Source organism: Microbacterium gorillae (genome assembly GCF_000826185.2).
GTDB classification, from domain to species: Bacteria; Actinomycetota; Actinomycetes; order Actinomycetales; family Microbacteriaceae; genus Microbacterium; species Microbacterium gorillae.
In genome coordinates, this window is record NZ_LN648873.1 from 171,340 (window position 1) to 227,492 (window position 56,153).

The 56,153-nt window shown below is 70.1% G+C and carries 55 protein-coding genes, 2 tRNA genes and 1 pseudogene (2 of these 58 only partly in view); 35 read left to right on the plus strand and 23 right to left on the minus strand.

The genetic code is table 11. The features are described from left to right. Both BN1193_RS18545 and BN1193_RS18240 read left to right on the plus strand, forming a co-directional pair. Positions 1 to 443: pseudogene (locus tag BN1193_RS18545) on the plus strand (aminoglycoside phosphotransferase family protein) (its annotated part extends 121 nt beyond the left edge of the window); the annotation flags it as partial. A 73-nt stretch (positions 444 to 516) separates the two neighbouring features. Then, positions 517 to 657: a hypothetical protein gene (locus BN1193_RS18240; protein ID WP_230206401.1), complete on the plus strand. Its 141-nt coding sequence runs from the start codon at positions 517 to 519 to the stop codon at positions 655 to 657. A gap of 21 nt (positions 658 to 678) precedes the next feature. On the opposite strand, the gene BN1193_RS03785 is transcribed toward BN1193_RS18240, so the two are convergent. From BN1193_RS03785 to idi, 7 genes are all read right to left on the minus strand, one after another. Beyond that, entirely contained in the window at positions 679 to 1,545 is an 867-nt protein-coding gene (locus BN1193_RS03785) for a prenyltransferase (RefSeq protein ID WP_040164200.1), read from the minus strand. Then, positions 1,538 to 1,858 (minus strand): lycopene cyclase domain-containing protein, encoded by a 321-nt coding sequence (locus BN1193_RS03790; protein ID WP_040164201.1) that lies wholly within the window; start codon positions 1,856 to 1,858, stop codon positions 1,538 to 1,540. Before BN1193_RS03790 ends, BN1193_RS03785 begins: the two co-directional genes overlap by 8 nt. After that, positions 1,855 to 2,190: a lycopene cyclase domain-containing protein gene (locus BN1193_RS03795; protein ID WP_040164202.1), complete on the minus strand. Its 336-nt coding sequence runs from the start codon at positions 2,188 to 2,190 to the stop codon at positions 1,855 to 1,857. Before BN1193_RS03795 ends, BN1193_RS03790 begins: the two co-directional genes overlap by 4 nt. Next, entirely contained in the window at positions 2,187 to 3,731 is a 1,545-nt protein-coding gene (crtI, locus tag BN1193_RS03800; RefSeq protein ID WP_040164203.1) for a phytoene desaturase family protein, read from the minus strand. Before crtI ends, BN1193_RS03795 begins: the two co-directional genes overlap by 4 nt. A 123-nt stretch (positions 3,732 to 3,854) precedes the next feature. Then, entirely contained in the window at positions 3,855 to 4,586 is a 732-nt protein-coding gene (locus tag BN1193_RS03805) for a squalene/phytoene synthase family protein (RefSeq protein WP_052460402.1), read from the minus strand. Continuing rightward, entirely contained in the window at positions 4,583 to 5,620 is a 1,038-nt protein-coding gene (locus tag BN1193_RS03810; RefSeq protein WP_052460403.1) for a polyprenyl synthetase family protein, read from the minus strand. Before BN1193_RS03810 ends, BN1193_RS03805 begins: the two co-directional genes overlap by 4 nt. Further along, positions 5,617 to 6,153: an isopentenyl-diphosphate Delta-isomerase gene (gene idi, locus BN1193_RS03815; RefSeq protein ID WP_230206402.1), complete on the minus strand. Its 537-nt coding sequence runs from the start codon at positions 6,151 to 6,153 to the stop codon at positions 5,617 to 5,619. Before idi ends, BN1193_RS03810 begins: the two co-directional genes overlap by 4 nt. Before the next feature lie 162 nt (positions 6,154 to 6,315). On the opposite strand from idi, the gene BN1193_RS03820 reads away from it, so the two are divergent. The 3 genes from BN1193_RS03820 to holA are packed head-to-tail and all read left to right on the plus strand — an operon-like array spanning position 6,316 to position 10,256. Next, positions 6,316 to 6,897: a ComEA family DNA-binding protein gene (locus BN1193_RS03820; RefSeq protein WP_230206403.1), complete on the plus strand. Its 582-nt coding sequence runs from the start codon at positions 6,316 to 6,318 to the stop codon at positions 6,895 to 6,897. Further along, positions 6,894 to 9,200 carry a ComEC/Rec2 family competence protein gene (locus tag BN1193_RS03825; protein ID WP_094770260.1) on the plus strand — a complete coding sequence of 769 codons (2,307 nt, stop codon included), beginning with the start codon at positions 6,894 to 6,896 and terminating at the stop codon, positions 9,198 to 9,200. The genes BN1193_RS03820 and BN1193_RS03825 overlap by 4 nt, the downstream gene beginning before the upstream one ends. A 9-nt stretch (positions 9,201 to 9,209) precedes the next feature. After that, positions 9,210 to 10,256 carry a DNA polymerase III subunit delta gene (gene holA / locus BN1193_RS03830; RefSeq protein ID WP_040164207.1) on the plus strand — a complete coding sequence of 349 codons (1,047 nt, stop codon included), beginning with the start codon at positions 9,210 to 9,212 and terminating at the stop codon, positions 10,254 to 10,256. A 71-nt stretch (positions 10,257 to 10,327) separates the two neighbouring features. Here holA and rpsT read toward each other — a convergent pair whose 3' ends face one another. After that, positions 10,328 to 10,588: a 30S ribosomal protein S20 gene (gene rpsT / locus BN1193_RS03835; protein WP_040164209.1), complete on the minus strand. Its 261-nt coding sequence runs from the start codon at positions 10,586 to 10,588 to the stop codon at positions 10,328 to 10,330. Between the two features lie 289 nt (positions 10,589 to 10,877). Between rpsT and BN1193_RS03840 the strand changes: the two genes are divergently transcribed. Together BN1193_RS03840 and BN1193_RS03845 are read left to right on the plus strand one after the other, a co-directional pair. Continuing rightward, positions 10,878 to 12,215, plus strand: a complete 1,338-nt coding sequence (locus BN1193_RS03840) for a GH1 family beta-glucosidase (RefSeq protein ID WP_040164211.1) — start codon at positions 10,878 to 10,880, stop codon at positions 12,213 to 12,215. A gap of 11 nt (positions 12,216 to 12,226) precedes the next feature. Then, positions 12,227 to 13,459 carry an MFS transporter gene (locus BN1193_RS03845; RefSeq protein ID WP_040164643.1) on the plus strand — a complete coding sequence of 411 codons (1,233 nt, stop codon included), beginning with the start codon at positions 12,227 to 12,229 and terminating at the stop codon, positions 13,457 to 13,459. 9 nt (positions 13,460 to 13,468) lie between these two features. On the opposite strand, the gene BN1193_RS03850 is transcribed toward BN1193_RS03845, so the two are convergent. Further along, positions 13,469 to 14,224, minus strand: a complete 756-nt coding sequence (locus BN1193_RS03850; RefSeq protein WP_040164212.1) for an alpha/beta fold hydrolase — start codon at positions 14,222 to 14,224, stop codon at positions 13,469 to 13,471. 169 nt (positions 14,225 to 14,393) lie between these two features. Beyond that, entirely contained in the window at positions 14,394 to 17,531 is a 3,138-nt protein-coding gene (locus tag BN1193_RS03855; RefSeq protein ID WP_052460405.1) for an ExeM/NucH family extracellular endonuclease, read from the minus strand. Positions 17,532 to 17,695: 164 nt separating this feature from the next. Here BN1193_RS03855 and lepA point away from each other — a divergent pair, with 164 nt between their 5' ends. The 4 genes from lepA (at position 17,696) to BN1193_RS03875 (ending at position 22,036) form a co-directional block, all read left to right on the plus strand. Beyond that, complete coding sequence (gene lepA, locus BN1193_RS03860) at positions 17,696 to 19,546, plus strand: translation elongation factor 4 (protein ID WP_040164213.1); 1,851 nt, start codon at positions 17,696 to 17,698, stop codon at positions 19,544 to 19,546. 153 nt (positions 19,547 to 19,699) lie between these two features. After that, positions 19,700 to 20,359, plus strand: a complete 660-nt coding sequence (locus BN1193_RS03865) for a DUF1990 family protein (RefSeq protein WP_040164215.1) — start codon at positions 19,700 to 19,702, stop codon at positions 20,357 to 20,359. Beyond that, on the plus strand, positions 20,359 to 21,576 hold the full coding sequence (hemW, locus tag BN1193_RS03870; RefSeq protein WP_040164217.1) for a radical SAM family heme chaperone HemW: 1,218 nt from the start codon (positions 20,359 to 20,361) through the stop codon (positions 21,574 to 21,576). Before BN1193_RS03865 ends, hemW begins: the two co-directional genes overlap by 1 nt. Before the next feature lie 46 nt (positions 21,577 to 21,622). Then, positions 21,623 to 22,036, plus strand: coding sequence for an ankyrin repeat domain-containing protein (locus BN1193_RS03875; RefSeq protein WP_040164218.1), 414 nt, complete (start codon positions 21,623 to 21,625; stop codon positions 22,034 to 22,036). A 4-nt stretch (positions 22,037 to 22,040) separates the two neighbouring features. On the opposite strand, the gene BN1193_RS03880 is transcribed toward BN1193_RS03875, so the two are convergent. Then, a complete protein-coding gene (locus BN1193_RS03880) occupies positions 22,041 to 22,658 on the minus strand; it encodes a GNAT family N-acetyltransferase (RefSeq protein WP_040164220.1) in 618 nt (205 codons plus the stop codon). A gap of 76 nt (positions 22,659 to 22,734) precedes the next feature. On the opposite strand from BN1193_RS03880, the gene pdxR reads away from it, so the two are divergent. From pdxR to era, 9 genes are all read left to right on the plus strand, one after another. Then, positions 22,735 to 24,126: a MocR-like pyridoxine biosynthesis transcription factor PdxR gene (gene pdxR / locus BN1193_RS03885; protein WP_195907794.1), complete on the plus strand. Its 1,392-nt coding sequence runs from the start codon at positions 22,735 to 22,737 to the stop codon at positions 24,124 to 24,126. A gap of 119 nt (positions 24,127 to 24,245) precedes the next feature. After that, entirely contained in the window at positions 24,246 to 25,274 is a 1,029-nt protein-coding gene (gene hrcA, locus BN1193_RS03890) for a heat-inducible transcriptional repressor HrcA (RefSeq protein WP_040164222.1), read from the plus strand. Positions 25,275 to 25,292: 18 nt separating this feature from the next. After that, entirely contained in the window at positions 25,293 to 26,408 is a 1,116-nt protein-coding gene (gene dnaJ, locus BN1193_RS03895) for a molecular chaperone DnaJ (RefSeq protein ID WP_040164224.1), read from the plus strand. A gap of 1 nt (position 26,409) precedes the next feature. Next, positions 26,410 to 27,144 carry a 16S rRNA (uracil(1498)-N(3))-methyltransferase gene (locus BN1193_RS03900; RefSeq protein WP_040164225.1) on the plus strand — a complete coding sequence of 245 codons (735 nt, stop codon included), beginning with the start codon at positions 26,410 to 26,412 and terminating at the stop codon, positions 27,142 to 27,144. Between the two features lie 23 nt (positions 27,145 to 27,167). After that, positions 27,168 to 27,515: an HIT domain-containing protein gene (locus BN1193_RS03905; protein ID WP_040164228.1), complete on the plus strand. Its 348-nt coding sequence runs from the start codon at positions 27,168 to 27,170 to the stop codon at positions 27,513 to 27,515. Then, positions 27,472 to 28,575: a PhoH family protein gene (locus BN1193_RS03910; RefSeq protein WP_052460406.1), complete on the plus strand. Its 1,104-nt coding sequence runs from the start codon at positions 27,472 to 27,474 to the stop codon at positions 28,573 to 28,575. Before BN1193_RS03905 ends, BN1193_RS03910 begins: the two co-directional genes overlap by 44 nt. Positions 28,576 to 28,581: 6 nt before the next feature. Further along, positions 28,582 to 29,046 (plus strand): rRNA maturation RNase YbeY, encoded by a 465-nt coding sequence (gene ybeY, locus BN1193_RS03915; RefSeq protein ID WP_040164231.1) that lies wholly within the window; start codon positions 28,582 to 28,584, stop codon positions 29,044 to 29,046. Further along, positions 29,046 to 30,386, plus strand: coding sequence for a hemolysin family protein (locus BN1193_RS03920; protein ID WP_407662082.1), 1,341 nt, complete (start codon positions 29,046 to 29,048; stop codon positions 30,384 to 30,386). The genes ybeY and BN1193_RS03920 overlap by 1 nt, the downstream gene beginning before the upstream one ends. Then, a complete protein-coding gene (era, locus tag BN1193_RS03925; protein ID WP_040164233.1) occupies positions 30,383 to 31,270 on the plus strand; it encodes a GTPase Era in 888 nt (295 codons plus the stop codon). The genes BN1193_RS03920 and era overlap by 4 nt, the downstream gene beginning before the upstream one ends. A gap of 37 nt (positions 31,271 to 31,307) precedes the next feature. Here era and BN1193_RS03930 read toward each other — a convergent pair whose 3' ends face one another. Then, positions 31,308 to 32,465 carry a baeRF11 domain-containing protein gene (locus BN1193_RS03930; RefSeq protein WP_230206404.1) on the minus strand — a complete coding sequence of 386 codons (1,158 nt, stop codon included), beginning with the start codon at positions 32,463 to 32,465 and terminating at the stop codon, positions 31,308 to 31,310. A gap of 271 nt (positions 32,466 to 32,736) precedes the next feature. Here BN1193_RS03930 and leuA point away from each other — a divergent pair, with 271 nt between their 5' ends. Next, positions 32,737 to 34,500, plus strand: a complete 1,764-nt coding sequence (leuA, locus tag BN1193_RS03935; protein WP_040164236.1) for a 2-isopropylmalate synthase — start codon at positions 32,737 to 32,739, stop codon at positions 34,498 to 34,500. An 86-nt stretch (positions 34,501 to 34,586) separates the two neighbouring features. Here leuA and BN1193_RS03940 read toward each other — a convergent pair whose 3' ends face one another. Then, positions 34,587 to 35,273 carry a trimeric intracellular cation channel family protein gene (locus BN1193_RS03940; RefSeq protein WP_040164237.1) on the minus strand — a complete coding sequence of 229 codons (687 nt, stop codon included), beginning with the start codon at positions 35,271 to 35,273 and terminating at the stop codon, positions 34,587 to 34,589. A 57-nt stretch (positions 35,274 to 35,330) separates the two neighbouring features. Between BN1193_RS03940 and BN1193_RS03945 the strand changes: the two genes are divergently transcribed. After that, positions 35,331 to 36,821: an RNB domain-containing ribonuclease gene (locus tag BN1193_RS03945; RefSeq protein ID WP_052460407.1), complete on the plus strand. Its 1,491-nt coding sequence runs from the start codon at positions 35,331 to 35,333 to the stop codon at positions 36,819 to 36,821. Here the strand turns inward: BN1193_RS03945 and BN1193_RS03950 are convergent. Next, entirely contained in the window at positions 36,801 to 37,496 is a 696-nt protein-coding gene (locus tag BN1193_RS03950) for an alpha/beta fold hydrolase (protein ID WP_040164240.1), read from the minus strand. The genes BN1193_RS03945 and BN1193_RS03950 overlap by 21 nt on opposite strands. A gap of 146 nt (positions 37,497 to 37,642) precedes the next feature. Between BN1193_RS03950 and recO the strand changes: the two genes are divergently transcribed. From recO to BN1193_RS03965, 3 genes are read left to right on the plus strand one after another with little or no spacing between them, the layout of a single operon-like run. Beyond that, entirely contained in the window at positions 37,643 to 38,368 is a 726-nt protein-coding gene (gene recO / locus BN1193_RS03955) for a DNA repair protein RecO (protein WP_040164241.1), read from the plus strand. After that, entirely contained in the window at positions 38,365 to 39,177 is an 813-nt protein-coding gene (locus tag BN1193_RS03960) for an isoprenyl transferase (protein ID WP_040164243.1), read from the plus strand. Before recO ends, BN1193_RS03960 begins: the two co-directional genes overlap by 4 nt. Position 39,178: 1 nt before the next feature. After that, positions 39,179 to 39,691, plus strand: coding sequence for a GNAT family N-acetyltransferase (locus tag BN1193_RS03965; RefSeq protein ID WP_040164244.1), 513 nt, complete (start codon positions 39,179 to 39,181; stop codon positions 39,689 to 39,691). A 62-nt stretch (positions 39,692 to 39,753) separates the two neighbouring features. Here the strand turns inward: BN1193_RS03965 and BN1193_RS03970 are convergent, their stop codons facing one another. The 3 genes from BN1193_RS03970 to BN1193_RS03980 form a co-directional block, all read right to left on the minus strand. After that, the gene (locus BN1193_RS03970; RefSeq protein ID WP_040164245.1) at positions 39,754 to 40,845 is read right to left on the minus strand and encodes a PIG-L deacetylase family protein; all 1,092 of its coding nucleotides are present in this window, start codon (positions 40,843 to 40,845) and stop codon (positions 39,754 to 39,756) included. Between the two features lie 139 nt (positions 40,846 to 40,984). Continuing rightward, a complete protein-coding gene (locus BN1193_RS03975) occupies positions 40,985 to 41,581 on the minus strand; it encodes a P-loop NTPase family protein (RefSeq protein WP_094770262.1) in 597 nt (198 codons plus the stop codon). Continuing rightward, entirely contained in the window at positions 41,578 to 42,078 is a 501-nt protein-coding gene (locus BN1193_RS03980) for a glutathione peroxidase (RefSeq protein WP_040164246.1), read from the minus strand. The genes BN1193_RS03975 and BN1193_RS03980 overlap by 4 nt, the downstream gene beginning before the upstream one ends. A gap of 66 nt (positions 42,079 to 42,144) precedes the next feature. Here BN1193_RS03980 and dusB point away from each other — a divergent pair, with 66 nt between their 5' ends. The 5 genes from dusB (at position 42,145) to BN1193_RS04005 (ending at position 47,495) form a co-directional block, all read left to right on the plus strand. After that, positions 42,145 to 43,329: a tRNA dihydrouridine synthase DusB gene (gene dusB, locus BN1193_RS03985; RefSeq protein WP_407662083.1), complete on the plus strand. Its 1,185-nt coding sequence runs from the start codon at positions 42,145 to 42,147 to the stop codon at positions 43,327 to 43,329. Further along, a complete protein-coding gene (locus BN1193_RS03990) occupies positions 43,319 to 44,659 on the plus strand; it encodes a deoxyguanosinetriphosphate triphosphohydrolase (protein ID WP_040164248.1) in 1,341 nt (446 codons plus the stop codon). The genes dusB and BN1193_RS03990 overlap by 11 nt, the downstream gene beginning before the upstream one ends. Beyond that, positions 44,659 to 46,521, plus strand: a complete 1,863-nt coding sequence (dnaG, locus tag BN1193_RS03995; RefSeq protein ID WP_040164249.1) for a DNA primase — start codon at positions 44,659 to 44,661, stop codon at positions 46,519 to 46,521. Before BN1193_RS03990 ends, dnaG begins: the two co-directional genes overlap by 1 nt. A 32-nt stretch (positions 46,522 to 46,553) precedes the next feature. Next, positions 46,554 to 47,324 (plus strand): ATP-binding cassette domain-containing protein, encoded by a 771-nt coding sequence (locus tag BN1193_RS04000; RefSeq protein WP_052460408.1) that lies wholly within the window; start codon positions 46,554 to 46,556, stop codon positions 47,322 to 47,324. Between the two features lie 95 nt (positions 47,325 to 47,419). Further along, positions 47,420 to 47,495: transfer RNA gene (locus BN1193_RS04005), tRNA-Asn, on the plus strand. 46 nt (positions 47,496 to 47,541) lie between these two features. Here the strand turns inward: BN1193_RS04005 and BN1193_RS04010 are convergent. Together BN1193_RS04010 and BN1193_RS04015 are read right to left on the minus strand one after the other, a co-directional pair. Then, positions 47,542 to 47,901 (minus strand): hypothetical protein, encoded by a 360-nt coding sequence (locus tag BN1193_RS04010; protein WP_040164250.1) that lies wholly within the window; start codon positions 47,899 to 47,901, stop codon positions 47,542 to 47,544. Then, positions 47,901 to 48,704: an N-acyl homoserine lactonase family protein gene (locus tag BN1193_RS04015; RefSeq protein ID WP_141396612.1), complete on the minus strand. Its 804-nt coding sequence runs from the start codon at positions 48,702 to 48,704 to the stop codon at positions 47,901 to 47,903. The genes BN1193_RS04010 and BN1193_RS04015 overlap by 1 nt, the downstream gene beginning before the upstream one ends. A gap of 248 nt (positions 48,705 to 48,952) precedes the next feature. Between BN1193_RS04015 and BN1193_RS04020 the strand changes: the two genes are divergently transcribed. Further along, positions 48,953 to 50,062, plus strand: a complete 1,110-nt coding sequence (locus BN1193_RS04020; protein ID WP_052460410.1) for a S1C family serine protease — start codon at positions 48,953 to 48,955, stop codon at positions 50,060 to 50,062. Between the two features lie 41 nt (positions 50,063 to 50,103). Here the strand turns inward: BN1193_RS04020 and BN1193_RS04025 are convergent, their stop codons facing one another. Then, the gene (locus BN1193_RS04025) at positions 50,104 to 51,045 is read right to left on the minus strand and encodes a DNA topoisomerase IB (RefSeq protein WP_052460411.1); all 942 of its coding nucleotides are present in this window, start codon (positions 51,043 to 51,045) and stop codon (positions 50,104 to 50,106) included. Positions 51,046 to 51,178: 133 nt separating this feature from the next. Between BN1193_RS04025 and BN1193_RS04030 the strand changes: the two genes are divergently transcribed. Beyond that, positions 51,179 to 51,613, plus strand: coding sequence for a ribonucleotide reductase stimulatory protein (locus tag BN1193_RS04030; RefSeq protein ID WP_040164251.1), 435 nt, complete (start codon positions 51,179 to 51,181; stop codon positions 51,611 to 51,613). Here the strand turns inward: BN1193_RS04030 and BN1193_RS04035 are convergent. The 3 genes from BN1193_RS04035 to def form a co-directional block, all read right to left on the minus strand. Beyond that, entirely contained in the window at positions 51,606 to 52,715 is a 1,110-nt protein-coding gene (locus BN1193_RS04035; protein ID WP_052460412.1) for an AI-2E family transporter, read from the minus strand. The genes BN1193_RS04030 and BN1193_RS04035 overlap by 8 nt on opposite strands. A gap of 87 nt (positions 52,716 to 52,802) precedes the next feature. Next, positions 52,803 to 53,300: a septum formation family protein gene (locus BN1193_RS04040; protein WP_094770264.1), complete on the minus strand. Its 498-nt coding sequence runs from the start codon at positions 53,298 to 53,300 to the stop codon at positions 52,803 to 52,805. 190 nt (positions 53,301 to 53,490) lie between these two features. Then, positions 53,491 to 54,057, minus strand: a complete 567-nt coding sequence (gene def / locus BN1193_RS04045) for a peptide deformylase (RefSeq protein ID WP_094770265.1) — start codon at positions 54,055 to 54,057, stop codon at positions 53,491 to 53,493. 44 nt (positions 54,058 to 54,101) lie between these two features. Here def and BN1193_RS04050 point away from each other — a divergent pair, with 44 nt between their 5' ends. From BN1193_RS04050 to BN1193_RS04060, 3 genes are all read left to right on the plus strand, one after another. Further along, the gene (locus BN1193_RS04050; protein WP_052460413.1) at positions 54,102 to 55,184 is read left to right on the plus strand and encodes a DMT family transporter; all 1,083 of its coding nucleotides are present in this window, start codon (positions 54,102 to 54,104) and stop codon (positions 55,182 to 55,184) included. Between the two features lie 40 nt (positions 55,185 to 55,224). Then, positions 55,225 to 55,298: transfer RNA gene (locus BN1193_RS04055), tRNA-Ile, on the plus strand. A gap of 144 nt (positions 55,299 to 55,442) precedes the next feature. Continuing rightward, a protein-coding gene (locus BN1193_RS04060; protein ID WP_230206405.1) for an endo alpha-1,4 polygalactosaminidase crosses the window boundary here: on the plus strand, positions 55,443 to 56,153 show its 5' portion. 138 nt of this gene lie beyond the right edge of the window; the window shows 711 of its 849 coding nt (coding positions 1–711); it begins with the start codon at positions 55,443 to 55,445; the stop codon falls past the right edge of the window.

Consider the following 56,153-nt stretch of genomic DNA (forward strand, 5'->3'; position numbering starts at 1 on the left):
TGACGCGCGAACCGTGGCGAACTCACGGCGAAGCCCTCACCACGCGCGAGCACGACGTGCAGCACCTGCTCGCGCGCACCGCGGTACCGGCGCCGCGCACGATCGCGCTCGACGCGACCGGGGTGCAGTGCACCGTTCCCACGCACCTGATGAGTCTCCTGCCCGGGAAAGTGGAGATCGATCGCACGGACCCCGCTTCCCTCGACATGCTCGCCGCGATGCTCGCGGACATCCACGCCGTGACCCCGACGATCCCGGTGCGGGACTACCAGTCGTGGGTGTGGGAGGCGAAGTACGTCGTGCCGGCCTGGTCCGCTCACCCCGATCTCTGGTCGGCGGCATTCGATCTGCTCCGCGCCGAGCGACCGCCCGCCCCCGATCGAACGTTCCTGCATCGCGACTTCCAACCTCGAAACGTCCTGTGGCAGGACGGGCGCATCCGCGGGGTGGTCGACACATCTCTCCCTGCACCACGGGCCGGCGGTGGGGGCGGCGTTCGCCCGGTCGTACACCGCGTTGACCTCAGTCGCGCCGGAGCCCTACCTCGACGTGATGGACATCGTCGGCAACCTCCCGGCACCGGGCCGGGACTCGCTGATCGAGGACCGGTCGCAGCTGGAGAACCTCGAGGCCCGGCTGAGGGCCGTGCTCGGCTGAACGGCGGCACGATCGGGTGCGTCAGCGCAGGACGAAGGCGACGGCGAGGAGCCAGATCGTGAGGGCGGCGCCGCAGCCGTAGTTGAGCCAGAGGAACCGGGCCCAGCCGCGGCGGGCGGCGCCGGAGGTGGCGTCCGTGAGATCGCGGAACGGCCAGACCGCGATGACATAGGGCAGCGCGAGCAGGCCCAGCGGTGCGAGCGGCCAGCCGGTCGCTGCCACGCAGACACCGGCGGCCAGCCAGCAGACGATCGCCGCGCGCACGGTGCCGGCCGCGCCGAACACGGTGGCGATCGAGGCGATACCGGCTTCCCGGTCCGGGATGATGTCCTGCACCGCTCCGAACGCCTGACTCGCCGCACCCCACAGGAAGAAACCGATGAGCACGAGCCAGGTCGTGCTCGTCCACTCGGCGCCGGTGAGGACGAGGCCGTACACGGCGGGACCCACGAAGTGCGTACTGGAGGTGATCGAGTCCAGCACCGGGATCTCCTTGGTGCGCAGCGGTGGGGCCGAGTAGGCCACGACGGCCAGCATCACCACGGCGAGCACGATCCAGGACGGCCAGGACCCGACGATGATCAGGAAGACCAGGAACGGCAGGCAGACCAGGGTGGTGGAGATCAGCACCGTTCGATGCAGGCGCGGCGGGACGAGGGCGCCCTCAGCCCCGCCCTTGCGCGGATTGCGCAGGTCCGACTCGTAGTCGAACACGTCGTTGATGCCGTACATCGCGAAGTTGTACGGGATGAGGAAGAACAGCGTGCCGATCACGCCGACGACGTCGATGCCGCCGGTGCCGACGAGGTAGGCCAGCGCGAACGGGTAGGCGGTGTTGATCCAGCTCAGCGGACGCGAGGACAGCAGCAGCCGGGTGAGGTCAGACATCGGCCTCCGTCCGGCGGTGGGTGAGGTTCCAGACGCCGGTGACCGCCAGCAGTGCGGTCACCGCGTAGACGAGGTCCTCGACGGGGGCGGCGCCGAGGTACACCCCGAGCAGGGCGGCGTGGTCGTAGTCGAACAGCGCCGAACCGATCATCACGTTGTCGAAGACGATCGTCAGCACGATGATCGCGCCGGCGGCGATACCCGTGCCGACGAGGTTCGCCCGCCGTCGGGCGGACGGCACGCGGCTGAGGCCGAGAGCGTGCAGCAGGGCGGCGAGCAGCAGGAACGGCACGGCGAGGGCCGGGAGCGTCATCGTCGTCCCTCCGCCCGGAACCGATGAGTCAGGAGCGTCGCGACGGCACGCCAGATCACCAGGCCGCAGTACGGCAGGAACACGATGAAGCCCAATTCCTCCACCGGCATGTCCGGCAGCACCCGGACGCCGAGCAGGGCGGGGGAGTCGCCGAGCACGAAGATCCCCTCGTGCACGGCAGCGAGATCCCAGGCGAGCAGGATCAGCGCGGCCACGATCACCGCGGCAAGAGTGGCCACCGGATCGCGGAACAGCGCCAGCCGCCAGCGCGCGTCGATGATGCCCATCCCGAGGACGGACACGGTGATCGCGATCGCGTACAGGCCGGTCACGTCACCGGCTCCGGCAGCGGTCCGGCGCTGTGGTCATCGCGCGCGTGCTTGAGCAGGAGCTCGGCGCTGATCAGGCACATGGGCACGCCGATGCCGGGAACGCTGGATGAGCCCACGGTGTAGAGGCCGCGGACGTCCGGGCTCCGGACGGAGCCGCGCAGCATCGCGCTCTGCCCGAGCGTGTGCGCGAGTCCGAGGGCTCCGCCACGCCAGGCGCCGAGGTCCCGAGCCATGTCGGTCGGCCCGACGGTGCGGCGCACGATGATGCGCTCGGCGAGGTCCGGCACCCCGATGGCGTCGGCGAGGGCTGTGATCGCGGCGTCCGCCGCCCGCTCGATGCGCTCATCCCCGGTGCCGTCTTCGCCTCCGGACCCGAGCTCCGGATCCGCGCCGACGGGGACGAGCAGGAACAGGTTCTCCGTCCCGCCCGGGGCGACGGACGGGTCCGACACGCTCGGCGCGCAGACGTACAGGGACGCCGGGTCCGGGATGGCGCGATCCCGAAACACGGCGTCGAAGTTCGCGGACCAGTCCCGGACGAGAACGAGCGTGTGGTGGGTCAAGGGCAGCCGTCCGCGCACGCCGAGCATGACCAGGACGGCACCCGGTCCCGGCTCGGCACGCCGCACTCGGCGGTGCACCCGTGCGGCGATCTCGGGGATCAGGGCGGGCAGGGCGGTGCCCTGATCGCACGCCACGACGACCCGATCGGCCGGGAGCGTCAGCGCTCCGCCTGGACCGGACGCGGACACGGCGGCGACCCGCCGGACGCCCGGATGCAGGCGGATCCGCATCGCGCGCGTTCCGGTGCGGATCGCGACGCCGGCGTCGCGCGCGAGAGACTCGAACGAGGCGATCACGGCCCCGAATCCGCCCATCGGGTAGAAGACGCCCTGGTCGAGGTCGAATGAGCTCATCAGGTGGTACAGCGCGGGGGCGCGCTCCGGCCGGGTTCCGAGGAAGACCGCGGGGTAGCCGAGCACCCGCTGCAGCATCGCGTCGCGGAAGCGGCCGCGGACGAAGCCGTCGAGGGACCTCGTCAGCAGTCCGCCCAAGCGGGGGAGCCGCCGCAGCACGCCTCCGTCCAGGAGCGGGCCGAGGCGATCGAACCGGTTCCAGAGAAACCGTTCCTCGGCGAGCGTCGTCGCCTCCCGCGCGGACGCGACGTAAGCGTCCAGCGCCGCCCCGGCTCCGCGTTCGCGCGCCTCGAACCGCTCGCGGGTGACGGCGTAGTCCCCGGACACCTCGAACGGCTCGGGATCGCCGGCGAGATGGATCCGGTAGGCGGGGTCGAGGCGGCGCAGCTCGAGCTCCGCCGCGAGCGTCGTGCCGAGCATCCGGTAGGTGTGCTCGAACACCTCCCGCATGAGGAACCAGCTGGGTCCGGTGTCGAACGTGAAGCCGTCGCGCCGCCAGATGCCCGCTCGGCCGCCGACGGCCGCACCCTGCTCGAGGAGGGTGACGCGGTGTCCCTCCCGGGCGAGGAGGGCGGCGCTGACGAGCCCGGACACCCCACCACCGACGATGACGACGCGGCTCATCCGCGCGCTCCCGTCACCGCGCCCGCGAGGATGCGGGCCTTCGTCACCGGCGGGACGCGAATGCGCGCGGACGTGAGCTCCGCGATGGGGACGCGTTCGATGCGATCGGTGGGGTCCCGTCTCTTATACACATCTGACGCTGCCGACGAAAAGAGGAGGGTGAGGGTGCGGGGGAGTCCGCCGGAGGTCGGCGCGGATCCGTGTGATGACCGCTGCTCGCCCGATACGATCCGGATCGGCCGGGTCGAGCTCGGGCAGGTACCGGCGGTGCAACCGCTCGGCGTCGTCTCCGAGATCACGCAGGAAGTTCACGCGTTGGAACGCGCTGCCGAGGGCCCGCGCGCCCGCCTCCGCCTCGGCGCGGTCCCGACCGGACAGGGGCCGCATCCGCGTGAACACGCGCAGACACATCAGACCGACGACCTCGGCGGAGCCGTACACGTACGCGTCCAGCTCGTCCGCGGTCGTGAAATCGACGGGTGCGAGGTCGGCGCGCATGGAGGCGAAGAACGGTGCGATCAGCGCGCCGTCGATACCGCAGGCGCGTGCCGTCCGAGCGAACGCGTGCAGGACCAGGTCGGAGCTGAAGCCGTCCGTCACCGCCGTCAGGACGCGCTGCTCATAGTCATCGAGCGCACGCGAGCACTGCGCGCCGGTGAAGCCCGCCTGGGAAGCGGTGCCGTCGACGATCTCGTCGCCCACGCGCACCATCGCGTAAACGGCGCCGATGTCCCGCTCCATGCCGGGAGCGAGCAGACGTGACGCCCAGCCGAACGACGTGGAGTACTCCCGCATGACCGTCACACACGCGCGGTAGGCGGTGAGCTCGAAGCGGTCCAGGGCGGCGCGACTCATCGTTCGCGCTCGCAGACGCTGTCGGCGAGCCGCGCGATGACCCGCACCACCGCGGTCGGCAGTCGCGCTTCACGGGCGTGCTGCACCGCGGCCCGCGCCGACCGTGCCGCATGCGCCTCGGCGCGCATGCGGGCGCCGGATCGTTCCAGTGCCTCCCGCATGCGCGCGGCGTCCTGCACGGTGAGCTGGGCTGAACCATGCCGGTCGCGGACACGGCGCCAGGCCGGGTGTCCCTCCGCGAATGCGATCAGCAGCGTGCGCTTGCCCTCGCGGAGGTCCCCGATCGTGGTCTTGCCCGTCCGCTCGGGGTCACCGAAGACCCCGAGCACGTCATCGCGCACCTGGTAGGCCTCACCGAGCAGGTCACCGATGCGGACGAGCGCGGTGGTGTCCGTCTCGCCGCGCTCGGCGAGGATCGCCGCGGCGACGAGCGGTGCGACGAACGAGTAGCCCGCCGTCTTATCGCGGGTGAGGCGGATCACCTCCACCACGGACGGACCGTGCCCGCCCCCGACACCACCGCGGACATCACGCAACTCGCCGTCCGCGGTGCGCGCCATCTCGGCACGCAGCAGCGTTGCGAGCCGCGCACGCACCGGTCGCGGGGCCTCCAGCTCACCCACCCGCAGCATCGCCGCCGACAGCAGCAGGTCTCCGGTCAGGACGCCGAACGCCGTGCCGAGCAGGTCTGCGCGCGCGTCGCCGAGCTCCGCCGCCGTGCGATGGCCGATGCCGATCGGGTTGAGCTCTCCGCGACGTCGGTCGTCGCCGTCGAGCACGTCGTCGTGAACGGTGAGTGCGGCGTGCCAGAGCTCCATCGCGGTCGCCAGCCGAACCGCGTCCGCACTCGCCGGACCGTCGAACGCCGCATACACGTCCAGCAGCAGACGGGGACGGATGAACTTGCCGCCGGTGACGGCCGTGCGCACTGATTCGGCCAACCCGGGAGCATTCGCGGTGAGCTCTGCGATGACGTCCGCGAGCTCACGCTCGACCTCCCGGAGGTGATCGGTGAGTTCGGCGGGCGACGTCATGCGCGGGCGACGGCCAGGTCCAGGGCCGCGGACAGTCGGGGATCGGCGGCCTGCAGAACGAACCACGGGCTCCACAACCACGGTGTTTCCGTCACGGAGCGCAGCACGGTGGCAGCGGGTGCGAGCGTCCACTCCTCGACCTCGTCCGGATCCGGAGCCGGATCGGCGTCGACGCGTCCGACGAACACGGGACAGATCTCATCCTCGACGATGCCGCGGGGATCGACCGCGCGATAGGAGAAGTCCGGCAGCACGGGATGGATCTCCCGGACCGTGAGCCCGAGCTCCTCCCCGGCGCGCCGCACCGCCGCGTCGATGGGGGCCTCCCCGGGAAGTGGATGGCCGCAACAGGCGTTCGTCCACACGCCCGGCCAGGCGTGCTTGGTCACCGAACGACGGGTGACGAGCAGATGTCCGTCGGAGGTCACGAGATGGAGCGAGAACGCGAGGTGACGGGGAGTGACGAGAGTGTGCACGGTGGCGCGCGGGTGCGTTCCGATCGCAACCCCGTGCTCATCGACGATGACGACCACGTCCGTATTCGTCTCGATCTGATCCCCCGATCCCCGACCTTATCTAATCATCGGTGGACGCGGAAAGTCAGGTGCTCCTCCCCAACGGGGTTGCGGTGCCCGTCTGCTATCGCAGGCGGGCCGGATCGGTGGGCGCGGCTCGACGCGCCGTAGCGTGCCGGCGTGGATGCGGAACCGGAGTTCGTGCGCGCCCCTCGCCGGTGGCGCATCGGTGTCGGCGCTGCTCTCGCGATCGTCGTGGCCGCGCTCGGGGGCACGGTCGCCTTCGGTGTGCTGAGTTCGGCGGCGTCCTCCGCAGAACGCACGCTCGCGGTGACTCCCGCCGTGACGGCCGCGGAGCTCTACGTGCATGTGTCGGGAGCGGTCAACGCGCCCGGACTCTACCTCCTGCCCGCCTCGGCGCGCGTGGTCGACGCGGTCGCCGCGGCCGGGGGACTCGCGGCGGACGCGGATCGCGACGCGGTGAACCTGGCCCGACCGGTGACCGACGGAGAGCAGGTGGTGGTGCCGCGGGTGGGAGAGGCGTCTGCCACGGAGGCCTCCGGTGGCGATGAGCGGATCGACCTGAACAGCGCCACCGCGGAGGAGCTGGACACGTTGCCACGCATCGGACCCGCGCTCGCCGAACGCATCATCGCGTGGCGGGACGAGAACGGTCGATTCGCGACCGTGGAGGATCTGCTGTCGGTCTCCGGGATCGGGGAGAAGATGATGTCCGCGATCCGGCCGCTGGTGCGCGTGTGAACCGGGTGGCCGCGGAGCGGACGGTGTGGGTCGCCCGCGCCCGGATGGTGCCGGTGGCGGGTGCCGCCCGCGGCGCGGCGCTCGCGGCCACGGTGCTCCCGGACACCGCGCTCCCGCTCACCGTCGTCCTGTGGGTTCTGACGATCGCCCTCGTGGCCGTGGCCATCAGCGTGCGGCGTGCCGGGATGGTGATCGTCGCCCTGGCGCTCGCGGCATCGGCTGCCTCGCACGTCGCGATCCTCGAACCTCCCCGACGGGCCCTCGCGGCGGTCGACACCGTCACGACGTTCGAGGTCGCGGTCACCACGAAGGTCGAGCCGGCCGGGACCGGCGGCTGGCGCTTCTCCGGGACGGCGACCGGACGAGCCGAGGCTGACGACGTCGGTGGGCCCGTCATGGTGCTGTACAGCGGAGATCGACCCCCGGGGCTGGACCTCGGCGCACGCGTGCGGGTGCGCGGCGACGCACGTGCGACGTCGGGCGGCGATCGGGCCGTCGTGACCGTGTTCGCCGGGACCGCGCCGACGGTGCTCACGCCACCGATGGGCGCTCTGCGCGTGGCCGCGGACCTGCGCGCCGGGCTCGTGGCGTTGTGCGCCCACCTGCCGGGCGAGGGCGGCGACCTGCTGCCCGGCCTCGCCGTGGGCGAGACCTCCGCCGTCTCGTCGGCGCTGGACGGCGCGATGAAGACCACCGGCCTCAGTCACCTCACCGCCGTCAGCGGATCGAACTGCCTGGTCATCACCGGAGCGGTGTTCGCGCTGGCTGCGCTCATGCGGTTGCCGCGTGGTGGACGCGTGCTCGTCGCGGTGGCCGCGCTCGCGGGATTCGTGCTGCTGGTCACGCCCGAACCCAGTGTCGTCCGCGCCGCGACGATGTCGGCGCTGGCGATGCTCGCCGTGCTGCTCGGCCGTCCCGCGGCGGGAATCAGCGTGCTGAGCCTGTCCGTGGCGGTGCTGCTCGTGCTCGACCCGTGGCTGGCCACCGAGATCGGCTTCGCGCTCTCGGTCCTGGCCACCGGGGCTCTGCTGACGCTCGCCGGACCGTTCGCCCGGGTCCTCGAACGCGTACTGCCCCGGACGTGGGCGCTCGGGGTGGCGGTGCCGCTGGCCGCCCAGGTGGCGTGTGCACCCCTGATCGTCCTCCTCGCACCGGCGGTCTCGCTCGGAGGCGTGCTCGCGAACGTGCTCGCCGGGCCGGCCGCCACCCTGGCCACCGTCCTCGGCACGCTCGCCTGCCTCGCCGCGGGAATCCCCGTCCTCGGGGTCGTCCTGGCGTCGTTGGCCTGGGTCCCGGCGCAGTGGGTCGCCGGGACGGCACGGCTGTTCGCCGCGCTGCCGGGCGCGCAACTGCCGTGGTGGAGCGGGCCGGTCGGGGTGGTGAGCCTCGCTGTCGTGTGCGCGGCGCTCGCGGTGCTGCTGGTGCGCCCGGGACGCCCGGGCCTGGTCGTCTCATCCGTCGTGGTCGTCTGCGTCACCCTCGGCGTCGTCCTGGGCGGATGGGGCATGCGGACCGCGCTCGCACCCCTGACCGCTCCCGTCGGCGACGGCGTCGCCGCGTGCGATGTCGGTCAGGGTGACGCTCTGGTCGTGCGCTCGGCCGGCTCGGTCGCGGTGATCGACACCGGACCGGACCCGGCGCTGCTGGTGGCGTGCCTCGACCGCCTCGCCGTCACCGAGGTGGACCTGCTCGTGCTGACGCATTTCGACGCGGACCATGCCGGGGGAGTGCGCGCGCTCGTCGGGCGGGTGGATCGGGTCGTGCACGGTCCGCCGCCGCCGGATCGTGCCGGGATCCTGACCGACCTGGCCGCCGGAGGGGCAGCAGTCTCGGCGGCGCGTTCCGGAGAGGAGGGTGACCTCGGCGGTGCGCGCTGGCGCATCCTGTGGCCGGCCGCCGGCGTCGAACCGGGCAATGACGCGAGCGTCGTGGTGGAGGTCACCGGTGGCGGACTGCCGCGCACGCTCTTCCTGGGTGATCTGTCCGCGACGGGCCAGCGCGCTCTGCTCTCGTCCGCGGTGCTGCATCCGCCCTACGCCGTCGTGAAGGTCGCCCACCACGGAAGCGCCGACCAGCTCGCCGAGCTGTACGGGGCGCTTCAGGCGACGGTCGGGGTGATCTCGGTCGGCGCCGACAACGACTACGGCCATCCGCGGTCCGAGACGCTTGACCTGTTGTCCGGGCTCGGGATCACGGTCCTACGCACGGACGTGGACGGCCTCGTCGTTCTCGCGCTGCGCGCGGGCGCCCTGGCGGCGTGGACGGAGCGTTCGCCGCCGTCGGACGTCGCTCCCGGCGGGTAGGCTCGGAGGATGACTCCGGCACCGCGACGAGCTCCCGCGAAGAAGGCGTCCGCGATTCCGCAGCTGTCCTGGCGTGAGCCGCAACCGGCCCCCGTGGTGCTGGTCTCCGGCCCGGAAGAGGTCTGCGCGGAACGCGCCATCGCGGGCATTCGCGAGTACCTGCGTGCGGAGGACCCGTCGCTGGAGGTCACCGACCTCCGCGCCGATGACTACGAGCCGGGCACCCTCCTCGCCGTCACCTCACCGTCGTTGTTCGGCGAGCCGCGCCTCATCCGCGTCTCCGGCGTCGAGAAGGCCAGCGATGCCTTCATCACCGAGGCCGTGGCGTACCTCGACCATCCACAGGACGGCGCCACCGTCATCCTCCGGCACACCGGCGCGAGCGTGCGCGGCAAGAAGCTGCTCGACGCGATCCGCTCCGGCGTCGGTGGCGGTGTCGAGGTACCGGCTCCGGCGGTCAAACGGGACGCGGACCGGTTCGACTTCGCGGCCGGCGAGTTCCGCGCCGTCCGCCGCAAGATCGCACCCGGTGCCCTGCGGTCCCTGGTCAACGCGTTCGCCGACGACCTCACGGAACTGGCCGCCGCGTGCCAGCAGCTGATCGCGGACGTGCCGGGGGAGATCACCGACGAGATCGTCACCCGCTACTACGGCGGACGTGTGGAGACGACCGCGTTCACGGTCGCCGACGCGGCGATCGCCGGGAAGTACGGTGAGGCGCTCCTGAACCTGCGCCAGGCGCTGGCGTCCGGATCCGATCCGGTGCCGATGGTCGCCGCGATCGCGATGAAGCTGCGCCAGATGGCGCGCGTCGCCGGAACCCGCGAATCCAGCTCGGCCCTCGCCGCCCGCCTCGGCATGAAGGACTGGCAGGTCGACCGCGCTCGGCGTGACCTGTCCGGCTGGACGCAGACCTCCCTCGCGATCGCGATCCAGGCCGCCGCCCGTGCCGACGCGGAGGTGAAGGGTGCTTCCCGCGATCCGGTCTTCGCCCTGGAGCGTCTGGTCACCGTCATCGCCACGCGCGCGCCCTTCGGGGAAGCGCCCGTCCGCTGACCAAGCCGTTCCCGATCCCGAGAACGACGAAGGCCCGCACCGAATCGGTGCGGGCCTTCGTGCGAGGTGACTCAGAGAGCCGAGACCTGCTTCGCGATGGAAGACTTGCGGTTCGCGGCGTTGTTGGCGTGGATGACGCCCTTGCCGACGGCCTTGTCGAGCTTGCGCGACGCGGTCTTCAGCGCGGCCTCAGCGGCGGTCTTGTCGCCGGAGGCGATGGCCTCGCGGGTGCGGCGGACAGCCGTCTTCAGCTCGCTCTTGACGGCCTTGTTGCGCTCGGTCGCCTTGGCGTTGGTCTTGATGCGCTTGATCTGCGACTTGATGTTTGCCACGTGTGGTCTGACTTTCGTTCCGGTTGGATGAGGTGTGTCGAGACCAGGAAGAGGGCTGTTCCCGACGACGTGAGGGAAGAACCCACACGCAAGTCAAACACCGAGTCTACCAGCAACATCGCTTCCGGATGACCACCGGCCCGTCCCGCCGGAGTCGTTGACCGCGCGAGTGGCGCATCACGCGCGATCGGTGGTTGACGCGCCCCGTATCGGCGGGAGTACTCTCCATCCTCAAGGGGCGTGCCGCCCCGCCCCCCACTCGCACGACGTCGTCCGAGGAGTCAGCCGAATGACCGCAGTCGACCTCACCGTGTTCCCGCCCGGGTTCCGGTGGTCCACAGCCACCAGCGCCTTCCAGATCGAAGGCGGACGACAAGCGGACGATCGTGGTCGGTGCATCTGGGACGACTTCGTCGAGCGGGACGGCGCGGTCCGCGACGGCACGACGGCGAACGAGGGTGCGGACAGCTACCACCGCTGGGCCGAGGACGTCGAGCTGGTGCGTTCGCTCGGGGTGGACCGCTACCGGTTCTCCCTGTCGTGGGTGAGGATCCAACCGGACGGGGTCGGCGCTCCGAGCGCAGCCGGCCTGGCGTACTACGACCGCCTCATCGACGCCCTGCTCGAGGCCGGGGTCGTTCCGTTCCCGACGCTGTACCACTGGGACCTGCCCGTCGCGCTCGAGGCGGCGGGCGGCTGGCTGGAACGGGACACGGCGCTGCGCTTCGGTGAGTACGCCGGGATCGTCGCGGACCGCTTCGGTGACCGCGTGCGGCACTGGTACACCGTCAACGAAGCCGTCTCGACCACGCTGCAGGGATACGGCATCGGGACGCTGGCGCCGGGGCGGGAACTCCTGTTCGGAGCCCTTCCCACGGTTCACCATCAGTTGCTCGCGCACGGTCTGGCCCTGCAGGAGCTGCGATCCGCGGGCGCGCACGAGGTGGGGATCGTCAACAATCACACGCTCGTCCGCCCGAGGCATGAGACGGCCGAGGACGTCGCTGCGGCGGCCGTCTACGACCTGCTGCACAACCGTATGTTCGCCGACCCGGTCCTCGTCGGGCAGTATCCGGATCTCACCGCATTCGGCCTGCCGCCGATGCCGGTGCACAACGGGGACATGGAGGTGATCTCCGCGCCGTTGGACGTGTACGGGTTGAACTTCTACAACCCCACCACGGTGACGGCGGCGGCCGGCGAGATCCCCTTCGAGATCGTGCCGACCCCGGGTGCCCCGGTGACCGGTTTCGGGTCCGAGTGGCCGATCGTCCCGACCGCGCTCACGGATCTGCTGCTGGATTTCCGCGACCGCTACGCCAGCGACCTGCCCCCGATCGTGGTCGCGGAGAACGGGGCGTCATTCCCGGAACCGGATCATGCGACCGCGATCGATGACCGGGACCGCATCGCGTACCTGTGCGGCCACATCGACGCGGTGGGTGCCGCGATCGCGGCCGGCGTGACCATCGACGAGTACACCGTGTGGTCCCTGCTCGACAACTTCGAGTGGGCGGACGGCTTCACCCAGCGGTTCGGTCTGACCCACGTCGCCCCGGACGGCAGGCGCACCCCGAAGGCGTCGTTCGGGTGGTATCGGGACCTCATCGCGGCGGCTCGCGCGTGAGCGGCCCGCGCGTGAGCGTTCCGCGCACCGCCCGCGTCGGGGCGCGCTGGATGACCCTGTTCGCCGCCGCCTGGCTGGCGATCTGGACCGTTCAACTGACGCCGGTGCAACTGCTGCTGCCGATCCAGCTGAACACTCCCGACGATGCGGCCGGGTGGGTCGGCGGCGTCGTGTCCACCGGGGTCGTGCTCGGTATCGGTGGTCTCGCCGGAGTCATCGCGGGTCCGCTCGCGGGCATGCTGTCAGACCGCACGCGCACTCGTTTCGGTCGGCGGCGTCCGTGGGCGCTCGGCGGCGTCCTGATGGCCGCCGTGTTCCTGGTCGCGACCGGCATGGTCCACGGCCCGTGGCCGGTGGGACTCACCTGGACCGGGGTGTCGGTGGGGCTGGCGGTCGCGTCCGCGGCGTTCACCGCGATGATCGCCGATCAACTGCCGGAGCAGCAGCGGGGGACCGCGGCCTCTCTGGCGAGTTCGGCGCAGGCGGTCGGGATCATCGTCGGGGTCGGGACCGTCGTGCTGTTCGGGCTCGGGGTCTTCGCCGGCTATCTCGTCCTCGCCGGCATCATCGCCGTCGTCGGTTCGGTCGCCGCGCTGCTGCTGCCGGACCCGCCTCCCACGCACGAGGAGGAGCATTCGCCGGGGAACCGGCGGGATGCGCTGCGCGATCCCGACTTCGCCTGGATGCTCGCCGGCCGACTTGTGCTCAACATCGGCAACGCGCTCGGCACGACGCTGCTGCTGTTCTTCCTGATGTACGGGCTGGGGCAGGGCAGCGCCGCCGAGGACAACCTGCTCATCGCGATCCTCGTGTACACCGTGTTCGTGGTGCTGGCGTCCTTCCTGTCCGGATGGTGGTCCGATCGGACGGGACGGCGGCGCATCCCGACGGTCGTGAGCGCCGCCATCCAGGGCGTCGCGGCCGCGCTGCTGGTGTTCAGCCCGACCTGGACCATGACGCTGATCGCGGCGGCGCTCCTGGGAGTCGGTTACGGGGCGTTCATGACCACCGGCCTCGCCTTCGCCACCGACCTGCTGCCGGACCCCGCCCGGCACGCGCGCGACCTGGGCGTCGTCACGGTCACCGCGGCCCTCGGCCAGCTGCTCGGGCCGCTGATCGGCGGAGTCCTGGTGGCGGCGGTGGGCGGGTTCTGGCTGCTGTTCGCGGCGTCCGCCGTGCTGTCCCTCGTCGGCGCCGGACTCACCGCACTGGCCAGAGAGCGCCCTCCCGCTGCGACGACGTGACCGCGTCGGTCAGTGCCGGCGGGCGGTGTCGCGGGCGACGACCGCGATCGCGAGGTCCAGCGCGGCGTTGAACGCGCGCGGCTGCATCGCGGTCACGAGGTGGGTCGCCTTCGGTATGACGATGAGCTCGGCGTGCGGGGCGAGCCGGGTGAAGAGCCGCTCGTTCAGCCGCAGCTGGTCGTACTGTCCGTTGACGAACCACAGCGGCTGCTCGATGCGCGGCAGGTCCGCGGCGAGGTCCAGTGCGGCGAGGCTGGACAGGGCGGCGTCCTGGGTCCGGTGCGCGTAGCCGCCGGCGCCGAAGTCGTCCCGCGTGTCCGCGGGCAGCGTCGCCGTCAGGACGCGCTCGGTGAGCCACGCCCCGTGCTCGGGGAGACGGTTGAACCCGGCCGCGAGCAGGCGGTAGGTGGCCAGGCCCAGTCCGTGCGGGAATGCGGTGCAGGATGCGGCGATGAAGCCGGACACGAGAGGGATGCCGTCTCGGGAGAGGCAGGCGGGGTCGCCGCCGACGTACGCGGTGCAGACCAGTCCGCCCATGGAGTGTCCGACCAGGAGCACCGACCCGAGCTCGGCCGCACGCATCACCGCGGCGTCGATCGTCGCGAAGGCTTCGTCGAGAGTGAAATCCTCGTCCAGCCGCGAACCGTGCCCGGGTAGATCGATCGCTTCGACGGGCACCCCTCGCGTCTGCAGGTGTTCGACCTGCGAACGCCACATGGTGGCCGAGGTGCGGATGCCGTGCACCAGCACTACCGAGACCGTCATAGGGGGATGCTACGTGGGTTTCCGCCGGTGACGGGTCATTCTCCGGACGCTCCCACCTTCGGCACTTTCGCGCGACGGGACCTGTCGTAGGTGTGAGCAAGGGCACGCTCGCTCCCGCTCTCGGCAGATCCGGCGCCGCGGAAGTGCCGAGAACGGGAGCGAGCGTGGGTCAGAACAGGACGCGGACGCGCGCGCTGTCCTGGGACGACGCCACCCGGGTATCGGACGGCACGAAGGTGGCGGTGTAGGTGTGCACCCCGCGGCTGAGCTTCGCCGGCAGCTTCAGGGACGCCACACCGTGCCGGACGACCGCCGTGCCGACCAGCGTGTCACCCTCACGGAACTCCACGACGCCGGCCGTGCTCCCGGCGCTGGAGACCGCGGCGATCAGCGTCGTGCGCCAGAGCTGCGAGTGGATCGGCGGCAGCGCGACCAGCGTCGTGCGACTGCGGATCGTGGCGACCGGGGCGGTCACGGTGAGGTTCACCGCCGCCGAGACGGAGGCGGCAACCGTGCCTGATCCGGTGAATCGGGCCGTGAGCGCGTGCGGACCGACAGCGAGGCCGGACAGCGCCACGGTCGCGGTTCCGTCCGTCACCGTCGCGGAGCCCGCGACGACATCGTCCACCAGCACTTCGACGGTGCCCGCGGCCGGGACGTCCGAGGTGACCGTGACGCTCGCCGTGACGACCTCGGCCGTCGTCGCGGTGGAGCGATCCAGCGCGAGGGCGGTCGTGGACGCGGACAGTCCCGCGTGGAGTCCGACCTTGACCGGGTCGTGGTCGCTGGAGCGGTACGGGTCTGCGGCGTAGAACAGCGACCCGACGGCGTTGTAGCGGCTGTACTCCAGGGCCACCGGCTCGCCACCGTTGATCTGCCACACATCGGCGCCGGTGGAGCGCTCGGCCGCGGCGGCGTTCAGCAGCACATGATCGAGGGACCCGGACAGCCCGCCGTAGACGTATGAGCTCTTCGCAAGCTCGAAGTGGTGCTCCGCATCGACGAAGCCGGCGTCGTACAGCACCACCAGCGGGTCTTCGAACCCGTAGGAGTTGAAGTCACCGAGCAGATACTGCGCGGCGGCACCGGTGCCGGTCGGATCAGTGGCGACCCAGTCCCGCAGCGCCGTGGCCTGGCGCACCCGCGACTCCACCGAGGACCCCTGCCCGTCTCCGGTATCGGCGTCTCCCGGCCACGGACCCGCGGACCCCTTGGACTTGAGGTGGTTCACGACGACCGTGAACGGCTCGCCGCCCGCAGTCGCGCGGAAGGACTGCGCGATCGGCTCGCGCGCGTTGCCGAACGCCTGGCCCGCGCCGGACTGATCGGCGAGCATCGCCGCGGACCCGACGGGCGTGACGGCGGCGGGCTGGTAGATGATCGCGTTCGTGATGACGTCCTGCTCGGCGATCGGAGGCTGCACCTCGGCGGAACGCACGTAGTCCCAGCGCTGCTCCCCGGCGGCCGCGTTCAGCGCGCCCACGAGCGTGGCGAGCGCCTCATCGGCCTGTTCGCCGAGGCGTGCGGAGTTCTCGATCTCCATGAGTCCGACGACCGAAGCGTCCAGGCCCGTGATCGCCGCGACGATCTTGTCCTGCTGGCGGGCGAGGTTCGCCGCGTCCCAGGCGCCGCGCTGATCGCAGCCCTCCTTGACCGTGATCGGCGCGCCGGACCGGTCGCGGTACGCCACACAGGCGGGGTTGTCTCCGCCGAGGGTGGTGAAGTAGTTCAGGACGTTGAACGAGGCGACGCTGATGTCGCCGCCGACCGCAGCCGGGGCGTCGGTGCGGTTCGCTGTGAACGTGACGCCGTCGTCGACCCCGGTGCCGTCGCCGACGAGCGGGGAGGTCGGGTTGAGCTTCCACGTGTCATTGCGCCAGTCCACGATCACCGGACGCTCCAGCACCGCGGTGCCGCCGACGGCGATCGGCTCGGTGAGCGAGAGGTACGGGGGAGTGAGGCCGGTGTTCGCCGCGGACGTGAAGTTCGTCGACGCGCCGTCATCGAGGTGCACGCCCCGGGCGGCGTTGTCGGCGGCGGCGCTCGCGGCCTCGGCGGACCCGGGACGGCCGACGTCGGTGGGCTGACGCAGCGGTGCGCTGCCGGCCGCCAGGCCCACCTCGCCATACTGCATCGTGCTGTACGTGTCGGCGATGGTGAACGGCTCGGCGAAGCTGACCAGCATCGACTCCAGGGACTCCCGCTCCGCGTCGGTGGCCGGCCAGGCGATCTCCGCCGGGATCGGCGCGCTCGCGGTCGCCGCATCCAGCTGCTCGATGCCGTTCGGATCGACGGTCAGTTCGGTGAGCCCGTTGAACTCGGTCACCGCACCGGTGACGCGGACGTAGTCGCCGAGGGCTACGGCGCCGACCTGCTGCGGGGCGTAGACGAACAGGGCGTCGGAGGCGAGGTGACTGCCGAGGTCCACGGCTCCACCGGTGCCGGCGGTCTGGATGACGAAGCCGTTGAATCCACCGACCGGGTAGGACGCCGTGACGAATCCGGACGTGATCACGCTCTGTCCGGTGAAGGGCGACACCGCACCGGTGCCCTGCACCTCGGCGATGCTCGCCGCGACGGGTTCGGTCGGGTCAACCGGGTCCACGGGGTCCGTGCTGCCGCCCGAGTCCGGAGTGGGGGCCCCGGCGACGAAGTCCACCCGGTTGTCGGCGGTGTTCGCGTGCTGCACGCGAGAGACGGAGGTGGCATTGGTCGTGGCCGGGGCGGCACCCGTTCCGGCCCAGTCGCCGGCGTTGCCCCAACCGACGAAGTCGACCACGTCGTCGCGCGTGGCGATGCCGGTGGCACCGGTGATCGCCTGCTCCGAGCTGACCAGCGCGACCTTTCCGGCCGTCCCACTCATCGCGATCGTGCCGTCGACGTCGACGTCCACGTCGAAGCCGGGCAGGGCGGTGTTCGCGCCGAGGGCCTCGCCGATGACGATCGAGCCGCCGGCGGGAATGGCCCGAGCGCCGAGCTTGGTCACCTGCCAGGAGGCGCCGGTGGCGGAGGCGTACTGCACGCTCCATCCGGAGACGTCCACCGGCGCGGTGCCGGGGTTGTGCAGCTCGATGAAGTCGCGGTTGAACGGGGCGCCGCTGTTGCCGCCCCCGCCGTAGACCTCATCGATCAGGACGGGGGAGTCGGGGCCGGCCCCGGCGGGCCGCGGCGGTGGCGGCGGTGGGGACGGCGACGAACGTCGCCGCCGCGAGCAGAGCTGCGACGGCGGCCGCCGACGCGCGGCGTGGTGGGGTGGCCAGGGGCACGGGGAAACCTCCAGGGGAAGGAGTGCACGGAGGATGCGCACGATTCGATCGAATCGGAGGATCCGGGGGCCGGACAACAACGGGGCGGTTAACGTTCTCTCACCCTGGTGAGGTTTCTCTCACCTCGCGAGGGGACGAACTCGCGGCCGTGCGGAGACGCGGGCAGGCAGGGGGCGAGCGGCGGAGCCGGTAGACTCATGCGGATATGTCTCCACGCGCCCTGAAGCCGCTCGAGCCCGCCGCGACGCCGCCCGAGTTCATCCGAAACTTCTGCATCATCGCGCACATCGACCACGGCAAGTCCACGCTGGCCGATCGCATGCTGCAGATCACCGGTTCCGTCTCCGACCGCGACATGCGGGCGCAGTACCTGGACCGCATGGACATCGAGCGCGAGCGCGGCATCACGATCAAGAGCCAGGCCGTCCGCATGCCCTGGGAGCAGGGCGGTCAGGCGTTCGCGCTGAACATGATCGACACCCCCGGACACGTGGACTTCTCGTACGAGGTGTCCCGGTCCCTGGCCGCCTGCGAGGGCGCGATCCTGCTGGTGGACGCCGCGCAGGGCATTGAGGCGCAGACGCTCGCGAACCTGTACCTCGCACTGGAGAACGATCTGACGATCATTCCGGTGCTGAACAAGATCGACCTCCCCGCCGCGGACCCGGAGAAGTTCGCCGCGGAACTGGCGAACCTCATCGGCGGCTCGCCGGATGACGTCCTGCGTGTGTCCGGCAAGACCGGCGTCGGGGTGGACGAGCTGCTGGACAAGATCGTGCGGGACATCCCGGCGCCCGTCGGCGACCCGGACGCGCCCGCCCGCGCCATGATCTTCGACTCGGTGTACGACACCTACCGGGGCGTCGTGACCTACGTCCGCATGGTGGACGGCCGTCTGCAGCCGCGCGAGCGCATTCAGATGATGTCGACGAAGGCCACGCACGAGGCGCTGGAGATCGGCGTCTCCAGCCCGGAGCCGCTGCCGACGCAGGGCCTCGCGGTCGGCGAGGTCGGCTACCTCATCACCGGTGTGAAGGACGTCCGCCAGTCCAAGGTCGGTGACACCGTCACGAACGCCCGCAAGCCCGCGACCACGGCGCTGTCCGGCTACACCGACCCGAAGCCCATGGTCTTCTCCGGTCTGTACCCGATCGACGGCTCCGACTACCCCGACCTGCGGGAGGCGCTGGACAAGCTCAAGCTCTCCGATGCGTCTCTGGTCTACGAGCCGGAGACCTCGGTCGCCCTCGGCTTCGGCTTCCGCTGCGGCTACCTCGGCCTGCTGCACCTGGAGATCGTCACCGAGCGCCTGCGACGTGAGTTCGGCCTGGACATCATCACCACCGCGCCCAGCGTGATCTACGAGGTCCTCACCAGCGACAACAACGAGACCGTCATCGTGACGAACCCCTCCGAGTACCCGGACGGTCGTGTGGCGAGTGTGTCCGAGCCGATCGTCAAGGTCGCGATCCTGACGCCGAAGGACTACGTCGGCACGGTCATGGAGCTGTGCCAGTCCCGTCGTGGCACGCTGCTCGGCATGGACTACCTCTCCGAGGACCGCGTCGAGCTGCGCTACACCGTGCCGCTCGGCGAGATCGTGTTCGACTTCTTCGACCAGCTGAAATCGCGCACGCAGGGCTACGCGAGCATGGACTACGAACCCGCTGGCCAGCAGGAGGCGGACCTGGTCAAGGTCGACATCCTGCTGCAGGGCGAGAAGGTCGACGCGTTCAGCTCGATCGTGCACCGCGAGAAGGCCTACGCCTACGGCACGATGATGACCGAGCGCCTGCGCAAGCTCATCCCGCGTCAGCAGTTCGAGGTGCCGATCCAGGCTGCGATCGGCGCCCGCATCATCGCCCGCGAGAACATCCGGGCCATGCGCAAGGACGTCCTGGCCAAGTGCTACGGCGGCGACATCTCCCGCAAGCGCAAGCTCCTCGAGAAGCAGAAGGAGGGAAAGAAGCGCATGAAGATGGTCGGTCGCGTGGAGGTCCCCCAGGAGGCGTTCATCGCCGCGCTCTCCGGCGACATCGAGGGCAAGGAGAAGTAGTCCGCCGTCCCTGCGGACCGTTCTCGGCCTCTCACCTGCGGCGGGAGAGGCTCTCATCCAGCGTGCGTCGACCGGGCGATCGGGCCCGCGACCACTGCCGTCGAGGGGGATGGTCGGCATCCTGCCAGGCCCGGAAACGTTAGGCTGTACTTCATGCGCCGAGGGACGTTCCGTGACGACGATCAGACCGTCGACTATGCCGCCGTGGGCGCGACGCAGGCGCAGGACCTCATGCAGTACCCGCCGGAGAAGAGCACTCCGGCCGAGGAGTCGTGGCGTCTCGGGTCGGGCGAGGACCGCTTCCGCTCGGCGAGTGACGCGCTGTTGTCCTGGACCGCGCAGAAGGCCTCCGGCTTGAGCGTTTCGGATGTGCGCCCGGCCTCCGGACCCGCGTATCTCGGCGTCAGCTTCGACGATCAGGGCAACCCGATCACGCCGAGCCGGCACGAGGTCGAGCAGCGCTTCGACGAGGACGGCACGCCGTTCGTCGGGCCGGGTATGTCCGTGCGTTTGAACGGTCGCGTGGCCGGCTTCCGCGCCGACGCCGAACTGCGGGTGATCTTCGTGATCGAGGAGAAGCGCCGCGTCGGCTTCGCCCTCGGCACGGTGTCCGATTCGGTCGTCTCCGGCGAGGAATCGTTCATGATCGAGTGGGGTCAGAACGACGAGGTGTGGTTCACGGTGCGCGCCTTCGACGCCCCGAGCGCGTACCTGTACAAGGTGATCCCGGCCCTGATCCGTCGTCGGCGAAAGGCGCTGTTCACGGGTTACCTCCGCGCGATCTCGCCGCTGTACACCACCCCGCAGGGCTGATGGGCGGACCGCTCCTGGACGGAGATCCGGTTCCGGCTGACGGTGCGCTGCCCCCGGGAGTCACGATCGATCCGGCCGCCGATTTCAGCGTCTACCTGCACGTGCCGTTCTGTCGCGTGCGCTGCGGCTACTGCGATTTCAACACCTACACCGCGACGGAACTGCGGGGTGCGCGCCAGGACACCTACGCCGACACGCTGCTGCACGAGGTCGCGCTCTCCCGTGACGTGCTGACGCGTGCGGGTGGGTTGCGTCCGGCGTCCACGGTCTTCTTCGGCGGCGGCACGCCCACCCTGCTGCCGGCCGGTGACCTCGCCCGCATGCTGAACGGGGTCCGGGACACGTTCGGGCTCGCTGACGGCGCCGAGATCACCGTCGAGGCGAACCCGGACACCGTCACCGATGCGGTCGCCGAGGAGCTCGCCGCGGCGGGGGTCACGCGCATGTCGATCGGCATGCAGTCCGCCGTGCCGCACGTGCTCGCCGCCCTCGAACGCACGCATGATCCGGCCAACGTGGCCACCGCGGTCGCCTCAGCGCGCCGGGCCGGGCTCGATGTCAGCGTCGATCTCATCTACGGCGCACCGGGGGAGTCCGTGTCGGACTGGCGGAGGTCGGTGGAGACGGCGATCGCGCTGGACCCGGACCACATCTCCGCCTACGCGCTGATCATCGAGGACGGCACCAAGCTCGCGCGGCAGATCCGCCGTGGTGAGGTTCCGGCGCCGGATGACGACCTGCAGGCGGACATGTACGAGCTCGCTGACGCGCTGCTCGGTGCGGCGGGGTACGACTGGTACGAGATCAGCAACTTCGCTCGCGGCGCGGAGCACCGTTCGCGGCACAACCTGGCCTACTGGCGCGGCACCGACTGGTGGGGTTACGGCCCCGGCGCGCACAGCCACGTCGCCGGTGTCCGCTGGTGGAACGTCAAGCACCCGGCTGCGTACGCGCAGCGGCTGGCCGCCGGCACGTCGCCGGCTCACGCGTCCGAGACGCCCGATGCGGAGGCCACACGGCTCGAGCGCGTGCTGCTGCTCTCGCGTATTCGCGAGGGCCTCGCGGTGTCCGAACTCGCGGATGACCGGCGCGCGGCCGTCGCCGGTCTCATCGCGGACGGCCTCGTCGAGCCCACCGACGCGCTGCGAGGATGTGTGGTCCTCACCCTCCGCGGGCGTCTGCTGGCCGATGCCGTGGTTCGCGCTCTCACTGACTGACCCCTCGCGACCGGGCGAGGCCCCCCGCGTACGGGAGAATGGGGGCATGAGTGATACGACGCAGCCCGGGGCCGGACTCAGCGATGAGGTCATCGATGGGACGTTCGACCTGGTCCGGGAGGGGCGCGTCGGTCCGCTCGGCGAGATGATCGACGCCGGGGTCCCGGTGGACGTGCGCAACCGCCGCGGCGACACCATGCTGATCATCGCGGCGTACCTCAAGCAGCCGCACGCTCTCGCCGAGCTCATCCGCCGTGGGGCGAACCTGGACCTGGAGAACGCCGCCGGTCAGACCGCGATCACCTCCGCCGTCTTCCGCGGCGATGAGGACGCCCTTCGCCTGCTGCTGGAGGCGGGCGCGAACCCGGACGCCGGCTTCCGCACCGGGCGCCAGATCGCGGAGCAGTTCGACCAGCCCCGGATGATCGCGGTCCTCGACGAGTACTCCGCGCGGTCCTGACCCCTCACTCCGACCGCCCGAGGCGGGCGAGCAGCCCGGCGCGTACGCGCGGCCATTCGTCGTCCAGGATCGAGAACTCCGCGACGCCCGCCCACGATCCGTCCACGCGGCGGGCGGTCCGGCGCGCGATGCCCTCGAATGTCGCGCCGAGTTTCGCGATCGCGGCGCGGGAGCGGCCATTGCGCTCGTCGGCCATGATCCGGACGCGCCCGTAGCCGGACGCGAACGCGAGCGTCAGCAGCAGCAGCTTGGTCTCGGGGTTGACCGACGTTCCCCAGACGCGCGGGGCGTACGCCGTCCAGCCGATGTGCGTCAGCCCCAGCTGCTCGTTGAAATCGGCCATCGTGGAGGTGCCGATGATGGTGCCGGTCGTGTCGCGCACGGCGAAGACGAGTCCGTCGTTCCAGCGCAGGCGCCAGGACGCCCAGGCGACGAAGTCGTCGTAGTCCGCGGGAGCTGCAGCAGGACCACCGCCGTACCCGCCGGCGAACACCTCGGGCACGCCGATCGCGTCGTACAGGCCGGGCAGGTCCTCCGCGGTGAGGGGGCTCAGGGTGACGTGCTCACCGACGAGCGTATGGGGGAGCGGGCGAGTGGCGACCGGGGCGAAGTTCGAGATCATGACTCCAGCGTGCGATCTGTCATGGTTCACTGGAAAGACCGGAATCAGCATTTTCCCATGTACCAATGGAGGCTTCATGCGCACGGCGGACACGGACCAACTCGCTCTGGTCGAGCACCTGCGCGGTGCACGCGGACGGGCCGAGCTCGTCGCCCGGCTGCGGCAGGGGATCACCGCGGGCGTGCTGCGTGATGGCGAGACGCTGCCCGCGACTCGGGTGCTGGCCGCCGATCTCGGCATCGCACGCGGCAGCGTCGTCCAGGCGTACGAGGAGCTCCTCGGCGAGGGCTTTCTCGCGACACGGCCCGGCGGGGCGACGCGCGTCGCGGCGGCGGTGAGCGCTCGGCCCGCCGCGCCGCCGGCCGTCGCGCCGGACACCACCGCACGCGAGCCGGAGCCGCGCATCGATCTGCGTCCCGGGCGTCCCGGCACCGTCGGTCTTGACACCGACCCGGCCTGGCGTGCCGCCTGGCGGCGCGGGGCCGACGCGGTGCCCGTCGACCTGCCCGACCTCGCCGGTGACCCGGGCCTGCGAGCAGAGATCGCCGCGCACGTCCGGCGCACCCGCGGGGTGGAGTGCGCGGCCGGAGACGTGGTCGTGACCGCGGGGACGGCCGAGGCGTTCCTGCTGATGCTGCTGACCCTGCGGCAGGGGAAGCCGCGCCTGCGGGTGGGGCTGGAGGATCCCGGGTACCGCTACGCCCGGCGCACGGTGACCGCCCTCGGCGATGAACCGATCGCGATCCCGGTACGAGACGGGTCCGTCGATCCCGCCGGGTTGCCGGCGCTGGACGCGATCATCGTCACGCCGAGCCACCAGTACCCGGTCGGCGGTGCGATGCCGGTCGCCCGGCGCTACGCCCTGCTCGAGTGGGCCCGCGAGCATGATGCCGTCGTGATCGAGGACGACTACGACAGTGAGTTCCGGCACGGCTCGGCGCCGCTGCCGGCGATCACGGGGCTCGTGCCGCGCGCCCCCGCGGTTCTGGTGGGGACCTTCTCCAAGACGGTGAGTCCGGCGTTGCGTCTCGGCTACCTCGTCATCCCCGACCCGGAGGTCGCCGCGGCCGTGCACGCGACCCGGGAGCTGCTGTCCACGCCGGTCGCCCAGCAGGTGCAGGACGCCGCTCGACACTTTCTCGCCGGCGGCGGCTACCGGCGCCACATCGCCCGGATGCGCCGGGTCTACGCGCATCGCCGCTCGCTCGTGGCCGGAGTCCGGCTGGCGGACGGCCTCACGCTCTCGGCTCTGGAGGGCGGCCTGCACGCGGTCATCAGCTGGCCCCGCGGTCATGTCGCCGGTCAGGCGCTCCGCGACAGACTCGGGCGGGCGGGGATCGCCTGCGGTGACCTGGACGACTACCGACTGGTGATGCGGGACGGCGACCCGGAGGGAGTCGTGGTCGGCTACGCCGCCGTGACCGACCTGCAGCTGGACGAGGCCCTCGCCGTGATCGCGCGGTCCTGAGTCGGCCGGTGGCGACGCGAGCCGCGATCAGCCGCAAGCCCGCGCGTCTTGGCCGGCGTCCAGGTGGGGTGGCTAGAATTAGCACTCGAAACGTGTGAGTGCCAACCGGAGGAGGAGCTGTGGTCACCGAACGCGGACTGCAAGTCCTGCGGGCGATCGTGCAGGACTACGTCGACACGAACGAGCCGGTCGGCTCGAAGTCCATCGTGGACCGACATGCCTTCGGGGTGTCCGCGGCCACGATCCGCAACGACATGGCGGCGCTGGAGGAAGAGGAGCTGATCACCGCTCCGCACACCTCGTCCGGACGCATCCCGACGGACAAGGGCTACCGCATGTTCGTCGACCACCTGGCTCAGCTGCGACCGCTGTCGACCGCTCAGCGCCACGCGATCACCTCCTTCCTGGCGGACCCCGCCGATCTCGACGACCTGCTCACGCGCACGGTCCGCCTGCTCACCCGGATCACCGGTCAGGTCGCGATCGTGCAGTACCCGTCCTTCGCCCGCGCCGTCGTGACGCACGTCGAGCTCGTGCTGATCGCGCCCCAGCGGATGCTGGTGATCCTGGTCACGGACACCGGCCGCGTCTCTCAGCGCGTGGGCACCGTGTCCGAGCCGGTCGAGGAGAACGAGGTGGGGGCGTTGCGCACCCGCCTGGCGTCCCTGTTGACCGGACAATCCGCCCGGGCCGGAGCGGACAACATCGCGACGCTGCTGTCCCAGGAACCGGGATCAGAGGTCGTCGTGCACGACCTCGCTCGCCTCGTGGCCGAGGAGTTGGCGGAGTTCCGCCAGGACCGCCTGGTCATGGCGGGAGCCGCGACCCTGGCACAGCGGGAGCAGGACTTCCGTGGCAGCATCCACCCGCTGCTGCAGGCGATCGAGGAGCAGGTCACGCTGCTGCGTCTGATGGGCGAGATGGCCTCGGACGGCAACGGCCTGTCCGCGAGCATCGGCCGCGAGAACGAACCGTTCGGGCTGGCGGAGGCGGCCGTGGTCGCCGGCGACTACGACGCATCCGGTGCCAGCGCCCGCGTGGGCCTGATGGGCCCGATGCGCATGGACTATTCGAGCAACCTGGCGGCGGTGCGCGCGGTCGCGCGCTATCTCACCACGCTGCTGGACGAGGACGACGCACGTCCCTGACGTGCCGGAGAGGTGAAAGTGGCAGACCACTACGAGGTACTGGGCGTTGCGAAGGACGCCAGCCCGGAGGAGATCAAGAAGGCGTACCGGCGGCTCGCGCGCGAGCTGCACCCGGACGTCAACTCCGCTCCCGACGCCGAGGACAAGTTCAAGAACGTCACGCACGCGTATGACGTCCTGAGCGACCCGGAGCAGCGCCGTCGCTACGACATGGGCGGGGATGAGAACCCGTTCGGCGGGGCCGGCGGATTCGGCGGCTTCGGCGACATCTTCGAGCAGTTCTTCGGTGCCGGAGGCGGCGGCGGGCGGGCGGCGCAGCCGCGGTCCCGGCGCGAGCGCGGCCAGGACGCCCTGGTTCGCATCACCCTCGACCTCGGCGATGTCGTCTTCGGCGTGCACCGCGACATCGAGGTGGACACGGCCGTGCTGTGCGAGACCTGCCAGGGCTCGTGCTGCGCCCCGGGCACCTCGCCGGTCACGTGCGACGTGTGCGGCGGCTCCGGCCACGTGCAGCGCCAGGTTCGAAGCCTGCTCGGCCCCGTCGTGACCACCGCGCCGTGCGGGTCCTGCCAGGGTTACGGCACCGTCATCCCGAACCCGTGCCCGACCTGTCAGGGTCAGGGTCGCGTTCGCTCCCGCCGCACCGTCGGTCTGGACATCCCGGCCGGTGTCGAGACCGGACTGCGTCTGCAGCTGCCGGGGTCCGGCGAGGTCGGCCAGGCCGGGGGCCCCAACGGCGATCTCTACGTCGAGGTGCAGGTCGCCCCGCACCCGGTCTTCTCGCGCGACGGCGATGACCTGCTCGCGACCCTGGAGGTCTCCATGACCGACGCCATCCTCGGGACGACGACCTCGATCGACGGTCTGGACGGTCCGGTGGACCTGGAGATCCGCGCGGGCGTGCAGGGCGGCGACGTCCTGACCATCAAGGACCGCGGAGTGACGCCCCTGCGCGGCAGCCGCCGCGGTGACCTGCGGGTCGGCGTGCACGTGGTGACCCCCACGAAGCTCGACGCCAAGGAGCGTCAGCTCGTTGAAGACTTCGCCAAGCGCCGCAAGGCCCCGGGACCGCAGCTGGCGCAGTTCCAGCAGGGACTGTTCTCCAAGCTGCGCGATCGCTTCCGGACGCACTGACGTGGCGCTGCACTTCCTCGTCGATGACCCGGCCGCGCTCCTCTCGGACGAGGTGGAGCTGACCGGGCCCGAGGCGCACCACGCCGCCACGGTGCGGCGCGTTCGCGTCGGCGAGACGGTGACGATCGGCGATGGCCAGGGTGCCTGGCACACGGGCGAGGTTCTCGAGGTCGCGCCCAAGCGCGTCCTGGTCCGGATCACGGAACGCACCACCGTGCCGCTGGAGCAGCCGTCATTCGTCCTGGTCCAGGCACTGGCCAAGGGGGACCGCGACGAGATGGCGGTCCAGGCGGCGACCGAGCTCGGTGTCGATGAGATCGTGCCGTGGCAGGCCAAACGCAGCGTGTCGCGCTGGGAGGGGCCGAAGCAGGCCAAGGGCGTGCAGCGCTGGCGAACGATCGTGCGGGAGGCCGCCAAGCAGGCGCATCGCGCTCATCTGCCGCACGTGTCCGACCCGGAGGGGATCGATGCGCTCGTCCGCCGCGCCGGGGCGGAGAACGCTCTCATGCTGGTGCTGGAGCCCAGCGCGACCGCGCGCCTGACGGAGGTCGAGCTGCCCGCCGACGGGACCGTGGTCCTCGTGGTCGGTCCGGAGGGTGGCATCGCGCCCGAAGAGCTGGAGCGCCTCCGCGACGCGGGCGCCCGCGTCGTGAAGCTCGGCGACACCGTGCTGCGCACCTCCACGGCGGGTCCGGCGGCGCTCGCCGCGGCATCCGTCGCCCTCGGACGCTGGTGAGCGCCGGTCGGTAGACTGGACGCATGAGCGAGCCCTCGATCTTCACGCGCATCCTCACCGGCGAGATCCCCGGTGAGATCCTGCTGAACACCGACCGCGTGTTCGCGATCCGGGACATCAACCCGCAGGCGCCGCTGCACCTTCTCGTCATTCCGAAGACGGAGCAGTACCGTGACGTCACCGAGCTCGCCGCCGGCGATCCGGACCTGATGGCCGAAATGGTCGCCGCCGCGCAGCAGCTCGCGAACGAGCACGCGAACGGCGAGTACCGGCTCATCTTCAACAACGGTGCAAGCGTCGCGCAGTCCGTCTTCCACGTGCACGCGCATGTGCTCGGCAATTTCACGAAGGACTCTCTCGTTGGCTTCTGACGATACGACGACCGTTCGCATCCTTGCGGACGGCATCGCCATGGTCCGCCTCCTCGGGCCCCAGGACCGTCTGCTGCGGATGGTGGAGAAGGAACACCCGGATGTGGACGTGCACGTCCGCGGCAACGAGATCACCCTCACCGGTGAGCCGGATGCGGTCGCGGCCGCCCGCGCGCTCGTGGACGAACTCATCGCGATGACCCGGAGGGGGGCGGATCTGGCGCCGGATGACGTCGCCAGTTCCTCGCGCATTCTGCAGCGCGAGGAGGGCATCCGCCCGTCCGAGGTGCTGAGCGAGCCGATCCTGTCCTCACGCGGCAAGGTGATCCGGCCGAAGACCCTCGGTCAGCGCGACTACGTGGACGCGATCGATGCGAACACGATCGTGTTCGGCATCGGCCCCGCCGGAACCGGCAAGACGTATCTCGCGATGGCGAAGGCCGTCCAAGCCCTCCAGCGCAAGGAGGTCAGCCGCATCATCCTGACCCGTCCGGCGGTGGAGGCGGGGGAGCGGCTGGGCTTCCTCCCCGGCACGCTGAACGACAAGATCGACCCGTACCTGCGCCCGCTGTACGACGCGCTGAACGAGATGATGGACCCGGAGATCGTGCCGAAGCTGATGGCGACGGGCACGATCGAGGTCGCGCCGCTGGCGTACATGCGCGGTCGCACGTTGAACGACTCGTTCGTCGTGCTCGATGAGGCGCAGAACACCACGCCCGAGCAGATGAAGATGTTCCTCACGCGCCTCGGCTTCGGCACCCGGATGGTCGTCACCGGTGACATCACCCAGGTGGACCTGCCCACCGGGTCCTCCGGGCTCCGCCTCGTGAGCCGGGTACTGTCCGACATCGACGACATCCACTTCGCCCGCCTGACCAGCGACGACGTGGTCCGCCACTCCCTGGTCGGCCGGATCGTGGACGCGTACAGCGAGTACGACGAGAAGCGCGCCGCCGCCCGACACGAGCGGGATCAGGCCAGTGAGTTCGCGAATCGCGCCGAACGGCGCTCCGCCCGCCCCGCGGGCCCCCGAGACCGACTCCCCAAGCGAGGCTGAGACCACATGATCGAGATCAACAACGAATCCGGCGTCGCCGTCGACGAATCGGTGCTGCTGCGGCTGACCGAGAGCAACCTCGCGAAGCTCAACGTCAGTCCGGACGCCGACGTCGCCATCGTCCTGGTCGACGAGGGAGCGATGGAGGCCCTGCACCTGCAGTGGATGGACGAGCCCGGCCCCACCGACGTCCTGAGCTTCCCGATGGACGAGCTGCGCCCGGGTACGCCGGACCGTCCGACCGCTCCCGGCCTCCTCGGGGACATCGTGCTGTGCCCGCAGGTCGCCGAGGTCCAGGCCGTCGGGGCGAAGCACTCCACGCTGGACGAGCTGATCCTGTTGACCACGCACGGCCTGCTGCACCTGCTCGGGTTCGACCACGCCACTCCCGATGAGGAGCGCGAGATGTTCGGTCTGCAGCGCGAACTGATCGCCGCCTTCGGATCCGCCGAGCGACGATCGGCGCGTTGATGTCACCGATCACCCTCGGGTTGATCCTCATCGCGGCCGCCGTCGTGCTGGTCGCCATCGGCGGTCTGATGGCCGCGCTCGACGCCGCACTCAGCGTCACCAGCCGGGCCGACCTCATCGAGTGGAGCCACGAGGACGGCCGCAACTCCGTCGCCCTCGGGCGCATCGGCACGGATCCGGGTGCCCACATGAACGCCGTGGTGTTCATGCGCATCCTCACCGAGACCGGCGCCGCGGTGCTGGTCACGGCGGCGTTCATGCTCATGATCGACAACATCTGGTGGGCCCTCCTGCTCGCCGTCGTCGTGATGACGCTGATCTCGTTCGTGCTCGTCGGTGCCAGCCCACGCAGCGTCGGCCGTCAGCACGCCACGCGCCTGCTGCGCAGCGCGGCGCCGCTCGTGCGGTTCTCGCGCATCCTGCTCGGTCCGCTCGCCCACGGCCTGGTCGTGCTCGGCGACCGCCTGACCCCGGGCATCGCACGTGGGACATCGTTCACCACCGAGGACCAGCTGCTCAGCATGCTCGATGAGGCCGCGCGCGCCGACCTCATCGAGGAGGACGACCGCGAGCTCATCCACTCGGTGTTCGACTTCACCGACCGCTTCGTGCGCGCGGTGATGGTGCCGCGCACCGACTGGGTTTCGCTGGATGTCGAGCAGACCGCGCGGGAGGCCATGGACCTGTTCCTGTCCACCGGCGTCTCGCGCGTCCCGGTCGTGGACGGCGACGATGTCGAGGGCGTGCTGTACATCAAGGACCTCGTCCGCCACCTGTACGGCGAGCACGGCGAGGGGGAGCCCGTCTGGGATGCTCCGGCCAAGCCGATCGCCCGCCGGGCCGTGTTCGTCCCGGAGTCGATGAAGGCCGAGACGCTGCTGCAGCAGATGAAGCGCGACGCCGTGCACGTGTGCATGGTCGTCGACGAGTACGGCGACGTCGTGGGCCTGGTCACACTGGAAGACCTCATCGAGGAGCTCGTCGGCGACATCTCCGATGAGTACGACGATCGGGCGGCGGAGAGCGTGGACCTCGGCGACGGCCGGTTCCGCGTGAACGTCCGCGTGGGACTCGACGAGGTCGGCGACCTGTTCGACATGGACCTCGAAGACGACGAGGTCGACACCATCGGCGGACTGCTGGCGAAGGCGCTGGGGCAGATTCCGGAGACCGGCGCGGTCGGTCACATCGCCGGTCTGGTGATCACCGGAGATCAGACCCTCGGACGCCATCGGGGCGTTTCGACGGTGATCGTGGAACGGGCCGAGGCGCCCGTCGAAGACGAAGCGGGTTCGCGCCCGCGCACCGGGGAGCACTCGGTGATCAGGAAGGCGGAATGATGCGCAGTGGATTCGTGACGTTCGTGGGACGGCCCAACGTGGGCAAGTCCACGCTCACCAACGCTCTGGTGGGGGAGAAGGTGGCGATCACCAGCGAGAAGCCGCAGACCACGCGCCGCGCGATCCGCGGCATCGTGAATCGTCCCGACGGCCAGCTCGTGATCGTGGACACCCCGGGCATCCACCGGCCGCGCACCCTGCTCGGTCAGCGCCTGAACGACCTCGTCGAGCAGGTCCTCGGTGACGTCGACGTGATCGGCTTCTGCGTTCCGGCGGACCAGAAGGTCGGACCGGGCGACCGTCGTATCGCGGCGTCCCTGGACGGCTACGGTCGGGCGAAGAAGGTCGCCATCGTGACCAAGACCGACGCCGCCGGCAAGGACGCGGTCATGGAGCGGCTCATGGAGGTCGACTCCCTGCGTGAGGACTGGGCCGCGGTGATCCCGCTCTCCGCCGTGACCAACGATCAGCTCGAGGTCCTCTCCGACGAACTGCTGGCGCTGATGCCGGAGGGCCCCGCGCTGTACGAGGAGGGTGTCACCACTGACGAGTCCCTCGAGGACCGCATCGCGGAGATCATCCGCGAGGCGGCGCTGTCCGGTGTGCACGATGAGCTGCCGCACTCCATCGCCGTCACGATCGAGGACATCTCCGAGCGCGAGGACGGGTCCCTCACCGACGTCTACGCGAACATCGTCGTCGAGCGCGACAGCCAGAAGGCGATCATCATCGGCCGCAAGGGCGCGCGCCTGCGCGAGGTCGGTGCCACCGCCCGCGCGCAGATCGAGCCCCTGATCGGCATGAAGATCTTCCTCTCCCTGCACGTCCGCGTGGCCAAGGAGTGGCAGCGCGACCCGAAGCAGCTGGGTCGCCTCGGCTTCTGACCGCTCCCGGTCGCCTCGGCCTCTGACGGCGCGGGTGTCATCCCCGCGCGGGCTCGGCGACGGTGGCGGTCGCGCGGCCGAGGGGACGGCGCAGGCGCGCGACGGCGCCGGCGGCGCAGGAGGGCAGCGTGAGCTCCTCCGGACGAGCGGCGACGACGTGACCGCCGCCGGCGAGGACGGCCACCGCGATCCGGGAGAGCAGATCGCTGCCGGTCTCACCGAAGCGCAGGGCGCCGGTGATGTCATCGAGCTCGCCGATCTCGTCCACCGCCGTGTCGTAGACGAGCGTGTCGATCGCGCCCGTGACCGCGCCGCGCGCGATCTCGGACAGGTCCTCTGCCACGAGGTCGCGCTGATCCGTGTGGATGATGGCATCCGCGATCTCCCGCACACCCTCGGCGTTGGCCACCTCCAGACCGCTGCGGATCGCGGCGTCCACCGCGTGGTCCGTGAGGCGGTCCGCCGCGCCGCGCACCGCGTGGACCGGGCGCCGCTGCGGATGGGAGCGGAACATCGACAGCAGCGGCTCCGCGGCGAACAGGAACAGCGGAGCGATACCGGACGGATCCAGCGCGCCCAGCTCCGTGTCGACCGCCGCGGCGACACGGGCGGCGTACTTCTCCAGGAGCAGCTTCTTGCCCTCGTACCCGACCAGGCGGCGCACGTGCGAACGGTCACGGACGGTGGCTCGGTTGGTGGCGTCGGCGACGTCCTCGGGATGGGTCGGATCGATCGGAAGCTCGGCCGCCCGGGTCCGCGCGGTGGCGCGGTACAGGTTCCACCCGTCCGCGGACAGGGTGACGGCGAAGGCCTCCTGTGCGGAGGTGACGGCCCGCATGAGCTGGCCGACGTCGAACCGGTCGGCGGCCTGCACCTGCGGCACCACCCGGTTCGGCAGAACCCAGACCTCGGCCAGCGCAGGACAGAGGTACAGCGCGACGGATCGGGACAGGTGCTCGCGCAGACGCCCGCGTCGGATCTCCTCCCAACCGGCGCGGATGCGCTCTTCGTCGAGACGGGTCAGGCCGCGTGCACGCAGTGCGCGCACGCCGGCGTCCACCCCGCTGGCGACGGCGGCGCGACCGGTCGCGGCATCCGCCGGGTCCGTGGGGGCGTAGACCGTGATCGCGGCGCGGTGCGGCCCGTCCAGACGCATCACATCATCGCGGGTGGGGAGCAGATGAGTGGTGGACACGACAGCCTCCTTCGTCCGGGAATCCCACCCTGGACCCCGCTCGCCCGGTCCAGCCCACGTCTGCGTGTCCGGGGGAGTGTTCTGGGTATGGCGGGACGGGGATGCCGTACCGGTCGGGCCGGAATCGGGCCGGCCAGGATCTGGTGTTACGATGGCGTCATGCGCATGGCTGTGCTTCTCCTTAGCCGCCGCGACGAGACCTCGTTCTAGGGCCTTCCTCGTCGCGGAGTCTGGCGTTGGCCCGCATAGCCGCAATGAGAGAAGCGAAGCCATGAAGAACACCCAGCAGCCGTCGTCCATGCCGATCCACAAGTACCGGCCGTATCACGAGATCCTGCCGGTCGATCTGCCCGACCGCACCTGGCCGTCCCAGCGCATCACCGAGGCACCCCGCTGGTGCGCGGTCGACCTGCGCGACGGCAATCAGGCGCTGATCGACCCGATGAGCCCCGAGCGCAAGCGCATCATGTTCGAGCTGCTCGTGCAGATGGGCTACAAGGAGATCGAGGTCGGGTTCCCGTCCGCGAGCCAGACGGACTTCGACTTCGTCCGTCAGCTGATCGAGGAGAACCTGATCCCGGACGACGTCACGATCCAGGTGCTGACGCAGTCGCGCGAGCACCTGATCGCTCGGACGTACGAGGCCATCGCCGGGGCGAAGCAGGCGATCGTGCACCTGTACAACTCCACGAGCATCGTCCAGCGTGAGGTCGTCTTCCGCACCGACGAGCAGGGCATCATCGACATCGCCCTCGAGGGTGCGCGCCTGTGCCGCGAGTACGAGAAGCGCATTCCGGAGACGGCCGTCTACTACGAGTACTCGCCGGAGAGCTACACCGGCACCGAGCTCGACTTCGCGGTGAAGATCTGCAATGAGGTCCTGGAAGTCCTGGAGCCGACGCCGGACCGCAAGGTCATCATCAACCTGCCCGCGACTGTCGAGATGGCGACGCCCAACGTCTACGCCGACTCGATCGAGTGGATGGGCCGCCACATCAACCGCCGCGAGAACGTCGTCATCTCGCTGCACCCGCACAACGACCGCGGCACCGCCGTGGCCGCCGCGGAGCTGGGCTACATGGCCGGCGCGGACCGCATCGAGGGATGCCTGTTCGGCAACGGTGAGCGCACCGGCAACGTCGACCTGGTCACACTGGGCATCAACATGTTCACGCAGGGCATCGACCCGCAGATCGACTTCTCCGACATCGACCGCGTGAAGCGGACGGTCGAGCACTGCAACCAGCTGCCCGTCCCGGAGCGCAGCCCGTGGGGTGGCGACCTGGTCTTCACCGCGTTCAGCGGTTCGCACCAGGACGCCATCAAGAAGGGCTTCGAGGCCATGGAGGCCAAGGCCGCCGCTGCCGGCGTCACGGTCGATGAGATCGAGTGGGCGGTCCCGTACCTGCCGATCGATCCGAAGGACCTGGGCCGCTCGTACGAGGCCGTCATCCGCGTGAACTCGCAGTCCGGCAAGGGCGGCGTCGCGTACCTGCTGAAGACCGACCACAACCTGGACCTGCCTCGCAAGCTGCAGATCGAGTTCTCCGGCGTCGTGCAGACCAAGACCGACGGTGAGGGTGGCGAGATCACCTCCGACGAGATCTGGAACACGTTCTCCGATGAGTACCTGCCGGCTGCGGACACCGAGGGCAAGTGGGGCCGCTTCGAGCTGCTGAGCACCCGGACCGCCAGCGACATGACGGGCGACGTCATCCTCGAGGTCACCATGCGTGACGGCGACGAGCGCGTCGAGCAGCGTGGCGTCGGCAACGGTCCGGTCGCGGCGTTCCTGAACATCGCCAGCGAGCACGGCTTCGACATCACGCTGTACGACTACGTCGAGCACGCCATGAGCGCCGGCGGCGACGCGCAGGCCGCGGCCTACATCGAGCTCGAGGTGGACGGCGACCGCCTCTGGGGCGTCGGCATCGACAACGACATCTCGACGGCGTCGCTGAAGGCGATCGTCTCGGCGGTCAACCGTTCGATCCGCACGCGCCGTCAGGCCGAGGCGGACGCCGTCCTGGTCTGACCCTTCTCTACTCCGCGAAACACCCAGGCACGTCCGAAACACCGCGAAATGCGGGGAGTCTCGGACGTGCCTGGGTGTTTCGCGGGTCAGGGCTTGACGATCGGGATGACGCCGGTCTCGGCGGCGACCTTGCGGCGATGCAGCTCCCGCTGCTCCGGGAGGGACAGGTCGAACACGACGGCCAGGACGCGAATGACGGCCGTGACCACGATGCCGATGATCGCGGCCGGCACGATCCCCACGCCGAGTTTCACGCTCACCGCGAGCACCGAGCACCCGCCGATCGCGGCGACCGCGTAGAGCGACCCGACGTGCATGATCGCGACCGGCAGGCCCATGATCACGTCACGCAGGATGGACCCTCCGACAGCCGCGGCCGTGCCGATGAAGATCGCCGGGATGACCGGGACACCGAGGACCAGAGCCTTCGCGGTGCCGAACGCGCCGAACATGCCGATCGCAACGGCGTCGAGCACCACCACGAGCGCGTTCACCCGCCGCAGCAGGCTGGAGATCAGCATGCCCAGCAGGGCCGCGCCGGCTGCCGCGATGAGATACCAGTTGGACTGCAGCGTCGCCGGCGGCACACCGAGGAGCAGGTCGCGGATGAGACCGCCGCCCATGCCGATCAGAATGCCGATGATCGCGACGCCGAGCGGGTCGAGGCGGCGCTGACCCTGGAACCCGGCCGCGAACATCGCGCCCTGGAGTCCGCCCAGGCCCACAGCCGTCAGATCGGCCCACAGCGGGATGATGAGCACATCGGAGTTCACCCGTCCATTCTGGCGTGCCCCGGACAGACCGGTGGTCCGCGGGCTACGTTTGACGGCATGCCGATGCGTTACACCCGACTGAGCCAGTCCTCCGAGTGGATCGAGCAGAACCTGCGAGCGGTCCGCGAAGCCGTCGGGGTGACCGCCGACTTCCCACCGGAGGTCACCGCGGAGGCCGAGAGCGCAGCGCGCTCGGTCGTCCTGCCCGATGAGGACGGCACGAACATCCCGTTCGTCACGATCGACCCGGCGGGTTCTCGTGACCTGGATCAGGCCCTCGCCATCGCGCACGAGGGTTCCGGGTTCGTCGTGCACTACGCGATCGCGGACCTGCCCGCCGTGGTACCCGCGGGCGGGGCGGTCGACCGGGAAGCCCGCGAGCGTGGACAGACGCTGTACGCCCCCGACGAGACGATTCCGCTGCACCCCCGCGTGCTGAGCGAGGACGCCGCCAGTCTGCTGCCGGACGTGGAACGCGGCGCCTACGTCTGGCGCATGGTGCTCGACGCGTCCGGAGCGGTCACCGAGACCACCCTGCGCCGAATGCGCGTACGCTCACGCGAGCAACTGAGCTATGTGGAAGCGCAGGAGCGCATCGAGCAGGGCGACCCCGCGCTGGTGCCGCTACGGGAGGTCGGGCGACTGCGCATCAGCCAGGAAGCCGGCCGTCAGGGGGCATCCCTCGGGCTGCCGGACGAGGAGGTCGTCCTGCGCGGGGGCCGCTGGCACATCACACGGCGCAGCATGCTGCCGGTGGAGGAATGGAATGCGCAGATCTCGCTGATGACCGGGATGGCGGCGGCGCGTCTTCAGCTCGATGCGGGTGTCGGAGTCCTGCGGACGATGCCGCGGCCGTCGGCGGAGGACATGGCGGAGTTCCGCAAGCAGTCCACGGCGCTCGGTGTGGATTGGCTCCCGGACGAGGACTACGGTGCCTACCTGCGCCGCCTGCCGCGCGAATCCCCGGTGACCCTGGCGATCCTGAATGCCGCGCGTCGGCTGTTCCGCGGCGCCGGGTACGTGGTTCTGAACGGCACCCGACCCGATGATGAGGTGACGCAGGCTGCGATCGGCGCACCGTACGCCCACACCACCGCACCGCTGCGTCGACTCGTGGATCGATACGTCCTCGCACACTGCGAAGCCATCGCCAACGGTCGTCCGGTCCCGGATTGGGCCACCGCGGGCCTGGAGGGCCTGCCCGAGATCATGCAGGAGTCCGGCTCGCGGGCGGGTCGCGTGGAACGAGAGTCCCTGGCGGTGGTCACCGCAGCGGTGATGGACAAGCGGGTGGGCTCGGAATTCGACGCCATCGTGCTGGAGCGCCGGAACGAGCGGGCGCGCGTGGAACTGGTCGACCCGCCGGTGGAGGCGGACGCCTTCGTGCGTGGCGAACCCGGCGCGCACGTCCGCGTCCGGCTGACCGGTGTGGACCTCGACGAACGCACGGTGACGTTCGAGGCGGCGGACCCCTCGCAGGCGACGCAGCCCGCCGCTCCGGCGAAGGACGGTGCGAGCGGCGGTGGGTCAGACCCCGGCCAGAAGTGACGCCCCGACCTCATCGATCGCCTCGGCCAGCTGATCCGGGGAGCTGATCATCGGCCAGTGTCCGGTGTCGATGTCGATGAGATCCACTGAGGTGGCGGCGGAGAGCTCCGGAACCTCGCCGGAGGCGATCCACTCCTCGCCGTCGTGGACGGAGAACTCCGGGCAGATCACCGTCACCGGCACGGTGCGACGCGCGGCATCGGTGTAGCGGACCGCGCCGAGCGCGACACCGCGCGAGACGGGACGGACCGAGATCGCGAGGTCGTCCAGTTCCTGCGGCGACAGATCTGCGGTGTCCGGCCCCGCGAACGGTTCCCAGCCGGGAAAGTGCATGCCGTCCTCGTGAACGGGGAAGAACGCGGCGTAGGACTCGCCGTCCGATCGCGGCATGCCGCCGATGAGAACGACCCCGGCCACGCTCTCAGCGCGCCGGTCGGCCGCCAGCCAGGCCAGGGTCGCGGCGGCGGAGTGACCCACCACGAGCGGCCGGTCGGCCGCGTCGACGGCCGTGATGACCGCGCTGAGCTGGTCGTCCAGCCGGACCCGGCGCGCGTCGTCGTCCGCCCCGGGCAGTCGCACCGTCGTGGCCCGATGCCCACGGCGGTTGAGGGCGGCGGCGGTGCGCGCCCAGACGGTATGCGGAAGCCAGAGCCCCGCGATGAGGATGATGTCCATGTGTCGACGCTAGGTGGGGCCACGGACACCGCGGCGCGTGCTCCGCAGTGCCGGTCGGATTCCGCCGTGTCGAGCGCGGGTATTGCGCACGCGAGCCACCCGGTGCGCCGAGCGACGTTGTCCGTGGCACGGCGGATAATGGATCGGTGCCCACCTATCGAGACGAAGCGGTGGTCCTGCGCACCCACAAGCTGGGCGAGGCGGACCGCATCGTCACAATGCTCAGTCGGCGCAACGGCAAGATCCGGGCGGTCGCGAAGGGTGTCCGACGGACCTCGTCCCGCTTCGGCGCGCGGTTGGAGCCGTTCATGGTCGCCGACGTGCAGCTGCACATCGGCCGCTCGCTGGACATCATCCAGCAGGCCGAGTCGCTCGGCGCGTACGGCGCCGACATCGCGATCCACTACGACCGCTTCACCGCGGCCAGCGCGATGGTGGAGACCGCGGACCGGCTGAGCGACGCCGAGGCCACCCCGCAGCAGTACCTGCTGCTCGTCGGGGGACTGCGCTCCCTGTCCCGCGGTGAGCACCAGCCGCGCGCGACGATGGATTCGTACCTGTTGCGCGTGATGGCGATGTCCGGCTGGTCGCCGGCCCTCGACGCCTGCGCGCGCTGCGGCGCTCCGGGCCCGCACGACTCCTTCGTGGCGCAGGCGGGTGGCATGGTGTGCCGCGGGTGCGCGCCGGCGGGCGCCGCTCGGGTCACGCCCACGACCGTCGCCGTGCTCGCCGCCCTGATGCGCGGCGACTGGGACCTCGTGGATGCCGCCGAGCAGCGCGACATCGGCGCCGCGTCCGGGCTCATCGCCGCCTACACTCAATGGCATATCGAGCGGGGCATCCGCTCCCTGGCCCACGTGGAGACCGTGTGACCCCGAAACCCTTCACCCACCGTGACGCCGAGCCGTTCCGCCCGGTCGACTGGACGGGGGAGTACCCGCCCGCGTACGCCCGCGGCACGGTGCCGAAGCACGTGGCGATCGTCATGGACGGCAACGGTCGTTGGGCGAACCGCCGGGGGCTGAGCCGTATCGAAGGTCACAAGGCGGGGGAAGCGTCTCTGTTGGACGTGGTCGCCGGAGCCCTGCAGGCGGGGGTGACGCACCTGTCGGTGTACGCGTTCTCCACCGAGAACTGGACGCGCTCGCCGGATGAAGTCCGCTTCCTGATGGGCTTCAACCGAGACGTGCTGCATCGCCGCCGAGACCAGCTCAACGAGTGGGGCGTCCGGGTCCGGTGGGCCGGACGCAAGCCGCGCCTATGGGGATCGGTGATCAAGGAGCTGCAGTACGCCGAGCAACTGACGGCCGGCAACGATCGTTTGACGCTGACGATGTGCGTGAACTACGGCGGCCGGGTCGAGATCGCCGACGCGGTGCGGGGCATCGCGGATGACGTCGCGGCCGGTCGGCTGCGGCCGTCCGCGGTATCCGAGAAGCTCATCGCCAAGCGCCTCTACCAGCCGGACATGCCGGACGTGGACCTGTTCGTCCGCTCGTCGGGGGAGCAGCGCACCTCCAACTTCCTGCTCTGGCAGTCCGCGTACGCCGAGATGGTGTTCCTGAACACCCTGTGGCCGGATTTCACGCGCCGGGACCTCTGGCACGCGATCGACCTCTACACCGGTCGCGAGCGGCGCTTCGGCGGAGCGGTGGACACCCCCGACGCGGTGGCGGGCTGAGATGACAGCCGTGCAGGTGCGCTGGGCCGAGCAGTCGGACGCGCACGCCGTCGCGGGCGTTCACATCGACAGCTGGCGCGTCGCGTACCGCGGACTCATCGCCGATGAGGTCCTCGACGGGCTGGATCTCACACAGCGCACACAGCGCTGGTCGGCGTTGATCGGTTCCTCAGAGCACGGTCTGCGCGTCGCGGAGCTGGACGGGCGGATCGTGGGCTGGGCGAGTTTCGGTCGCGGACGTGACGAGGGCCTGGAGGACCGCGGCGAGCTGAGTGGTCTCTATGCCGCTCCGGACGCGTGGGGCCACGGGGTCGGGCATGCACTCATCACCCGTGTCGAGGACGACCTGCGCGCGGACGGGTTCAGCTCCGCGTATCTCTGGGTCCTGGACGGCAATGAGCGTGCGATCGGCTTCTACGAGCGCCACGGCTGGCACGGCGACGGCACCGTGAAGATCGGCGCGGCGGGCGGGGCGAGCGACCTGCGCGAGCTGCGGCACGTCCGCACACTCTGAACGTCGCGGTCACTTCCGGCACATTCCTGCGCGCACGACTGCCGCGGGCGGGAGCATCCGCGTCAGAAGAGTTCGGCGTCCGTGAGCAGGTACTCGCGCTGCAGCGACGTGCCGAAGGGCTTGAGTTTCAGGCAGGACTCGTCCGTGGTGCACCGAGAGACGCTGTCCTTGGCGGAGTAGGTCCGGAATGCATCGATCTTGATGCGGAGGTCTTCGCCGGACACGTTCGCCGCGAGCGACCGTCCCGGGTAGCCGACCGCGTAGCGCACCTTGCTCTCCGGGAATCCCATCTCCGTCCAGGCGGTGCGCAGCAGGGATCCGACGGCACCGTGATCCGGATGATCGGGACGCCGGGGGTCGTCACCGACGTGCCAGTGCGATTCCAGCGGGACCATGCCGATCAGCGTCTGCGGGTCGTAGGCACGGATGAGTTCCTGCACGCTGGTGACGAGCTCCTCCCGCGTCACCGGGCGATCCGTGTCCAGCTGACGGGCCTCGGTGATGTCGCCGTCCAGCAGCCGCATGATCGTCGCGTGACCGGTGGAATCAAAACCGTTCGCGTCGATGTCGCCGTCGGGCAGGCGCATCAGGACGACCGTGATGCGCGGATCGCCCTGGGGGCTGACCGTGGTCAGGTGCAGCCCGGTGCGCAGATCGACGTCGCGCACGTCCCACCGGGCGTCCACCGGGGCCCCGCGCATGATGTTGTAGGCGCGCATCAGGCCCTCTTCGCGGTCCTTGACGTAGCCGAAACCTTTGCCGGCATCCCCGGCCGTGACGAAGACGGTGCGAACGCACCCGCCGTCGCGTTCGGCCTTCATCAGGGTGGGATTGGCGAAGAGCAGATCATCGTCGTAGTGCGCCATGACCGACATCGTGGTCGGGCCGTCGCACGGCAGTGCGGCCGGTGACACGGGCGGTGTGGTCGGTGCCGACGGGCTGTGCGGTGACGGCGGAGCGCTCGGGGTCGTGTGCGCGGGTACCGGCGTGAGCGTGGGGCGTGGTGTGGCCCCGGCTGCGAACAGTCCACCGCCGCCGAGCAGATGGCGGACGCCGATCGCCCCGCCGACCGCGATCAACGCCAGGACGACGCAGACGGCCACGACCACGCCGACCGGCGTGCGCTTCCATTTCGCTTGCGCGTGTCTCGCCACCGCGCATCCTTTCCCCCAGAACGATCCCGCCGCATTCTCCCATGCCCGCGGTGCTGATTCCTGCGACAACGCCCCACGTCGCGGCTGATTTTCCCCGGCCGGTGTCGGTCAGAACCGCTTTCTCAGCCGGCGCGTGCGGTCACCGGGGCGTGGCATCGGCGCGGGCGGAGAGCCACGCCTCCAGCTCACGCGGGTGACCGAAGCGCACGACAGCGAGGTCCGGGTGCGAGCGTCGCAGCTCCGGGATGTAGCGCTCGCGCCACTTCGCGTGCGTGCGCCCCTCCCACCGGAGCAGGTGGTTCTCGTCCACCAGGGCCCGCCAGAGCGGCCCCTCGCGATTCCCGGTCTGCGGCCAGATCTCCGCGCCGTCGAGGCGCCGGCGAAGGGTCCGTCGCCAGAGTCGGGCGCGGGCGATCCGGCGCGGATAATCCAGCCAGAGCAGCAGCTGCCCGCGGTCCGCAAGAAGATAGCCGGCGCCGTCCCCGAGATACTGCAGCTCACTGACCCACCGCTCGCTCGCCGCCACGCGCTCGACGTCGGCCGTGAAGGTGTCACGACGCGTCCATCCGGGGCCGTGGTACAGACTGTCCAGCTCGGTGTACGGCAGGTCCCACATCCGGGACACGGCGCGGCAGAGCGTCGACTTGCCAATGCCGGTGACGCCGCACACCAGGACGCGGTCGTGCGTCGGCAGCGGGTCGGTGGGGGAGAGCAGGGGCGCGGGGCCCGCGCTCATCGGGGCAGATTGGCCTCGATGACCGAGACGATCTCCTCGGCGTCGGGCTTGGTCTGCGGACGGAACCGGTGCAGTTCGCCACCGGGCGTCAGGACGAACTTCTCGAAGTTCCACATGATCGGACCCTTGGTGCCCTCGACGTCCTTGGCCTTCTTCAGCGCCTTGTACAGGGGAGCGGCGCCGGAACCGTTGACCTTGATCTTGTCCAGGATCGGGAACGAGACGCCCCAGGTCGTCGAGCAGTAGTCCAGGATCTCGTCCATGGAACCGGGTTCCTGGCCGAGGAACTGGTTGCACGGGAAGCCGAGCACGGTGAAGCCGCGCTCGGCGTAGGCCTTCTGCAGCTGCTCGAGCTGCTCGTACTGCGGAGTCAGACCGCACTTGGAGGCGACGTTGACCACCAGCACCACATCGTCGGCGTACTCGGCGAGCGTGTGCTCACTCCCGTCCGCTCCGGCGAAGGGGATGGTGCGCAGGTCCGTGGTCGTCTCGCTCATGTGCCGAGCCTACTGCGGAGCGCGGGTCGTGGCGCCGGGTGTGGAGGGATCTGGAAGAATGGGGGAGTGAACACTCTTCTGGCTCCCACGGCCGCCCCGCAGACGGGTGCGTCCACCGCGCCGTTGCGGATCGGGCCGATCGAGCTGGATGCTCCGGTCGTGCTCGCTCCGATGGCGGGAATCACGAACACGGCCTTCCGCCGCCTGTGCCGCGAGTACGGTGCCGGGCTCTTCGTCTCGGAGATGATCACCTCGCGCGCGCTCGTCGAGCGCAATGAGGTGACGATGCGCCTCGTGACGCACCACCCGTCCGAGACGACGCGGTCGATCCAGCTCTACGGCGTGGACCCGAAGACCGTCGCCGAGGCCGTCCGGATCATCGTCGCGGAGGACCGCGCGGACCACATCGATCTGAACTTCGGCTGCCCCGTCCCCAAGGTCACCCGCAAGGGCGGTGGTTCCGCGTTGCCGTGGAAGCACAGCCTGTTCAACGAGATCGTCACCGGCGCCGTGCAGGCCGCCGAGCACCTGCCGCTCACGGTCAAGATGCGCAAGGGCATCGACGAGAACCACCTCACCTACCTCGATGCCGGACGCATGGCCGAGGACGCGGGGGTCGCCGCCATGGCGCTGCACGGCCGCACTGCGAGCCAGTACTATTCCGGCCACGCGGACTGGTCCGCGATCGCGAAGCTCAAGGAAACGATCACCTCGGTTCCGGTGCTCGGCAACGGCGACATCTGGTCCGCCGATGATGCGGTGCGGATGATGGCGGAAACGGGTTGCGACGGCGTCGTCGTCGGTCGCGGTTGCCTGGGCCGCCCGTGGCTGTTCGGTGATCTCGCCGCCGCGCTCGGCCACCTGCCGACCACGCCGGTGGACGCCACGCTCGGCTTCGTCGCGGACGCGTTCCGGCGGCACGCCGAGCTGCTCGTCGAGTTCTTCGAGGACGAGGACCGTGGCTGCAAGGACATCCGCAAGCACGTCGCGTGGTACTTCAAGGGCTACCCGGTCGGGGGCGACACCCGCGCCGCGTTGGCCAAGGTGTCCACGCTCGCCGAGGTGGACGACCTGCTGGCCACGCTCGAGCTGGACGCACCGTATCCGGGTTCGGCGGCCGAGGGCCAGCGCGGTCGCGCAGGCTCCCCGAAGCGCACCGTCCTCCCGCAGGGGTGGCTGGACTCGCATGACATCGCCGCCGAGCACGCGTCCGAGATGACCGAGACCGAAGCGGACACCAGTGGCGGCTGACGCGCGCGGCGCATCGGTCCGGGTCCCCGCCGGATACGATGCGGCCGATGTCGAACGCTTCCACGGGGAGCAGCACCGCTCCGAACGAGACGACTTCGCCCGCGACCGCGCGCGCGTGCTGCACTCCGCCGCGTGGCGCCGGCTCGCGGCCAAGACGCAGGTGCTCTCGCCGGCGAGCCCCGCGGATTTCGCTCGTAACCGCCTCACGCACTCGCTCGAGGTTTCCCAGGTGGGTCGGGAGCTGGCGACGAGCCTGCGCCTGAATCCGGACCTGGTGGACACCGCATGCCTCAGCCACGACCTCGGCCACCCGCCGTTCGGTCACAACGGCGAGCGCGCGCTGAACGACTGGGCGAGCGACATCGGCGGCTTCGAGGGCAACGCGCAGACGCTGCGGATCCTCATCCGGCTGGAGCCGAAGGTGATGGACGAGGACGGCACCGGGTACGGGCTGAACCTCACCCGCGCGAGCCTGGACGCCACGTGCAAGTACCCGTGGACCGCGGACGCTCCGCTGCCCGACCCGGGCGGACGGCTGAAGTTCGGTGTGTACCCCGACGATGAGCCGGTGTTCCACTGGATGCGCCAGGGTGCGCCGGGGCGCGTGCGCTGCATCGAGGCCGAGGTGATGGACCTCAGCGACGACATCGGGTACTCCGTGCACGACTTCGAGGACGCCGTCATGAACGGCTACCTCAACCCCGCGCGTCTGAACGATCCGGCCGAGCATGAGGCGCTGGTGTCGGCGATCCAGACGTGGGTGGGCTACGACTTCTCCCGCGATGAGCTGGATGACGCGCTGTACCGTCTCACGCGGTTGCCGCAGTGGTTGCGCAGCTTCGACCACTCCCGCGCCGACCTCGCCCGCCTGAAGAACCTCACCAGCGAGCTCATCGGCCGCTTCGCCCGGGCCGCCACCACGGCGACCAAGGAGGCGTATCCGGTCGAGTCGATGACGCGCTACCACGCGCACGTGGTGGTCCCGCGGGTGGTGGAGACCGAGGTCGCCGTGCTGAAGGGCATCATCGGGGCCACCGTGGTGTCCATCGACGGCCGCAAGGAGCTCTACAAGGAGCAGCGTCGGGTGCTCAAGCGCCTGGCCAACGCCCTCTGGGCCGACGGCGAGCGCGCGCTCGATCCTGTGTTCGCGGCCGACTTCGCGGCCGCCGCCGACGACGCGACCCGGCGCCGCATCGTCGTGGACCAGGTCGCGAGCCTCACCGACCAGACCGCCGTGGCCTGGCACCGCCGCTTCGTCGGCGATCTCGACCCGGTGGAGATCGGCATCTGGGCACCGGGGATCTCGCAACCCGCTCTCTGGAGACTGTGATGCCGCGCATCGCGCAGGCGGACGTCGACGAGGTCAAATCCCGGACGAACATCGCCGACGTGGTGGGCGAGCGGGTCGCATTGCGATCCGCGGGCGTCGGTTCGATGAAGGGCCTGTGTCCGTTCCACGATGAGAAGAGCCCCAGCTTCCACGTGCGTCCGCAGGTCGGCTTCTACCACTGCTTCGGCTGTGGCGCCTCCGGGGACGTCTACACGTTCCTGCGCGAGATGGACCATGTCAGCTTCACCGAGGCGGTGGAGCGGTTGGCCGGTCGGATCGGCTTCACGCTGCACTACGAGGACGGCGGTTCCGCCCCGAACGAGAGCAGTGGGCGGTCGCGGCTGTACGCGGTGAACGCCGCGGCGGCGGAGTGGTTCCGCGAGCAGCTGATGACACCGGAAGCGGACACCGCGCGACGGTTCCTCGGGTCCCGCGGCTTCGACCCCGGCGCGGCGGCGCATTTCGGCGTCGGCTACGCGCCGCGCGGGTGGAGCAACATGCTCGACGCTCTGCGCCGGAAGGGCTTCAGCGTCGAAGAGCTGACCGCGGCCGGCGTGGTCTCGCAGGGACAGCGTGGCGTGTACGACCGCTTCCGAGGCCGCGTGCTCTGGCCTATCCGCGACGTCACCGGCCAGACCATCGGCTTCGGTGCACGCAAGCTGTACGAGGACGATCAGGGCCCGAAGTACCTGAACACCCCGGAGACGCCGATCTACAAGAAGGCTCAGGTGCTCTACGGCCTGGACCTCGCCAAGCGCGACATCTCCCGAGGCGACCCGAAGCGCGTCGTGGTCGTGGAGGGCTACACCGACGTCATGGCCGCGCATCTGGCCGGCGTCACCACCGCGGTCGCGACCTGCGGCACCGCGTTCGGCACGGACCACATCACGCTGCTGCGACGGGTGATGGGGGATGAGTCCGCCGCCGGCGAGGTCGTGTTCACCTTCGATCCGGATGCCGCGGGCCAGAAGGCCGCCCTGCGTGCATTCGCGGACTCCAAGCGGTTCAACGCCCGCACCTACGTTGCGGTGGCGCCCGACGGGCTGGACCCGTGCGATCTGCGCCTGCAGCGCGGCGACGGCGCGGTCCGGGCGCTGATGGACACCAAGGTGCCGATGTTCGAGTTCGTCATCGACCAGAAGATCGCCGGCTACGACCTGGCCAGCGTCGAAGGTCGCGTCGGGGCGATCAGAGCAGCCGTGCCGATCGTGGCGGACATCGCCGACGCCCCCACCCGGGCCGGGTACGAGCGTGTGCTCGCGCAGCGCGTCGGCAGCGATCTCAGTGACGTCCACCGTGCCGTCCAGTCCGCTTTGCACCGCGGCCGGGAGAAGGGGGCCGAACCGACGCGGCACACCGCCCCGGAGCAGCCCGCGCCCACGCCGGCGCTGCAGTCGGTCACGCTGGCGACTCTGCCGTCCACCCCCGAGGTCCGTAAGGACACTGAGGCGCTCGTCGCGATCCTGCAGTTCGGGCACCTCATCGACACGCCGCTGCTGACGCGCGCCGTCGGCGTCCAGCTCACCCACCCCGGCTTGGACGCGGTGCGCGAGGGAATCCGCGCGGTTCCGGAGCGCAGTCGCCCAGGGTGGGCCATGACCGCGGTCGAGAACGTCCGCGAGCCGTATCGGGTGCTCGCCGGCGAGCTGCTGGCCAGCGAGTTCCACGCCAATTCAGAGACGGCCGCGAAGAACGTCGCCGCGGAACATGTCAGAAATCTCATCGACCGGGATCTGAAGCGCCAGAAGCACGACCTGGTCGGCGCCCTGCGGCGTGCTACCGCGGAATCCGAGGAGGGCCGGGCCATCTCCCGGCGCATCGTCGAGCTGGAGATGGAGACGCGACGCCTGCGCGAGGAGTAGCACCGTCCGCCGGATTCGGCGATCATGGAGGCATGGCCAGACGTCGGGATGAGTCCGCTGCCATTCGAGCGGTCGACTTCAGTATCGGGACCTCTGCAGGCGTGCGCGTCGTGGACGGGGTGTCCTTCGTTCTCGAGCCAGGGAAGGCGCTCGCGTTCTCCGGTGCCACCGGCTCCGGGAAGTCCTCGCTCGCCGCGATTCTGGCCGGTCAGAAGCCGGACGGCCTCGCTCCGGTGGGCGGTGAGGCGTGGGTCGGCGGCATCTCGGTGCGCCATCCGGGGCGGGCACGCCGGGAGTGGGTCTACCACACCGGCTATCTGCCGCAGAGCGCCGGTGCCGTCCTGCCGCCGCGTCTCACGGTCGGCGAGACGATCGCGTATCCGATCACGAGCCGTGATCGTCGCGTGAACCAGCAGGCGCTGTCCGTGCGCGTCGCGTCGCTCCTGGACGAGATGCACCTTCCGCTGGGGGCGGCCGACAAGTACCCCTACGAGCTGAGCGCCGGAATGCTCCAGCGCGTCGCCTTCGCGCACGCCGTGGTTCTGGATCCGACCGTGCTGATCGCGGACGAGCCGATGGCCAACCTCGACATCGAGGTCAAGCACGTCGTGTATGACGCCATCCGGCGCCGCCAGAAGGCATGGGGGATGGCGGCGCTCCTGGTCACGAACGACCCGGATCTGGCGCGCGAACTGCAGGCGGACACCATGGCGTTGCGCGCGGGCACGGTCGTCGCGGTCGGCGACCACACCGCGATCCCGCGCCCGCCGGCCACCAGCCCGGTTTCGATCATCGGGTCCTGATCGGAAGGCCCCGTCCGGCACGCCCGGAGGTCGGCCGGTTCGTCTGGGGCATCCGAGATCTGTTAGGCTTTCTCTGTTGCCCGCGAGGGTGATGATCCTCCATAGCTCAATTGGCAGAGCAGCCGGCTGTTAACCGGCAGGTTCTTGGTTCGAGTCCAAGTGGGGGAGCCAGAAAGGCCCGAACTTCCGCGGAAGTTCGGGCCTTATTCGTGCTCGTTCACGCGTGCGTCAGCGGTACCGCGGTGGTGATCGAGGCGGTGGGATCGAGAGTCCCGGCGGAGGTGGCACGTTCCTGCGCGGCGAACTCGCGGTGCAGCGCTCGCTCGTCTCCACGCCACCGGGCGGCCAGCGCGCGGGCCGCCGTGGGAACCAGGGTGCAGGACCCCGGTGCGTCGTGATCGCCGTGACCGGGGGAGGCGGGAGCGGCGTCGCTCGGGCGTGCTCCGGTCCGGAAGCCGTAGCGGCGTCGCGCCGGCTGGCCACAGGCAGGGCACGGGAGAGCGGCCGCCGCCGGGGCGCTCTGCCAGGAGTCGAAGCGACCCCCGCACGGGCAGGCGTACTCGATCATCACGGCCATCAGCGACGACCCCGGTATCTGCCGAACCCGCCATGTGCGTCGATGCTGATCGGGTCGTGCGTCACCCACACCGCGGCATCGTGGGAGTCGCGCAGCTGACGCAGCCGGTCGATCGAGCGGACCGTGTCGGACGTGTTGTGATCACCGCCCATCGGAAACCGGTTCTCGAGCGCCGCGGCCAGATGGATGGTGTCGCCGGTGATGAGGATCGTCTCGTCCGCGAGCCGTACCATCAGCCCGTGGTTGCCGGGGGTGTGGCCGGGAAGCTCCAGGAACACGATGCTCCCGTCGCCGAACAGATCCAGATCGCCGCGGACCGGGTGCCACTCGTGGGACTTCACCGCCTGGAAGTCCTCCCAGCGGCAGAACGCGGTGGGGAACGGGTCCGGCCAGAACACGTACTGCAGGTCCGGCGCGCCGATGTAGAACTTGGCGTTCGGGAACAGCCGCATTCCTCCGGAGTGGTCGAAGTGCGAGTGCGAGATGAGCACGTGCGTCACCTCAGCAGGGTCGAATCCCATCAGCTGGATCTGCGCGTCCACCCGCTGTTCGGGCGTGTAGAGCATCTCGAACATGGACGCGAGTTCACCGAACTCCTCCACGGCGCGCCCGGCCGCGGCCGGATCCAGTCCGGTGTCGAACAAGACGAGTCCGCGCTCGTGCCGGATGAGAGTGGCGGTGATGGGGGAGAGGACTTGCCCGGAACCGCCGAGCATCACCAACCCGGCGTCGAAGGTCAACCGTCCGACATCGAGGGTCCAGATGTCTTCGACGGTCCCGGTGGGCGCGGCGAACTGTGTCACGATGTGCTCCTTCACACGACCCACTGGCGGGCCATCTCGCGTCGTGCCGGATCGTCCCGGCGTTGGGACATCCTGCCAGCAGATGGTCCGCCGCGACCGTCGATTCCGGACCGCGGAAATCTCGGTTCGACCTTCCCGAATCGCGGTATGCGCGCCACCGGAACACGGTCGGGCGGTACCGCTGAGCGGCGTCCACCCTTGCCGTGCACCGCGTCGGACTTCGCAGAATGAGGGCGGAGGACTGCCCGATGCTCACGACCCCTGCGAAGCGCCCGTGGTGGCGTGCCCGTCCGTTCCTGCTCGCCGCCGCAGCGGTCGGCGTCCTGGCGATCGGGTTCGTCGGCGGACTCGTCGGCGGCGCGGCTGCAGGTCGCGGGAATGCGGGTGCGGTCGCGGGATCCTGTGACGCGGTGGAAGTGACGGACCGGGTGCTGCCCACGGTCGTCACGGTCTGGGCCAGCGGGGCGGCGGGCAGCGGGAACGGCAGCGGCGCGATCCTGTCCACCGACGGCCTCGTGGTCACCAACGATCATGTGATCTCCTCCGCGCTGACCGGGTCCGCGGTCTCGGGTTCGCTCGCAGTCACCCTTGCGGACGGGGAACGCCTCGAGGCCGAGCTGGTCGGGCGCGATCCGCAGACCGACCTCGCGGTGCTGCGCGTCAAGCGCGACGGCACACTTCCGGCGATTCGCTTCGGGGCGTCCGGCGAGGTGCGGGTCGGGCAGCCGGTGGTCGCTCTCGGCGCACCTCTCGGGCGCAGCAACACCGTGACGGCGGGCATCGTGAGCGCCCTGGGTCGCTCGGTGAACCTCCCCACCGGCGACGGCGGCGTGACCGTCATCACCGGCGCGGTCCAGACGGACGCCGCGATCAACCCCGGCAACTCCGGCGGCGCGCTGGTGGACTGCGCCGGCGCCCTGGTCGGCATCAACACCGCCATCACCACCGTCCCGGACGCGAATGGCACGGGAGGCGGCGGCAGCATCGGGATCGGCTACGCCATCCCCGCCGACACCGTGCGTGCGATCACCGACGACCTGATCGAGAACGGACGCGTGGACCATCCCTCGTTCGGCATGGAGACCGCGACCCTCACGCCGGCGGTGGCGGCGCAGTTCGGCGTCCCGCCGGGGCTCGTGGTGACCTCCGTGGTCGCCGGCGGCTCGGCCGATGCCGCGGGCGTTCAGGTCGGCGACCTCATCACCCGCTTGGGGGAGCAGGAGCCCCCCACCGTGGTGTCGCTGGCCTACCTCACCGTGCGATCGGCCCCCGGCGACAGCGTGTCGGTCACGATCGTACGGGACGGAACATCGACGATGACGAAGAAGATCGAACTGCAGCCGGACCCCACGAAGTGACCGCATCGCCGCGCCGGACGCCGGCCGTCTCGGTCAGGCGGTCAGCAGTGCGGGCGTCTGAGCCTCGACGCTCCGGCCACCCAGCGTGACGGTACGGCCGCTCTCGTATGCCGCGAACAGGCGCGGGTCGATGTAGCTGCCGCGGGCGACCGCGATGGTGTTCCCGAGCGCCTCCGCGGTCTCCCGCACCGCTTCATCACCGGCTTCCGCGGAGTCCGCGGGTCCGATGCGCGCGAAGCATGCCGCTGCGGTCGCCGTGCATGGATCGTCCGGAAATCCTTCGCCGTGTAGTCGCCGCCCGTCCGCGCGCGTAAGTCGTCATTGATGTCGGATGCCCGGACCGACCGACGCCGCCGTCCGTCCTCCCACGCCAACAGGCGTCGGCGCGATCCGCCGTCCTGCAGCCGCCGGAGCGTGCGGGCGAGGTCCGGGTCGCTCAAGCGGGATTCCCACGGCACCCCGCTCTTGCCTCGGAAGCGGAGAGTGATCGAGCGCCCGGACACTTCCACGTGCGACGCCCGCAGCGTGATCAGGCCGACGCTGCCGTGCTCGCGCGCATAGCGTTCGGAGCCGATGCGGAGATACGCGCTGTCCAGGAGCCGAAAGGCCGCAGCCAGGACATGCTCGCGTCCGTCGTCCGCGGCGCGCAGGTCTCTGGTGACGGTTCGACGGGCGCTCGGAAGGGTGGCGGCGAGCTCGATCATGCGGTCGAACTTCTGTTCCGCCGCCGCCCGCGTCCAGTCCTCGTGGTAGCGGTACTGCGTGCGGTCGGCCGCGTCGACGCCCGTCGCCTGGATGTGGCCGTCCTCGTCCGCGCAGATCCAGACCTGCCGCCAGGCCGGCGGGATCGCGAGCTCGCGGATTCGGCTGAGGTCGATGTCGTCGGTGATCCGGGTGCCATCGGGGGAGCGGTAGACGAACCCGCGACCGCGTCGAGAGCGGGCTATTCCGGGCTCACCGGATGTCACGGTGCGTGTCGCCACGATGTCCCCTTCCCCGATGCCGGACGCTGGCCGGTGGATCGATTGTGCTCGCGCCACCGGTACGACATGCCGGAGGGTTTTCTCCACCGCCGGTGCCGCACCGACGGGTTCGGCACGGGCGGAGAATGGGCTCATGCCCCCGGTCCCCGTCTACTACTACTCGTCGGTGTCGAATCTCACCGGACGATTCGCCGCGGCGCTCGCGCGGGACGGGCGCGAGGTTCGATCGTTGGCGGACGCCGAGGTGCGCCGCTCTGAACCGGACGGGCCGTGGGTGCTCTTGACGCCGTCGTACAAAGCGGGCAACCGGGACCAGGTCACACTGCCCGCGCCCGTGCGGGCGTTCCTGCGCTCACCGGTGACCCGGCGTCGCCTGGTGGGCATCATCGGCTCGGGCAATCGCAACTTCGGTGAGTTCTACCAAGCGGCCGCACGCGAGCTCTCGCGCGCGTCCGGCCGCCCCGTGCTGTTCGAATTCGAGCTGTCCGGGACGCCCGAGGACCTCGAGCGCTGCGAGGACATCCTCGAGTCCCTCGATGCAGCTCTGGCCGGTCGCGCCGTCACGTGAGCGCGTCCTGGCGGGGGATCCACACCTCACGCACGATGAGCAGGATCGCCGCTGTCACCGGGATGGCGACGAGCGCGCCGAGCAGGCCGAGCAAGGTGCCACCGACGAGGGCTCCGATGATCACCAGTGAGCCGGGCACGGCGATCGTCCGGCTCATCACGCGCGGCGTGAGCAGGTATGCCTCGAGCTGCATATAGATCAGGTACACGACGGCGAAGATGAGCGCCGCCGTCGGATCCGAGAAAAGCGCCAGGACGGCCGCCATCACCCCGTACAGGACCGAGCCCACCAGAGGGATGAGGGTGATGCAGAAAGCGAGCACCGCCATCAGCTGCGGAAAAGGCAGCCGGAGGATCAGGTGCAGCACGAAGACGAAGACCGCGTTGCACAGCGCCAGCAGCGCCATGCCGCTGAGGTATCCGCCGACGGACTCCGCGATGCGATCGGCGAGTTCCGCCACTCGGGCGCGACGGCGGGCGGCGATCAGGGTGATCGCCGCGCGCTTGATGGCGGGCAGAGTGGCGACGAAGTAGAGCGTGAGCACCACGACGATGATCGTGCTGGAGACCACTGACGCGATCGTGATGCCGACCTGCAGTGCGCCACCTGAGATCGCCAGGATGTTGCCCGGGTCGGTGAGGAAGGACTGCACGTCGGCGACGACGGAGTCGAACCCGTCCCCGAGGTTCTGCTCCAGGAACCGGAACACTTCGGATCGCTGGAAGCCGCGGATGAGGTCGGGGACGGAGTGAGCGAAATCCGTCAGCTGACCGATCACGGTCGGCAGGACGATCGCGATCACTCCGGCGACGAACAGGATGACCAGACCGAAGACGATCACGACCGCCCAGCCGCGGGGCACCCCACGCCGTACCAGAGCGCGCACCAACGGCTCCAGCCCGAGGGCCAGGAAGACGGCGAACCCGATCGAGACCAGCACCGTCGACAGATTCGACAGTGCGATCCCGAGGACCAGTGCGCTCAGGCCGCCGGCGGTGAGCAGGAACCCGATCAGAAAGGGCCGGTCCAGCCGGGCGGCGGTGCGGACGGGGGATGCTTTCGGCGCGGGAAACGGTCCCGACGCTGTGGGGGTGGGGGACATGGCCACATGGTAGCGACGGTATGCACTGCGCACAGCCCATCACGCACGAAGGGCCCCCACACAGCGGGGGCCCTTCGGTGTCGGTGATTACTTCGCGGTGCCCTTGATGGAACCGGTCAGCTTGGAGTCGTCCGCGGCCGTTGCGATGCAGGTCACCTGGCGGTCTCCGCCGTCCCAGGAGGCCTTGGTCGGGACCATCGGGTACGCGTCGTAGGCGGTGGAGTCGTCCAGCGCGATGCCGACGTACTTCTCGAACTCGGCGATGCACTTGTCACCGATTTCGGTGTTCATCTCGTCGGAGTCGTAGTCCGTGGTCGTCACGTCGAAGTTGTAGTAGACCTCTTCGTCGTGCTCTTTGTCGCAGGGCACGGTCGGGACGGTGTCGACCTCGTCCTGGTCCTGGGCGATCAGGCAGTCCCCGACCTTCACGTCGAAAGCGCTCTGGTCACCGGCTTCGGTGACCTGACCCTCGTCGTCGCGGGTGGCGGAAGCACCGAACAGGGTGCTGCAGCCGGCGAGGCCACCGGCCAGGGCAAGGGCGGCGACCGCGGTCATGGTGCGGCGGATCACAGTTGCGTTGGTCATTTTCTCCCCATCAGTGTGTGGCCGCTCGGATACGGCCCCGAATTCGGACGGCGCGTGCGAGGACGACGCCCGGATCGATCTTAGGAGGCGATTCTCAGAATCCCGAAACCATCGTGCACATCCGGGGGTACTGACACCGATCCGTTATGCGACGGCGCGCGGATGCGGGTCGCGATCACCCGGCTGGCGGTCACGCCTCCGGCTGATCGACTCCCGGTGTCCAGGCGTGGCCCGGACGACCCCAACCGCGCTTCTTCGCGATCTTCTGCGCCGTCTTCCAGTCGCGGTCATCGATGCGGTCGATGTAGAGCACGCCGTCGAGGTGATCGAACTCGTGCTGCATGATGCGCGCCCGCCACCCCGACACCTCGATGGTGACGGGAGCACCGTCCAGGTCGGTGCCGGTGACGCGGACACGGTCGGAGCGCCGCAGCGGGAAGCTCTCGCCCGGGAACGACAGGCAGCCCTCGGACTCGTCGTCCTCGTCCGGGAAGCCCGGCTCGAGCGGAACCATCCACAGTTCCGGGTTGATGATGACACCGCGCCAGGGGGCGCCCTCGTCGTCCTCGTACGTGTAGGTGTAGAGCCGCAGCGCCACGCCCACCTGGGGCGCGGCGAGTCCCACGCCGGGGGCGGCGTCCATGGTCTCGAACATGTCCGCCACCAGTGTGCGGATCTCGTCGGTGATCTCGCCGACGGGTGATGCGGGGGAGTGCAGGACGGGATCGCCCATGATTCGGATCGGAAGTACGGCCACGTCTAGAGCCTAGTGCGCCGCCGCCCGGCTACTCTCGAAGGGTGATGTGGGCAGCTCTCGCGACGGCACCGAACGTGACCGACCTGGTCGGGTTCCTGCAGAACCCGAAGTTGCTGCTCGGGATTCCGCTGGCGCTGGCCGGGGCGGTCTTCATGTCCCTGGGTGCGCAGTACCAGCACCGCGGAGTCACCAAGGTGGAGCGACTGAGCGGCCAGGATGCCGGGGCCGGACTCAACCGGAGCCAGCTTTTCAAACTGCTCACGCGTCCGTCCTGGCTCGTGGGAACATTGCTGCTCGGCGTCGCGATCGTGTGTCAGCTCTCGGCGATCGCGCTCGCACCCCTGATCGTGGTGCAGCCGCTCGGAGCGGTGGCACTCGTGATCACGACGCTGCTGAACGCGCGGGTGACCGGGTTCACGCCGACGCGTCGGTCCATCGTCGCGATCAGCATGTGCATCGTGGGCACACTCGCGTTCGTCGTGGTCGCCGCCATCTACGCTGAGGACCGCTTCGTCACCGAGGGTCAGCTCGCAACGCTGTTGGGGATCCTCGTCGTGGTCATCATCGTGCTCGGGGCGCTCTGGATCCTGCTGCGCAACAAGATGAAGGCGCTGTTCTACATCATGGGTGCCGGCGTCATCTACGGCTTCGTCGCAACGCTGGCCAAGGTCGTCATCAAGCGGATCCAGGCGCAGGACTTTGAATGGTTGACCCTCGTCTGCGTCATCGCGCTGGTCGCGGGAACTCTCATCGGTGGATACTTCGTCCAGACCGCACACGCTTCCGGGCCCCCGGACCTGGTCATCGCCGGACTCACCGTGGTGGACCCGATCGTGGCCGTCCTGATCGGCCTGCTCGTGCTGCGCGAGGCCACGACCGCACCGACCTGGGCGTACGTCGCGTTCGCCGTGTCCGGGGCGGTGGCGACGTTCGGGGTGATCGAACTCGCGCGTTACCACCCACAGGTCGTGAGCGACAGCCAGGAGCTGCCCATCGAACGCGGCTCCGACGCGGCTGCGAGCTCCGCGGTCGCGCCGGTGTCCGACACCTCGTCGCCGGAGGTCCGCCGCTCACATCTCACGGATGACAAGCCGTTCGATGAGGGTCCCGTCACCCGCAGCGAGTGAACGCCCCGCGGGGACGCTCGCGCTAGGCTGACACCGGTACGGGGCGGTGGCCAAGCTGGTCAAGGCAGCGGGCTCATAACCCGACGATCGTGGGTTCAAGTCCCACCCGCCCTACTCCCGATCCCCGCATCCGCACCGGACGCGGGGATCGTCGTTTCCGGGCTCCTCTCTCTCGGCAGCCGAGGGAACAACGTTGGCGATCCGCCTGGAACCGTACGGCAGGGGTTCGTCTCCAGTCCGATGAGGCACGATGGGGCGGTGCGTTCTCGATTCGTTCTCGTCCTCGTGTCCACCGTGATGGGTCTCCTGATCGTGACCGGGTGCGCCGCCGATCCCGAGCCTTCGCCCGCACCGCACGGCTCTTCGTCCTCGGCAGTTGCGCTGCCGCCGACGGGCGCCGAGATGGACTACCAGCTCGGGGGTGCGTACTCGCCGCCGGACGGCGTCGCCGTCGTCGCGCGGGACCGTACCGAGGCCCGCCCGGATGTGGACTACGCCATCTGCTACGTCAACGGGTTCCAGACGCAACCGGGGGAGCAGGCGGACTGGCCGAGCAGCGTGCTGCTGCGTGATGAGAGCGGCGACCCGGTCATCGACCCGGACTGGCCGGACGAGGTGCTGCTGGACACGCGCACGTCCGCGTCCCGTGCGGCGATCCTGGAGGTCGTCGGCCCGTGGATCGACGGATGCTCGGCGGCCGGATACAACGCCGTGGAGTTCGACAATCTCGACACCTACACGCGCAGCGATGGAGTGCTCACCCGGGCGGACGCCATCACGCTGGCGAGGGCATTCGTGGCCCGCGCCCACGCCGACGGGTTGGCGGCGGCGCAGAAGAACGCCGCAGAGGACGTCGTCGCGATGCATGCGAAGGCGGGCTTCGACTTCGCGGTCACAGAGGAGTGCGCGCAGTTCGACGAATGCTCCGCTTACACGGACGTCTACGGCCCGCACGTCCTGGACATCGAA

Bases quoted from the DNA above. Each gene is read 5' to 3' on its own strand.
- BN1193_RS03785 (WP_040164200.1), bottom strand. From the start codon at position 1,545: ATGTCTGACCTCACCCGGCTGCTGCTGTCCTCGCGTCCGCTGAGCTGG.
- BN1193_RS03790 (WP_040164201.1), bottom strand. From the start codon at position 1,858: ATGACGCTCCCGGCCCTCGCCGTGCCGTTCCTGCTGCTCGCCGCCCTG.
- crtI (WP_040164203.1), bottom strand. From the start codon at position 3,731: ATGAGCCGCGTCGTCATCGTCGGTGGTGGGGTGTCCGGGCTCGTCAGC.
- BN1193_RS03805 (WP_052460402.1), bottom strand. From the start codon at position 4,586: ATGAGTCGCGCCGCCCTGGACCGCTTCGAGCTCACCGCCTACCGCGCG.
- BN1193_RS03810 (WP_052460403.1), bottom strand. From the start codon at position 5,620: ATGACGTCGCCCGCCGAACTCACCGATCACCTCCGGGAGGTCGAGCGT.
- holA (WP_040164207.1), top strand. From the start codon at position 9,210: ATGACTCCGGCACCGCGACGAGCTCCCGCGAAGAAGGCGTCCGCGATT.
- BN1193_RS03840 (WP_040164211.1), top strand. From the start codon at position 10,878: ATGACCGCAGTCGACCTCACCGTGTTCCCGCCCGGGTTCCGGTGGTCC.
- BN1193_RS03850 (WP_040164212.1), bottom strand. From the start codon at position 14,224: ATGACGGTCTCGGTAGTGCTGGTGCACGGCATCCGCACCTCGGCCACC.
- lepA (WP_040164213.1), top strand. From the start codon at position 17,696: ATGTCTCCACGCGCCCTGAAGCCGCTCGAGCCCGCCGCGACGCCGCCC.
- BN1193_RS03865 (WP_040164215.1), top strand. From the start codon at position 19,700: ATGCGCCGAGGGACGTTCCGTGACGACGATCAGACCGTCGACTATGCC.
- hemW (WP_040164217.1), top strand. From the start codon at position 20,359: ATGGGCGGACCGCTCCTGGACGGAGATCCGGTTCCGGCTGACGGTGCG.
- BN1193_RS03875 (WP_040164218.1), top strand. From the start codon at position 21,623: ATGAGTGATACGACGCAGCCCGGGGCCGGACTCAGCGATGAGGTCATC.
- BN1193_RS03880 (WP_040164220.1), bottom strand. From the start codon at position 22,658: ATGATCTCGAACTTCGCCCCGGTCGCCACTCGCCCGCTCCCCCATACG.
- pdxR (WP_195907794.1), top strand. From the start codon at position 22,735: ATGCGCACGGCGGACACGGACCAACTCGCTCTGGTCGAGCACCTGCGC.
- BN1193_RS03905 (WP_040164228.1), top strand. From the start codon at position 27,168: ATGAGCGAGCCCTCGATCTTCACGCGCATCCTCACCGGCGAGATCCCC.
- BN1193_RS03910 (WP_052460406.1), top strand. From the start codon at position 27,472: ATGTGCTCGGCAATTTCACGAAGGACTCTCTCGTTGGCTTCTGACGAT.
- ybeY (WP_040164231.1), top strand. From the start codon at position 28,582: ATGATCGAGATCAACAACGAATCCGGCGTCGCCGTCGACGAATCGGTG.
- BN1193_RS03920 (WP_407662082.1), top strand. From the start codon at position 29,046: ATGTCACCGATCACCCTCGGGTTGATCCTCATCGCGGCCGCCGTCGTG.
- era (WP_040164233.1), top strand. From the start codon at position 30,383: ATGATGCGCAGTGGATTCGTGACGTTCGTGGGACGGCCCAACGTGGGC.
- leuA (WP_040164236.1), top strand. From the start codon at position 32,737: ATGAAGAACACCCAGCAGCCGTCGTCCATGCCGATCCACAAGTACCGG.
- BN1193_RS03945 (WP_052460407.1), top strand. From the start codon at position 35,331: ATGCCGATGCGTTACACCCGACTGAGCCAGTCCTCCGAGTGGATCGAG.
- BN1193_RS03950 (WP_040164240.1), bottom strand. From the start codon at position 37,496: ATGGACATCATCCTCATCGCGGGGCTCTGGCTTCCGCATACCGTCTGG.
- BN1193_RS03965 (WP_040164244.1), top strand. From the start codon at position 39,179: ATGACAGCCGTGCAGGTGCGCTGGGCCGAGCAGTCGGACGCGCACGCC.
- BN1193_RS03975 (WP_094770262.1), bottom strand. From the start codon at position 41,581: ATGAGCGCGGGCCCCGCGCCCCTGCTCTCCCCCACCGACCCGCTGCCG.
- BN1193_RS03980 (WP_040164246.1), bottom strand. From the start codon at position 42,078: ATGAGCGAGACGACCACGGACCTGCGCACCATCCCCTTCGCCGGAGCG.
- dnaG (WP_040164249.1), top strand. From the start codon at position 44,659: ATGCCGCGCATCGCGCAGGCGGACGTCGACGAGGTCAAATCCCGGACG.
- BN1193_RS04000 (WP_052460408.1), top strand. From the start codon at position 46,554: ATGGCCAGACGTCGGGATGAGTCCGCTGCCATTCGAGCGGTCGACTTC.
- BN1193_RS04010 (WP_040164250.1), bottom strand. From the start codon at position 47,901: ATGGCCGTGATGATCGAGTACGCCTGCCCGTGCGGGGGTCGCTTCGAC.
- BN1193_RS04020 (WP_052460410.1), top strand. From the start codon at position 48,953: ATGCTCACGACCCCTGCGAAGCGCCCGTGGTGGCGTGCCCGTCCGTTC.
- BN1193_RS04030 (WP_040164251.1), top strand. From the start codon at position 51,179: ATGCCCCCGGTCCCCGTCTACTACTACTCGTCGGTGTCGAATCTCACC.
- BN1193_RS04035 (WP_052460412.1), bottom strand. From the start codon at position 52,715: ATGTCCCCCACCCCCACAGCGTCGGGACCGTTTCCCGCGCCGAAAGCA.
- BN1193_RS04040 (WP_094770264.1), bottom strand. From the start codon at position 53,300: ATGACCAACGCAACTGTGATCCGCCGCACCATGACCGCGGTCGCCGCC.
- BN1193_RS04050 (WP_052460413.1), top strand. From the start codon at position 54,102: ATGTGGGCAGCTCTCGCGACGGCACCGAACGTGACCGACCTGGTCGGG.